Here is a 57,671-nt window from a genome sequence, read left to right as displayed (position 1 = left end):
TCATGGCAATTCTCCTTCTCCTTCTCTCTGGATAGATCGATTAGATGTCCTATTTCCTTGCTTTAAAGCAAAAAAAGTGAACTACAGCGTAAAAGCAACCATAGTTCACTCATTTACCGCAGACACCTGCATGAAAAGCTGCCCTCGCTGTCAAGGAGCATGAGAGCTCCTGCAGAGGGCCATTTCTGGCTTTTCTTATTGCAGCTGGCTGACATTTCTCCGATTGGAGAGTAAGTCCCTATAGCTTTGCGTCACTACCTTTCGATAGCTTTGCCGAAAAAATAAGAATATGAGATTAAGTCCTTTAGATGGAATATACCTAATAATAAGGTCGATATTACTATATAGTTCAAAACTTTTCCATCGAAAATAGCATTTTTTACGTATTTTTTACAAAACTAGTTCTTTAGACCCCTCCCTTTTCTCACAAAAAGTTCATATTTATACCATTCTCTGAAATGCATTCTCCTTTTCAGCTTACTGTCCGAGGCCGTTCTAACCGGCTAATTCCTGGAATATGCAGTGTTGACCACTGCGGGCGTAAATGCTCTATTTGGGCTACAACGACGGTCATATCGTCATGAATGACATTTTTCTGGTAACGAATGACGGACTCGAGCAAATGATCCGCCATTTCCTGCGGGTCCTCCGTCTTCATCTCCAAAATAAGCCGCTTCATCCATAGTTCCTTGTTAACCGCGTAACCCGGCGCGTCATAAATGCCGTCCGTCATCATAATAAGCGTATCTCCGGGATGAAGCTGGACCGTTACTAGGTCAATGTCGATCTCTTGAATAATCCCAATAGGTAAATTGCTTGCCGATACCGGAATTACCTCATTGCCCCGTTTGATAAAGCTAGGCGAAGAGCCAATTTTCATAAATGTCGTCTTGGCCGTATATTCATCGATCAGCGCCATATCCACTGTGGCATATACTTCGTCCGGGGAACGCAGCATAAGTATCGAATTCACGGACTTAATGGCAATGGTCTCATCCATGCCGGATTGCAGAAGCTGTTCCAAAATATTGAGAGCCGTGCTGCTCTCCTGCCTTGCCCTTTCCCCATTGCCCATGCCGTCGCTGATAGCCACCGCAAAGGTGCCATTGCCTAGCTCCATGGCGCTGAAGCTGTCCCCGGACAGCAGGTCACCGCCTTTGGCCGTTCCCGCTACGCCGGTGACGATTTCATATGTTTTCGCCGACCCGAACGTTACCGTCGCCAGTCCCTCCTTGGCCCTGTATTCCGTTTCTCCGGTCACTGCAATATGCTCGCCCAATATATCAGATAACAACGGAGCTATAATCTTGCGGCACTCGTCGAATCCACGGGTATAGGCATGCACAATTTCGATCTCCACATTCCCCTGGTCGAGATTGATGATATCAATGCTATAAATGGACAGCCCGAGCTTCTCCAAAGCCTCACGGATTTGCTCCTCCTGCCGGTACATCGCTTGTCCCTCCCGCTTAATCTCCTTGGCCAAGTCCTCCATCACTTGGGAGACGCCCGATAATTGCTCCGCTACGAGCTGCCGGCTGTCGTATATTTGCCGTTTCCACTGCATATCATGTTGATACAGATCGTATTCCCGCTTCATGAGCTCCAGTACTCGCTCCGTCTTGGAGCATAATTTGCTCCAGTTCGCCGGCAAGTCCCGTTTGCTTAGGTCCGGCTTCTCCTCCACGGCAGTCATCATTTCCGTCATAAACTTGTAAGTTTGATAGAATTTCCCGTCCCAGCAGGCATTTTTGCGAAAACAAGAGGCACAGGCTCCCTCGGTGACGGCGTTCATGAAATGGTCGAGCTCCTCGTTCCGCTTCGCCATGTCGCCCGAACCGGCTGCTTGTCCAAAGCTGCGTGACAGCTGCTTGAACACTTTCGAGAACTGCGTAACCCGTTCCGCTGTTATATCCCGCACCCGTTTGGCGTATTCATGCTGTGTTTTGGTATGATCCTGGGTGCCCGGCACATACCTTGCGATCATCTTGAAGACGCTGCCCGGCGTCAACAGAAATAGCAGCACGGCCGCACAGCTCTCCCAAGTCGAAGCAATAATATCCTTGGAGCCAGTCAAGTATACGGATAGTATGGAGGAGCCAAGCAGCATGCCAAAACCGACTGCCCACTTGCGCCCCTCCCGCAGCATGCCCGCCAGCATGCCGGAAAAAGCCAGCAGACTCATTTGGTACAGCGCTGCCATATTGGCCAGGCTTAGTATGAGCCCCGTGACGACCCCAACGGATGCTCCTAGCGAGGCTCCGCCTACCAATGCGAACAGCAGGATTAAATATCTGGATAGAATATGCTCTGCCGATAATCCGTAAATCTCCCATCCGACGAGTCCGGTCATGACCGAGGCCAGCATAATGACGAGACATAATATTTCTTCGTTGCGCAGCTGATAGCTTTTTTTACGGAAAGTGAACAGGGGAATCGCCTGCATAAATACCAGCGTCAGAACAAAGCTTAATACCGCATCCATAACGGTCATCGTTAAGGCATACCAGGTTAGCGTTGGACCAATTACGGCACCGAACAACCCCACGATAAAGGTTGAAGTGAACACCATCAAAGGCGCATAAGTCAGCTCCGCCCGCTCGAAGGCTTCCATCCCCCGAAAAACCAAGTAAAAAATCAGCAGCTCCGCAGCGATACTTATAACATGATCACCAGACCCGAACAGGGCTCCCGCAAGGATGGAAGAAGCAATGAGAATCGCGGCATCCCGGCGCAGGAATATCATTACAGCGAAAAAAGCGGCCGCAAACGGAGACAATTCGTCCAAAATCGCCGCCCTGCCGAGCAAAAAACCCATCGTCAGCATCAGCAGCAGCCAACGGTTTGCCGCAAAAAATTCGCCTGCTCTGTTCAGTCCGGGAATTTGTCTCCATTCCCTCCACCAAGGCTCCTTCACCTGCTCTTTCATCCTTCTCGTTCCCGGGAAAGCGATGACATTCCATCTTCCTCTCATCCTGGCACCACCCTTTCTAAGTTTTTAGGTATGTCCCATTATAGGGAGCCGTCCTCGGAAAGTTTGTCACATATCGGAGCGGATCAAAAGAAATTTCCGACAAATTGAGAGGGATTTATAAAGCGGCGCGAATGTAGGCCCATCCTAAACTTGCGGCTCTACAGGGGTTCCTATGTTCGCACTTAGGCAGCGAAACGGAGAGCCTATCATCTAGCGATTCCTCATGAGATAGCTGGAAAAGGGTAGTAACCTGTCGGTAAAAAAATGAAGACGACAAAAAAACTGCTCTTGCCCGCGAGGGAAAAGAACAGTTTAAAAATAAAAACCGCAGGCTATCCTTCTGCCTGCGGTATACATCATTCATTTTCAAGAAAACTACATACGCTTGGCTCCGCGGCCTCCGCGTTTGCCCTCGGTGTTCTTCTTTAACGAAGAAATGCGCTCTTCACTATCTTTGAGGAAGCGGGACATTTTATCTTCAAAAGAAGTTTTGCCGGCTGGGGGCTTGAATGAACGCCCTCCCCGTTCACGGTTAAATCCGCCGCCGGGACGATCTCCCTCTCTTCCGCCAGGACGATCCGGACGCGGTGCGCGAGGTGGTCTTTCTGCCTCTACCGGTTTGTCCACGGCCTGTTTAATAGAAAGGCCAATCTTACCGTCCTTGTCGACGTTAATAACCTTGACAGTTACAGCGTCGCCTATCTTCAGGTGATCGTTAACATCCTTGACGTAATTGTCGGCGATTTCTGAGATGTGAACGAGACCCGTGACACCTCCTGACAGATCCACAAATGCTCCGAAATGCGTGATGCCTGTCACTTTTCCTTCTAACTTGGTGCCCACTTCAATTGCCATAAAATAAAATGATCCTCCCTTAAAAATATACAGCCAGGCCTCGAAATCATGACTGTGGTGATTTGATTATACCGAATGACGGAAACAAGGTCAACAGACGTATGTCCTGCAAAAACTAGTCATTTTCCGGTGACGATTCGGAGACCCGAACCGGGATTTCACCGGGTTTATAAAGCCCGTATTTCTTCATAGCGATTTGTCCAATATATTCGGGGTCTTGGAGACGACTGATTTCGTACTTCAATTGCTCCAAGCTCTGCGTGGCGGCGTTCATCGAAGCTTGGCGTTCCTCCAGCTGCTGGGATTTGGCATTGATTTCGCTCGACTGGGAAAAAAATGTATACGCTGCCCAGCCCAGAAAAATAATCATAAACCCCATCCAAATCCGGAGTCGCCGTCGTGCCCCAGCCATTTGATGGGCAGCCTGACCCTTGGTCTGATTCTTGGAATTTGTGGACATAGCTGTTCTGCGCATAGGGCACCTCCCTCTAATCTTCTTTTTTGCCGAACCAGCGCTTCCATATCGATGTTATACGATCGCGAACCGATACCGCCAACTCTATGATTCGGAGCTTCCTGATCAGCGGCCTTAGGGCCCAGACGAGCAGCTTCCAAATCGGCAGCAGTGTGATCCGCCCCATAAACAGCAATATGACCCAAACAAAGCCTAATAACAGCTTGATTCCCTTCAATAACCATATTATCGGTGCAATAATGAAAATACTGAATATCCGTACCGATATGAGGTAAATCTTTTTAACTATCCTCATTAACATTACCACAAAACGCGCCGTTATAACACTTAAGAACAAAAAATAAATCCAAACGCCTATAAACAATCCCAAAAAGACATAGAAACGCAGTTCACCCTGATTACTGTGATACAGCATGCGGAATACGAAAAGCGAGGCTGCGACCCAATACAACAGATCCAGGGCATGTACACTCCACCGGGGAAAGCGGAGTTGCCCCGAAACGACACGGTAGCTGTCAAAGGCGATGCCCAATATCCCCCCGGATACAGCCATCCATAAGAGCGTCGCCCATTGAACCTCCAAATTCATCGGAACAGCTTGCCGAGCAGCCCTTTGCCGCCGGAATGGGAGCCGGGATCAATGTAGGACAGGGAATTGACAAGACCCTCGATGCTGACGAGTCCCTGCTCCAAATTCAAATTTTTGATATGTAAATTCTGGCCGCGAATGGTTAAATGGCCCAGCTCCGTCTGAAGCAAAAACTCCTCGCTATCGAAGCTCTCTACATTTAGCACGCCTGTAATTTCAAGCAGCTTGCGCTGGAATAGTCGAACTTCCTGATGCTTTCCCTTATTGAGATCCACCATGGCATGTACCCCTCCTTCTAAAAATAGCTTATGGAAAGAGGGATCGGTTTAGAACTGCTAAAAAACGAAAACGGCGCCATGACGGCGCCGTTATTTGTTCGTTATCATCCTAATCGTTCATAGAAAGGTGTCCTTTGGAATCGGCTCTTCCTTCACCAGCGTATACAGCGTGGAGGCCTCCTCCTTACGCGTTGTCTCCGCCAGTCGTTCGACTCGTACGGTTACCAGCTTCTGGCCGAACTGAATCGTGATTTCATCCCCGACCTTCACGGCGGTACTCGGCTTGGACTCGCGTCCATTGATGAGAACCCTCCCCTGATCGGAGACGTCCTTAGCCACCGTACGCCGCTTGATCAACCGCGACACTTTCAGGAACTTATCAAGACGCATTATTTTACAGCTTCTTTAAGTTTGTTGCCCGCTTTGAAAGCTGGAACGTTGGATGCGGGAATTTCGATTGTTTTGCCCGTTTGCGGGTTGCGGCCCGTGCGGCCGGAACGTTTACGAGTCTCGAACGTGCCAAAGCCGATCAGTTGAACTTTGTCTCCGCTTGCGAGAGCGTCGGTGATTTCGCCAAGAAAACCATTCAATACAGACTCAACGTCTTTTTTAGTCAAGCCGCTTTTGCTGGAAATGTTGTTGATCAGATCTGTTTTGTTCATCAATAATGCCTCCCAATAATTAAAGAAATGATGAAATACGGCAGCACAATGGAGTGAGATCTCCGATATAAGTCGCCATACCTTTGTAAGAGTATTCTTGCTTAATTCTAAAAATCCTGCCCGATATCGATAATTTTTTTATTTTTTTCCCAAAAAGCACCGCTATTTAGACAAATTGGCCATTTTACAGCTGGCGTTCGAGCTCTTTGGCTTCATCCCAATACCTGTCCATCTCCGCAAGGGAGCTCGTGGCCGGCGTCTTGCCCGCTTCTTTCAGTCTTTGCTCGACATGCCGAAAGCGGCGGACGAATTTACGGATTGTCAAGGACAGTGCCTCTTCCGGATCAACCCCGATGAATCGGGCGGCATTGACGACAGAGAATAGCACGTCGCCCAGTTCAAGCACCTGTGCTTCGGCATCCTCGCCCTGCCCAACCGATGCTTTAAGTTCGGCAAGCTCCTCCTCGATCTTGTCCCAAACTCCGGAGATGTCCTCCCAATCGAATCCGGCTTTTGCAGCCTTCTTCTGAATTTTATAAGCCTTCATCAATGCTGGCAAGTCGCGAGGGACGCCGCTAAGCGCGGATTGCTCCTCCGGCTCGATTCCCTTGCTGCGCTTCTCCTCCGCCTTCATAGCTTCCCAATTGCTGAGCGCTGCCTCCGCATCCTCGGCATTCAGCTCGCCGAAGACGTGCGGGTGACGGTAGATCAGCTTCTCATTCAAAGCCTGAATTACATCATAGGCAGTAAAGAGTCCTGTCTCTTCCTCCATTTGCGAGTGCAGCATCACTTGCAGGAGTAAATCCCCAAGCTCCTCCCGCATATGATCGGGGTCATCGTCATCAATCGTCTCCAGCACCTCGTACGTTTCCTCGATCAGATTCTTGCGGATGGAGCGATGGGTCTGCTCCCTGTCCCACGGACAGCCTTCCGGGCTCCGCAGAATCGCGACGATTTCATGCAGCCGCTCAAAGCTTCTGTTGCGCAGCTGCTCGTCTCTGCTTGCCGGAATGTAGATTAGCGATAAATTGCCGTACCCGGTCACATGATCGAGCTCATGCAGCGGAACACGCAGGATCTGCTCCTGGCCTTCCACACCGAGGACATGACAGGCGACCACTTCATGGTCATCGGGGTACATCTCCATCAGGCCAAGTTTAACATCGGATGCTGTAAAGGTATCATATACCTGGCCAATCAATGTATGCATGCGCGGATCAAGCTTCACTGCACCTACATCCGATGCGTCGAGCAGCGCAAAACCCTCGATCGGGTCAAAGCCTAACCGGACGAAAGCCTGATCCAGAAAGCTCTCTCCGCCCCGTACCTCTAGCTGAATGCCTTCCTCTGGACAGCGTCGCCGCAAAATTTGCACGGTCGCTTCGGCCACCATCGGGTGGCCCGGAACCGCATATAGAATGACCCCGCTGTTATCAGCGCTCTGAGCCCTGGCCACCAGCCTATCCGCGATCTCCTCGTAGACGGACGGAAAATCCTCGTGCTCCTCGTAAACCGAGTCAAAGGATTCGAACCGGATGTCCTCTTCCGATTCAAGCCAGGCTACGACGGGATGATCTGTCGTGCGGACGTAGCGCTCCGTCGCTGACTTCAACTGTTTTATGATTCCTAGCGTCAATTGATCCGGATCCCCCGATCCGAGGCCAACCACTATGATCGCTCTGCTCATATCGCTATCGTCACACTCCTGTTCTAGCATCATGTCCTATACTATAACGCGATTTACGGGGATGGAGCAAGCGGTCCGGCGGCTAGACGCGCAGCGGTACCGTGATCACGGCGGCGCCATGGCAACGCTGAACTCCGTGGCGGTCACCCTAGAAGCTAGGGTGTAGAGCCGAGGAGAAATAGCGGATGCCAAGTAGGCCTGGACGGTGAGCTGGTGCAGGCGCGAATGGCCTATGGCCCGCCTAGCGGCACAGGCGCGGGCTGCCAGCGCGGGCGGTGCTGCGGCGAACTAGTGCTGCGCAGCCGCTAGCGCACAAGCCGCAGGCGGCGCAGCGCCGCCACCAGCCGCGGCGAAACGCGCGGCAACGCCGCGAGCTCGGCGGCGCTCAGCAGCCCGGTGCGCAGCACGGCTGCCGCAAACACGGCGGCGCCCACGGCCACGCCGAGCAGGCTCTCGGCGAGCGCCGCCATGCGCCCGCCGCCAAGCGGCAGCGCGCCCAGGCGCACGAGCAGCACGGCGCCCGCCATGGCGAGCACGGCCGCCGCAGGGCGAAGCAGCTGCGCCAGCGCTGCGCTGGCGCCTCGCCGGGCGCGGCCGGTGCGCCGGGCAAGCAGCGCCAGGTTGAGCGCTGCTGCAGCGCCGTAGGCGGCGATGCCGGCGAGGGCGGCGCCCGTGATGCCGAGCGGCGGCACGAGCAGCGCGTTCAGCGCGGTCTTGAGCGCCGCCGCGGCGAGCAGGTGCAGCGCAGGGGCGCGCACGTGGCCGAGCCCCTGCAGCAGCGCTGCGCTCACAGTGACCAGCGCGCCGGGGGCCGCCGTCCAGGCGATCCACGCCAGCGTCGCGCTGCCGAGGTCGTCCTCATACAGCATCACGTTGATCGGCTGCGCCAGCAGAGCCAGTCCAGTTGATGCGGCGAGGCCGATCAGCCAGAACCAGCGCAGTGCCAGCGTCGTCTGGCGCTGGATTCCTACCGGGTCATTCTTCATTCGCAGCTCCGTCAGCGCAGGAATGAACATCACCGACAGCGAGGAAGCCAGCATCGTTACCAATTGAACGAGCGGGACACCGCGGTTATATATGCCAACCTCCACCATGGCCTGAAGTTCATCAGCTCCCCTGCTTTGCAGCAATCTCGGAAGCGTGAAGGTGTCTACCAGACTAAGGAGCGGAACGGCGAGAGCTGCCAGACAGACGGGAATGGCATAAGCCAGCATGGCCGCGAGAAGCTTCGTTCCCCTCTCTTCTCCAGCGCCTTTCGCCCGGTCAGGGATATCGATTTGTGAAGCGGCACCAAGCTTCCGGCTAGGTGCCGTGCTCTCCCTTTGCCCGGAGCTGCGGCGCCAAAATACAAGCATGACCAGAAGCCCCGCCATCCCGCCGGCGGCTGATCCGGCAAAAGCCCCTCCCGCGATAACATCATCCGCGGCGCCAACCCCCGTCCAGTATAAGAGCAGGACGATCATTACCGTTACGCGGACTGTTTGTTCTGTCACTTGGGAGACTGCCGTCGGCACCATTTCCTGCAGCCCCTGGAAGTAACCCCGCAGAGCGGCCGTCAGCGGGATGAATAGCAGGGCTGGAGCCGCGTTGCGCAGCGCTGGCAGCAGCTGGCTGCTGCCAATGGCACGCGACAGCAGCGGGGCTCCAAAATACAGCATGGCAAAACCAGCTACCCCGAGCAGTCCCATTATCAGGCTGGCCATCCGCAAAACGGACCGCTTGCCGGCCTCTTCGCCCAACACCTGACGCTCCGCAATGAATTTGGAGACCGCTGCCGGAAAACCGGCTGTGGCAAACGTAACGATCATCATATAAAACGGGTAGACGGTATTATAAATGCCGAATACCCCGTCCCCTCCGATGTTTTGCAGCGGAATCTTTTGCAGTGTTCCCAGCAGCTTTGTCACTACAGCAGCCAGCGCGAGGACGGCTGCCCCTTTAAGCAGCTTGGATGGCCGGGGTTCGGTAAACTCGTTTTTCATCATAGGCACCCTACTTTAAAGTTCAAAATATGCATCAGGTACCATTATAAGACGATTTTGCTCCCCGTTAAAGCAACGGCAGATCACACCGCTCAATAGCTCTGCCATTGCCCTAGGACATCACCCGCACTTTTTAAACGGCGCAGTACGCCCTCCCTGCATGTCCCCACAAACAAACTCCCGCCTGCCAAAGCGGTGCTTAACCGTTCAGCGCAGCGGGAGATCATCGGCTTATCAAGACACAATTACTGCTCCATTTGTTTGCCGAGAAAGCCTGCGGCCGTCTCAGCCATCTTCGACTCCAGCTCCGACATTTTTATAGACTCATCCTTATTCAGCAGTACGACTGTCCCGATTGGATCACCGCCCGAAATGATCGGAGCGATAACATAGGAAGAAATAGTCTCGGGATGATCCTTATTAATTTCATAGCTTCCCGTGTTCGTTTCAAGCAGAATTTTGCGCCCGTCCATGCTGCTCTCCAGCAGAAGGCTGATTTGCTTGTCCAGATACTCCTTTTTGGAGGCTCCCGCCACTGCGATCAGCGTATCCCGGTCAGAGATGAGGGTAATATGGCCTGTGCTCTCATACAAGGACTCGGCGTATTCCTTGGCGAAATCGCCCAGTTCACCAATCGGGGAATACTTTTTCAGAATCACTTCACCGTCGCGATCCACGAAAATTTCGAGCGGGTCTCCCTCGCGGATCCGCAGCGTGCGGCGGATTTCCTTTGGGATAACTACCCGTCCAAGATCATCAATACGTCGTACAATTCCAGTAGCTTTCATATCACATGTTGCCCCGCTTTCTTAAGAAGTTTTGACTACTGTCTGATGAATATTCCTTGCCCTTCTATACGTACATTGCAAAAGTCCGCGACGACTGCAGACGATTTGCCTCACCTTGCTTGAAGCAAGATTAGCTGGCGATTTGTGTATATGATAAAGGGATCTCGGCTTCTGTGATTCTGACCATAGTATTCATCCCTTTCCAGCACCTTATTCATTCGTTTTGTCATTGAAATCCGCTTTACACCCCAATTGGGAAAAGAAAGCAGCGCGAAATGATTCGCGCTGCCGCCCAGAATGGTAAATCGGAAAAAAAACTGGTTTTCTCCCTAATTTACAAGAAACCTGAATCCCTTACTTCGTATTGCCTGCGTTTCCGTCGGTTTTCTCGCTGTTGTTCGCTCCAGCATTTCCGCTGTTGCCAGATTCCTTGCTTGTTCCTTGCGAATCTGTCCCTGCGTTGCCTTCGCTCGCCGGTGGCGTTGCAGCGTTGTTGTCAGTTTCTGTGTTGTTCTCCACCTTAGGCAGGTCGATCTTCTTGATGATCTTGTCCAAATCCTTGTCCATGAACTCGTCCAGCTTGTTGGAGCCGACCAGGTTCTTAATCATGTCTTTCTCCTCTGCGGTCAAGTCCTCATACTTCTTCTCGGTACGCGATTCCACCCGCATAATATGGTACCCATAATCCGTCTCTACGGGGTTGCTGATTTCGTTAATCTTCAGCGTTCGCGCTTTCTCCTGGAATTGTGGCACCCATTGCGTTACCAATGCATCCTCATATAAACCGCCGTTATCTTTCGAGCCGGGATCCTCGGAATATTCCTTGGCTAAGGTCGCGAAATCTTCCCCTTTATCCAGCTTGGCCTTGACTTCGTTCGCCAGCTTCAGGGCGTCTTCTTTGCTGCGCTCCTTGCCCTCGGCGTCCGTCAGGCCGATCAGAATATGCCGAACCGATGCCGTCGTGTAATCGTCTTTAGTGGCTTCGAATTCCGTCTTGATGTCTTCCTCTGTAATGCCGGCTGTTTGGCTGGCGACTACCGTGAAAATGCGGACCATGTAGTTCTTCAATTCATCTTCGGTGATCTTTTGAGTATCCAGCATTTGCTTGAATGCCTCATCGCCCATTTGCGTTTTGATCGCTTTGAGCTGATCCTCCGCCGTTTTCTTGCCTTCTTTCTGTGCCTTATCATCGGCTTTCCCGGACAAATATTCATAAGTTATAGCTTGCTTCACCAAAAATTCCCGAAAATCGTCCAACTCCAGCAGTTGTGCCATTTGAGGCTGAAGTGTTTTCATGATGCGCAGCTCAAGATCAAATTCGTTCTCAGTGATTTCCCCGCCTTCATAGGTGGCTACCACTTTGCCCGAGCTGCCGTTATTTGCTGCTTCTTTGCCTTTATTGTCATCTTTCTTGCCGCATGCCGCTAACATGGAAATCGTTAATACCGCAACCAGCGCAATAAAAAGCGTCTTCCAGGAACGTGCTTTACTTCGAGACATCTTGTAGTTCCCCTTTCAATTTGAACGAAACCTTCAGGGCCTCAAGGAATTGCTCCAACAAACCCATCAATGCTTTATCGTCCAATTCCTTGGTTTTGATTCGGATCAGCATCGCCGAACCCTGATTAAATTGTACACGCCTTCCGAACAGATTGCCAACTTCCGCAAGCTTGGCTGGAAGAATATCCTTCTCCCGCCCATCGAGGAACTTTATGACAGTCTCGTCTCCGCGCCGTGTAATGGATTCGATTCCATAGAGCTTGCCGTAGAGCTTCACCCGGGCCACGGACAGCAAGTTTTCCACAGCCTCCGGCAATTCTCCGAACCGGTCGAGAAGCTCGTCCTCCAGCTCGGCAACGTCTTCGAAAGCGGCGGCCGAAGCTGTTTTTTTGTAAATCTCGATCTTTTGAATACTATCATAAATATAGTCAGAAGGTAAATACGCATCAATTCCGAGGTCGATGGTCGTATTCCAGGCCGTATCCTCAGGCGACTTTTCGCCTAACATCTCTATCTTCCGCTTTTGGATTTCTTCAGCCAGCATTTGAGAGTACAGATCAAAACCCACCGACGCGATAAATCCGTGCTGCTCGGCGCCAAGTAAATTTCCCGCCCCGCGTATGGACAAGTCTCTCATCGCAATTTTGAATCCGGAACCAAGCTCCGTAAATTCCTTGATGGATTGAAGACGCTTCTCCGCCACTTCCGTCAGGGACTTGTCTCGCTGATAGGTAAAATAAGCGTAAGCGATCCGGTTTGAACGGCCGACGCGTCCGCGCAATTGGTATAGCTGGGATAGGCCCATTTTATCCGCATCATGTACAATAAGCGTATTTACGTTTGGGATATCTACCCCGGTCTCGATGATGCTCGTACTAACCAGTACGTCATACTCACCGTCTAGAAAATCCAGGATCGTCTTCTCCAGCTCTTGCTCAGACATCTGGCCATGCCCAACGCCCACTCTGGCTTCAGGAACCAGCATCGAGATTTGTGCGGCCATCTCCTGAATGCCTTGGACACGGTTATACAGGTAATAGATCTGCCCGCCCCGCGCCAGTTCCCGTTCAATCGCCTCGCGGACCAGAGCCTGACTATGCTCCACGACGTAGGTCTGTACAGGGAACCGGTTCTCCGGTGGTGATTCGATGACCGACAGATCCCGCACGCCCAGCATAGACATGTGAAGCGTTCTAGGTATCGGCGTAGCGGTCAGCGTTAATACATCGACGTTCGTCTTCAGCTTCTTGAGCTTCTCCTTATGGGTTACACCAAAACGCTGCTCCTCATCGACGATCAGCAGTCCCAAATCCTTGAATACTACGTCCTGGGATAATAGGCGATGCGTCCCGATTACGATGTCGACCGTTCCTTGACGGACACCCTTGATCGTCTCGTTCTGCTCTTTGCGGCTGCGGAAACGGCTTAAGGTCTGTATGTTGATCGGATAACCCGAAAATCTTTCGCGAAATGTCTCGTAGTGCTGCTGTGCCAGGATCGTCGTCGGCACTAGAACAGCGACCTGCTTCCCTTCAATCGCGGCCTTGAAAGCAGCCCGGATTGCGACTTCTGTCTTGCCGTAGCCAACGTCGCCGCATAACAGGCGGTCCATAGGTCGGGACAGCTCCATGTCCTTCTTGATTTCCTCGATCGCCCTGATCTGATCCCTTGTCTCCTCATAGGGGAACATCGCTTCGAATTCCAGCTGCTCGGGCGTGTCTTTCTCAAATCCGTAGCCAGGCGATGCCTGGCGTTCAGCATACAGCTTGATGAGGTCGTCAGCGATATCCTGTACGGAGGAACGAACCTTGTTCTTGACTCTCGTCCATTCGTTTCCACCCAGCTTGTATACTTTGGGTTCCTTATCTTCGGAGCCTACATATTTCTGGATCAAATCGATCTGCTCGATCGGTACGGACAGCTTATCTCCACCCGCATACATAATATGCATGTAGTCTTTGTGAATGCCGCCGACTTCCAAAGTACCGATGCCAAGATATTTCCCGATCCCGTGATTCTGGTGAACTACATAATCGCCAACTTTAAGCTCTGTATAGCTCTTTATGCGCTCGGCATTATCCATGCTCTTCGTAACTTTACGAGCTTTGCGCTGCTTCTTGGAGAACATTTCTCCTTCTGTAATCACGACCAGATGCACCGAAGGCAGCTCGAACCCCGACTGCAGATTCCCTTGCAGCAAGGCGGGCTCTTCAATGCCATAGTCAAGCAGCACCCGCCGCATCCGTTCGATACGCTCCTCGCCGCCAGCAAGCATAATCACGTTGGCCCCGCTTTTCTTCCAGCGGTCCATCTCCGCCTTGAGTACGTTCATTTGGCCATGGAAATCCTGCATCGCCCGGCTGACGAAATTGATAATGTTTTGCGGCTGTACATGAGGCACCTGCCTGAGGAAGAGCGATAGGAACAACGTCTGAAACGGCCGACGGTAAAGAACCTGATCCCCCTCCATCGCAAGCGGCAGATCAGGCAGGCTTTTGCCATTTTGGAACAGATGCAGATGCCATTCCGCTTCATCCCGTTCCAGCTGTTTAGCCGTCTCCAGAAGCCTGGCCGGTTCGTCCAGAATCAGCAAAGCGTCTTCCGCCATAAAATCATACAGCGTTTTATTCTCAGGATAGATCAGCGAAATGTATTTATAGTTTTCCGGAAAATACACCTGCTCACGCAGCAATTCAATTTCCCTGGAAATTTCCTCTTTCAGTTTTTGCTTGGCCTGGCGATCGGTCATTTTCTCCAGCTGTTGCTCCAGCCGCTCCGATACAATTTGTGCGGCCTTGGTCAAACGTTCCTTGGAGGCGATAAGCTCCTTGCAAGGAGGAATCGATACATGCTTCACCTGATCGATAGAACGCTGATCCGCCGGATCAAACGTACGGATCGAGTCGATTTCATCGTCGAACAGCTCTATCCGGTAAGCGAGCTCCGCAGTCAGCGGATAGAAATCGATGATTCCCCCGCGGATGCTCATCTCGCCACGCGATTCTACCCGTTCAACTCTCTCATAGCCAAGCTCGACCATTTTGCTTAAAAAATGATCCAGCTGCAGTGTACCGCCAAGTGTAATGTCCAGATGCGCGGCAGCCATCGTCTCCGGTGACGGAATAAATCTGCGAATGCCGGAATAAGGCACCACGACAACGCCCCGGAATCCTTGGGAGCATTTGAGCAGTACCTCGATGCGCTGCGCCAGCGTCTCGGGACTTGATACCGCCGATTCCGCCGCGACAAGCTCGTTCGCCGGATACAGCAGCACCTCTTCGGCCGATAGCGCTTCCTGCAAATCCTCTGCAATTTTCTGAGCTGCAAACATATTGTGGGTCACGACGAGAAGGGGACGGCCGGTTTCTCTGTACATCGCGGCCAGCATGATTTGTTTAGACGATCCGGATAAACCGGAGATCAATTGTTCCTTCATTCCCGAATTTACGCCTGCTACGGCAGCCGCAAAATCCGGATCTTTCGAAAAAGCTTGTATAAGTGCTTGTAGCAAATGAGGCACCTCTCTTAAAATACTTACTGAAAATCTATATTACCCGGGTTACGGGCCGTAACCCGAAGCAAAAAGGAGCCTCAGCAACCGTGCCAAGGCTCTATTCAATCTCCATCGATGTATACCTGCGCTGTTTGTTCCGCCTGGTTCATTGCAGCGGGCTGTTAAGCAAGGTCAGCTCCGGATGATTCGTTAGCGCCTCGGCGCAATAATCGCACGTTACGCGAACCGTCGTATCGCCGCTTGAATCATACGCTATTATATCTCTCCGCTCATCGGGGGTCAAGAAATGGAAGCCGAGCTGCACTTCGGATACGCCAGCCGATTCAATCCGGCCGATTTGGGCGCGGCAATGTCTGCATACATAGTTTATTGCCATCATATGCCTCCTGAAAGATCATTATACCTTCAGTATGCCCCGAATCGACGTCGTTTAGCCCTTTGTTGCCAGCGTTTAACTACATCGTGATCTGTCGGTTTATCCATCAGCGATTGAATTTAGCCATCGTTTGCTCAAAGGTATGGTCCAGACTGAATTCCAGTGCATCGCAAGCCTCCTGAATCGATTGCTCCAGCATGGGCTTCTCTTTTTTTGCAAAAGAAGACAGGACATAATCGACAATCGCATATCCGGGCTCAGGCCTGGAGATCCCCATGCGGATCCGGTTGAACGTTTGGGTCCCCGTATGCTGGATAATCGACTTGATCCCATTGTGGCCGCCGGCGCTTCCTTGGTAGCGAAGACGGTTTCTGCCTATTTCGGTATCCAGGTCGTCATAAACGACGATCATGTCCTCCAGGCTGACTTTGTAGTAGTCCATGAAGGCCCGAACTGCTTCCCCGGACAAATTCATATAAGTCATCGGTTTGATGAGCGCTACTTTTTTTCCGCCGATGATGCCGTCGCCTACCAGGGCTTTGCATTTACTCTGACGGATATCGATGCTGTGCCTCTTAGCCAGCTCGTCCAGCGCCATGAATCCGATGTTATGTCTTGTTTTCTCATATTGGGCTCCCGGATTACCGAGGCCTACGATCCATTTCATGAGGTATGGTGTACTCCTTTCGTCTGGTCTCAACCCTCCCAAACCCTCCCTTACCGTAAGGGAGGGCCCCCAGGGCTTGCAGCCCTCGGGACTCCCGCAAACTAGAGTAACGTGGGAGGTACACAGGCGTTCCTACTCGCTGTCCCCTTCGGGGATGTGCTCTACTTTAGGTGCGTGAAACGCTTTTCGTCTGGTCTCATCCCACCCAAACCCTCCCTTACCGTAAGGGAGGGCCCCCAGGGCTTGCAGCCCTCGGGACTCCCGCAAACTAGAGTAACGTGGGAGGTACACAGGCGTTCCTACTCGCTATCCCCTTCGGGGATGTGCTCTACTTTAGGTGCGTGAAACGCTTTTCTCCCTTCGGGTACGTCTTACTTTTAGTGCACCCGGGTAACCTGAGAAACAGCTGCGATTACAGCTACTCCCTGCTGGGAGACGCTCTCCCTTCGGGATACGCTTGCTTCGTCGGTATCTCTATATAAACGTAAATACGCCGATAAGGGTTACATCCTCCGTGCAGGAAGATGTAACCCCCGAATAACAAGGAATCCTTATTCGATTTCGAACAGTTTGCTGATAGAGAGCTCTTCATGAACGCGAATAATCGCTTCTCCCATCAGCGGAGCGACCGACAACACTTTAAGCTTGCTTGTTGGATTCGGATGCGTAATTGGAATCGTATCAGTAACCACAACTTCCTTCAGCGGAGAGTTTTCCAGACGTTCCATCGCCGGACCAGACAGCACAGGATGCGTACAGCAAGCGTAGACTTCTTCAACGCCGCCTTCTTTTAAGGCATTAGCGCCAAGAACGATCGTACCGGCCGTATCGATGATGTCATCGACAAGGATGGCCGTCTTGCCCTCAATGTTACCGATGATGTTCATCACTTCACTGACATTCGGTTCCGGACGGCGCTTGTCGATAATCGCAAGCGGCGCATTCAGGAAATCCGCCAATTTCCGGGCGCGTACAACACCGCCATGGTCTGGGGATACAACGACCGGATTCGGAATTTGCTTGGAACGGAAATATTGGGCCAAAATCGGTACTCCGAGCATGTGATCGACCGGAATATCGAAGAAGCCCTGAATCTGCATCGCATGCAGATCCATTGTAATTACACGGTGCGCGCCTGCCTTCTCGATCAAGTTCGCCACCAGCTTCGCCGTGATCGGGTCACGTGAGCGGGCCTTCCGATCCTGACGCGCATAACCGTAATACGGGATAACCACGTTAATGCTCTTGGCTGAAGCCCGCTTCAAAGCATCCACCATAACAAGTAGCTCCATCAGATTATCGTTGACCGGCGCGCAAGTGGATTGCACGATGTATACGTGGCAACCTCGAACGCTTTCGGACAGCTTCACCTGGATTTCTCCATCGCTGAAGCTGGTCGTTTCCGAATCTCCCATAGGGATGCCGATATAATCAGCGATTTGATGCGCCAGTTTTGGATTAGAGTTACAGGTGAATATCTTCAGTTTAGAATCACAATAAGTCATAAAATAAAAACCCTCCGTGCTGTTATCGATAGTTCAAATCGATTCTGGTCATTAAAATGGTTACTGCGTCTAACATCCTTTGCCGTTGTTGTCATGCCTTTACTGCTTTACATCCAGATTCCTCGGCTTTACTTTTGAACGCATACTTCTATATTACACTATCTTGCCATAACATTACTAATAGAGCTTGCTCACTTTCGTGAACAGGAGTTAAGATTGTTTTTCTTTATCGCGTTTTGCCTTGGCTCTGCCACGGAGTTTTTCCGCATATCCCGCCTTATTCTCCTGACGGTTTCTGGCGATGGCCAGGTCATTATCCGGAACGGAATGGGTGATGGTAGAGCCTGCAACGACATATGCGCCTTTGCCGATCTTCACCGGTGCGATCAAATTGACATTGCTGCCTACGAACGCATCATCCTCGATTTCGGTAATAGACTTATTATAACCATCATAGTTAACGGTTATCGCACCGCAGCCAATATTTACATTCTTGCCTACTTTAGCGTCCCCGATGTAGCTCAAATGGGACACCTTGGAGCCTTCGTCGATGGAAGCGTTCTTGATCTCTACAAAATCCCCGACTTTGACATGCGCTCCAAGCTTTGCTCCCGGACGCAAATAAGCGAAAGGTCCAACGGTAGTCTCGCTGCCTACTTCGGCATCCATGAGTACCGACTGCTTCACCTTCGCCCCATTATGGATTTGGCAATTATTTATTTCCGTCCCTGGTCCGATCACGCAGTCCTCGCCAATGACCGTATTGCCCGCGATCGAAGTTCCCGGATAAAGGATCGTATCCGAGCCGATTTGCACGTCCGCTCCGATATACGTTGATTGAGGATCGATAATGGTGACCCCATTTAACATATGCTTCCGGTTAATTCTTTCCCGCATAAACTGCTCTGCTTCGGAAAGGGCCAACCGGTCGTTGACTCCGATCGATTCCGCATAATCCTCGGTCATATAGCCTTCAACAATTTCCCCGGAATTGACAAGAATACCAATGACATCCGTCAGGTAATATTCTTGCTGGGCATTGTTGTTCGTAACTTTGCTAAGAGCAGCAAACAGCTTCGCATTATCAAAACAATAAGTGCCTGTGTTGAATTCCTGCACTGCATCTTCTTCCGGAGAACAATCCTTCTGTTCTACGATTCGCACAACAGAACCATTCTCCCCCCGGATCACTCGGCCATACCCCTGAGGGCGTTCCGTCCAGGCTGACAGCACGGTAGCCGCTGCACCGCTCTTTGTATGCAAAGCGATGAGCGATTCCAGTGTCTCCGGCTTCACAAGCGGGGTATCTCCGCAGATGACAATGGTAACTCCTTCTTCATCCTTGAACAGCGGCTCTGCTTGTCTTACAGCATGGCCCGTGCCGAGCTGCTGTTCCTGCAGCACATATTCTGCCGATGTTCCGAGATAAGATTTCACTGCTTCTGCACCGTGGCCTACCACCACAATACTTCGTTCACAATTGATTTGCTTTACCGTGTCCAGGACATGCCCGACCATCGGTTTGCCGCAAACGGGATGGAGCACTTTATAAAGCTTGGACTTCATGCGCTTCCCTTGTCCTGCAGCAAGAATAATCGCTAATCTTTTCAAGGCCCCGGCCTCCTTCTCTTGAACTCATTACTGAATATATCTTATTTAACACAAAAAGAAAAGAGAGCCATGTATCATGGCTCCCTTTTCTTCGAACCCCAATTGGTTAGACAAAAACCAGTACTTAAGCCCCTTCTTCAATAACTTCTTCCTGGTCAGCAGCGCGCTCGTATTCAGCCAATACTGCGGCTTGAATCTTCTCGCGTGTGCCTGAAGAAATTGGATGAGCGATATCCCGGAACTCCCCGTCCGGTGTTCGCTTGCTTGGCATTGCTACAAACATTCCATTATTTCCGTCGATGACGCGAATGTCATGAACAACAAACTCGTTATCGATGGTAATGGATGCAATTGCCTTCATTCTGCCTTCCGAGCTGACTCGGCGGAGCCTTACATCCGTAATTTGCATATGTGTTCACCACCTTTTTCCATCAGGGACTTGGTGTAATATTCCACATAGCCAACGGAAATCCTCCTTTTTTATGGAACAAAATACCCTAAATTCAGGAATTTTTTTGAAATCATGAGGTTTTCGACATGATTCGTCTATAACATAGCCATTTTTTGATGAATCGACAGAACTTTAAAACGGTTATTTTGAGAAATAGTTGCCTGGCTCTACTTTAATTTCCTTACCCTTGGCATCGACCACTGTCAACGTGGCCAAGGATACGTAATCCTGAAGCAATCTTTGCTCCGATTCGATCTCACCCGACTCGACCAGGACGCCTACGCCGGCAACCTCAGCATTAAATTCCGCCAATAGGTCTACCATCCCCTGGATGGTGCCTCCGGCCTTCATGAAGTCGTCCATAATGAGGACTCTGGATTTCTCTTTCAGCGCGCGCCGGGACAGGGTCATCGTATGCAGGCTTTTGTGCGATCCCGATACATAATTGATGCTAACGGCCGACCCCTCGGTAACCTGATGGTCCCGCCTCACCAGCACGACTGGTAAATTCAGCTCAGCCCCTGTGGCATAAGCGAGCGGGATTCCTTTCGTCTCCACGGTCATAACACAATCGATTTCACGGTCAGCGAAAGCAGTCGCAAATAATTTACCGGCCTCGTTCATAAGCGCAGGCTGACCCAATAAATCAGACATATACAAATAACCGCCCGGCAAGATGCGATCCGGCTGCGATAATTTCTCACACAGCTGATTAATAAATGTAAGAGCATGCTCTTGGCTCACTTTAGGAATATACTTTACCCCGCCTGCAGCCCCGGCCAAAGTATGCAGTTCTCCCATGCCTTCGCTTTCAAATACTTCCTTAATAATCGCCAGATCCTCGCTGATCGAGGATTTGGCCGCCCCGTAACGTTGTGCAAAAGTGGTAAGTGGTATCAAATGATGGGGACGTGACAATAGAAATCGCGTCATTTCCACCAATCGAGCGCTTCTCTTTAATTTTTTCACGAAGTACCCCTCTAAATCCGAATATTTTAATGAAAATATTACACGATTGTACGCCTTTATTCAAGCCTTCCCTTAAGTCAGCAGGCGCACAGCGTAAACTTCTTTGCAAAAGCCGCGCAGCCCGTTATAAATCCGGAACGCCTTGGATTCCTTGGAAACCAGGCCGAATACTGTAGGCCCGCTGCCGGACATGAGTACGCCGTCGGCCCCAAGCTTCAGCATCGTTTCCTTCAGATGCGCTACCTCTGGATATAACCTCAGGGTCACTTCCTCCAATACGTTCCCTAATTCCCCGCATACCTCAGGAAAAGAAGATCGTTCAATCGCCGTTCGCATGCGATCGGCAGAAGGATGCTCCTTCACCTGATCACTGCGGAAGCGCCCGTAAATTTCCGCAGTCGATACATTAATAGGCAGCTTCGCTAGCACAACCCAGCACTGCGGCGGATTGGGAAGAGGGGTTAATTGCTCCCCTCGGCCAGTCGCAAGCGCCGTTCCGCCCGTTATGCAGAAAGGGACGTCGGACCCCAATTCAGCACCAAGCTGCTTCAATTCCTCTACAGGGATGTTCAGATCCCATAACCGGTTTAAGCCGCGAAGCGTAGCTGCCGCATCGCTGCTGCCGCCGGCAAGGCCTGCAGCTACCGGAATATTTTTATCCAAATGAATATACACGCCGCTGCGGACGTTGTACCGCTCTTTAATCAGCTTGGCCGCCTGGAATGCTAGATTCTTCTCATCCAGCGGGATATAGCCAGCCTGGCTTGAAATAATGATGGTATCCCGGGATAGGGCTTCCATTTCTAAACGATCGGCTAAATCCACCATGGTCATGATCATTTCAACCTCATGATAACCGTCCGGCCGCTTATGTAATACATCCAGCATCAAGTTGATTTTCGCTGGAGCTTTCTCGTAAATCTTCAAGGCGTACACCACCCTCAGCATGTCCATGGAATCTTTTCTTGCTCGTTGCAAGCATTAACGTTTACCATATTATAAATTTAACTGCGGCCTGCGTCTATTGCAGACGGTCAAATACCTGCCGTATGTATGCTTAATTCTCAATATGTTAACAAACAAGGGGCCTTCCTGAGTCAGGAAAGCCCCTTGTTGAATTATTGCCGTGCAGCCGCACGTTCTGCCATTTCGATGGCTCTCTTCACCATATTTCCAGCATCCTTGGCCTTAATGCCTCCCCAGCCCTCCTGCTGAACGGTGTCGTAGAACCCCAGTTCCTTCGCAAGCTCCATCTTCAGCTCTTCCGACATTACACTACGCCGTCTCCGCGCCATGGCATGTCCCTCCTTACAGAATGATGGATATAGGAACATTGGATAGTATGCGCCGCTGGCAGCTCATCATACGGCGAAATACATTCCAGGATGCACTTCTCACTAATAAAGAAAAAAACGGCGCCGCTCAACGCGGACAGCCGTTTATTTAACTCATCATGATGCTCACTATTTAATATACGTAATCCGCATCTCGTTATCGCTGCTATCGTCACAAATCATCACTTCAACGGATTCGGTAAGTATATCGGCATAACTGTAAGACACTCGCTTAAAAGTCTGTTGCTCTTCATCCAATTTCACGATAAAGACAGATGGATATGTCTCTTCCAATACACCGGTACGTTCGACGGTCTTACGGCGACCACCGTTCGCACGCAGCATAATTTTCTGTCCTACGTAAGCGTCGAGACTATGCTTAATTTCCGACAGCGTATTTTTAGCCATTGCCTGTGACCACCTTCTTTCTTTGTCCATTATACAAGGAAGGAGGTCATTTGTCAAACTGAAATAAATAATTATATCAGGGAGAAAAAAGTATTGTCAACGATTTTTTTTCGACATCTTTTTATGAGGAGATTTATTTGCCATAAATCCCGGATAAACCGCATAATTCGGCGTTTTTCGGCAGATTTCAGTTCCTTCTCAAAAAACAAAAGAAGCACCTCACGGTGCCACTCACAAACCATAATATATGAAAATAAAACCTTACATGGATGGAACTACCTTCAGAGTAGTTAAATCTTTAAGCTTAGGCAAACCGATCCGGTAGCTTCCTCGTGTCTCAATCCCGCCGACGCCCTGCGTCCCGCTGATCGTATTATTCAAAACATCCATCATACTAATTGTATCGCGGATCGACGTAAAGGATATCTTTGCGGCAATGTAGACCGGGTCGAGCGCGTGAATAAGCACGCGGGAAGGCGAGCTGGCAAAGTTCGCCCCAGCTTGCAGCAACGCTTCGAAATGGGACTGGCACGCCCCAGCGACGACCGTTAACGCATCAAAGTTGCGCTCATACTGTCGAGCGGTCTGTACTGCCTCAACAAAATGGCTGGAGTTCTTGTAACTCGTCAAATTATACAGATCTGCATGCGGCCGGTTCTTAAGTACACCATCATGTCCTGTTATGACCACAATGTCCGGATGGATGCTCGGAAGAAGACGGTACAAGACGCTCGCCATTTGCGACTCCGCCACATAATAGCCATGGACAGGAACGCGAAGCTTCTCATACAGCTCCAGACTCTTCTTCAAGTACCTCTCGTCTCCGTCCAAATGCAGAACCTTGCCTGGGACCTCGAAATAGGACGGCTCGTTCTGCGCGTACCACAATGGATTCCCCAGGCTTGCCTGATTGCGCTCAGTCTGCTCCTGACGATCACGATGCAGCCGTTTTAATGACTCCGTGGCCTTAATGCGCGCTCTTCTAGCCTTCTCGCTTGGAGAGGCTGGATCAACCTTAACGAGATCATGCAAAGGGGCATCGGCCAGCAGCCTAAACTCCGTCCCCTTAATCATCGCTTCATTCCGCTGTATGCTTTCCACCCGGAATGTCACGTCCCCGCCGTACGACTTCCGGACTACCAAGTCTCCCAAGTTCGTCAAATAAATCACCTCTACCCTAAGGTATGGGCGAAAGCGGGGATTGGTTACAGGAGCGGTTATTTAAAAAGCCCTCTTTTGACCACGAAGCAGCAGTTATTAATGCTTCATGCCTGCAGCCAACAATACGTTGCTAAGCACGGCATACTCCTGCAGAGACAGCGTCTCGGCCCGGCGGCTCGGCTCTATGCCCGCCTCGGCAAGGAGCTGCTCCAACCGCTCGCGGCCCTCCTTCGGAAAGAAGCGGCTCTTCAGATTATTGGCAATCGTTTTCCTTCTCTGGGCAAAGGATGCATGCACGACATCGAAGAAGAAGGCCTCATCCTCTACCGAGACAGGCGGCTCCTTTCGAACGCTCAAACGGATGACTGCGGACTCTACATTCGGCTGGGGAATGAACACCGTATGCGGCACGATGCAGACGAGCTCCGGCTCGCTGTAATACTGCACGGCGATGCTGAGGCTGCCGTAAGCCTTGCTCCCAGGAGAAGCCGCCATACGCTCAGCGACCTCCTTCTGAATCATTACGACGATATGCTCAAGCGGCAGCCCTTCCTCCAGCAGCTTCATCAAAATCGGCGTGGTAACGTAATAGGGCAAATTGGCCACGACACTTACGCCCGACACATCTTTGAACTGCTGTTCAAACAGCTCGCGCAAATTTAGCTTCAGCACGTCTCCATGCACGACATCAACATGCGGGTAAGGCTCCAGCACTTCCTCCAGAATGGGGAGCAGCCGCTGGTCGATCTCGACGGCGGTTACCTTGGCGGCCTGCTGAGCCAGCTTCTCCGTGAGGGCCCCGATGCCGGGTCCGATCTCCAAAGCCCCCTTGGTCTTGTCCAGCCCTGCCGCTTCGATGATGTTCGCTAATATATTCTGGTCGATCAGGAAATTCTGACCGAGGCTTTTCTTAAATGAGAATCCATGCCGCTGAATAATTTCCTTTGTGCGGCGCGGCGTTGATATATCTTCTCTACTCATGGCACTTTATACCCCTTTGTCCTCCAATTGAGCCAGCGCAGCCAGAAACTCCTCCCGGCTAATCCGAAATACGTTAAGCCGTTTGTAAAGCTGCTTGCCGTTGCAATAACCGATGCCAAGCAATTCACCGATCACGCGCCTTCTGGCGGCGGCTGAAGGGTGCACGATCAAGCCGGCGTCTATTAAGTCTTCCCAATCGATGAGCGTGTCATCAGCCTCAGCAGCTTCCGTCTCGGTATGCACACGTGCCAGCGCTTCCCGAATGGCTTCGGGAGAGGCATTCTCCACACCGATATCACCACGCCGCGTAGCATCGGCCTCCCGCAGGAAAGCATGTTTGCAGCCCGGTACCCGACCTGCGACAATTTTGCGGATTCGCTCGCCAGCATGGTCAGGATCAGTCAAAATGATGACCCCGCGCCGCTCCTGCGCCAGCTCAATCTTGCGCAGCACGGTCTCGTTGACGGCCGAACCTCCGGTTTCAATCGTATCGGCCTGAACGGCCCTTTTGACGGCAACGGTATCGTCCCGCCCTTCCACGACAATAACCTCTTTAATCATGGGAACAAACGACCCTCTTCCTCATACGCAAAAAGAAGAGGACTTCTCCTCTTCTTTCCATACCTTTTTCATTTATCTATAGTATCTTATTCCTTTTACAAAGTAAAACAGGAATTAGTTCAATTCTGGTTTGTTTGGACCGATAACATACACCGTGCGTCCCTTCTTGCGCCCGAAGTTCTTCGCCGATTGCAGGCTATCGAAGTAAACGTCCATTTTGTTGCCCTTGATGGCGCCACCCGTATCCTCGGCTCTGCGGAACCCAATGCCTTCGATATATACCCACCAGCCCATAGGAACAACGTTCTTGTCTACGGCGATCGTTCTGCCTTCCGTTACACGTGTCCCGGAGGCGGTCTTCGTACCGATTCCATCCTCTTCGGCGGAATAGGCGGTTAGTGTGACGTCTTTAAGCACTTTTTTATATTTAAATGAGACGCCGCCTTTGGTTGTCGTTCCACTGATATCCACTTTATCCGCAGTGCGGGTAATATTAGCGGCGAGCACAGCCTCGGGCTTAGGCTTCGTACCTACAGCGACTACTTTGTCCTGAGCTTTCGTCTTGATCTCTTTGCTCAGCCAACGCTTGGATACGAAATTTCCGTCTTCATACACTTTTTCGATGTGATGTACAACTACTCCTTCGCTACCCTGCTGCAGCACCTTCGTCTGCCCCTTCTCCAGATTAGGATCCGAGGTTTTGACGACGGCAAATGGCACGGTCTCTTTCGTCTGTACTGTATGCTTGGATACGCGCACCACTTTGATCTGGAGATCGGAAGTAACTTTGCTGCTTAAATCCGGAGTGATCTTGTCATCCGGGTTTACGGTAATGCCAAGCTCGTTGATAATGCCCTGTACACTGGATTGAGTCGTTAAATGCGACTTTGTCTTGCCATCCACGTTGACTTGCACCGGAACCGCCCTTACGATAACGATCCGGTCCCCTTTCTTCAGGGAGCTCTCAAGCGGCCGTGATATGCTATCACCCTGGCCCAGCACGATGGAATGTTCATCCAGTACTTGATTCACTACAGATTTACGGGTCTCGATCTCCTGGATCTTCCCGTCTACCACCAAATAAATGTTCTTGCTGTTGCCGTTCAGCCAAATCAGAATAACGATGATCGCTGCAACAGTTAACAACGTGACGACCGATATCTGACGTAGGTTCTCATGCTTCCATCGCAATGCGTAAGACATACTGGATGAGCGTGATTCATGGGTCTCTTCTTTCTTGAAAATGCCCACTTTCCGTCCTCCTTCATAGTCCCGCCCTAGGTCAATGCATGATGAGATGTTGACGTGACTATTTCCGTTTTTTACGGAATGCTAGAACTGCAGCATCCCGCATCCTGCCCCAGTCTGGTCGGCAATTGTCACCTCCTGTTTTACAACAGTATGATGACCCTATTACAATTATTCAAAACAAAAGAAGCCGGAAGAAAGAGTTAGAGCAACTCTTTCGTGGCTCCTGTAGGTCTTGGTGTAATAGGATGCACGAAGTTGCCTCTCTTGACACGCTTACGAGGTTAGCTGTCGGGTTCGGACGAAGAGAGCCGCCCTTTCTCGGTTCATTCGCTCATGGCGCAATGACCTCGAATTCACCCCAAAGATCCTGCAAAGAAATCAAATACGGCAACGTTGAAAATGAAAACAATTCACCAAGCCGTATCCGGTTCCCCCGTTCTCCTCTACGGAGACTCAGCGAGACTGGTTCTGGAACATGATTCGATGGCCATAGGCAATACGCCAAACTCGGCCAAATCGATCACTGAAAAGATTCTATCCTGTTTCAATGCATGTTGTAAAGGACGAATCAAGAACGTTTTCTTAAGAAAAAGGTTAAAAAAATGTAATAGACTCGGTGTTTTAAATTAAAATGCATTAATCTTTCCAGAAATCTCTTCTTTTCACCGCTTTTGCTCCCGATTTCACCGAATGGAAAATCGTTCCAGTGAATTTCGGGTTGTGATTTCTGCAATTTCTTGGAAGGACAACCCTTTTAATTCAGCGGCTGCCTCTGCCACTAAATGGACATAGGCGGACTCATTTCTCTTTCCACGATGTGGATGTGGAGTCAAATAAGGGGAATCCGTTTCAATCAATAACCGGTCGAGCGGTGTTTGTTTCAACACCTCTTTAGGCTGCTTAGCGTTTTTGAAGGTAATCGGGCCCCCGAAGGACAAATGAAATCCCATATTCAGACATAATTTGGCCGTTTCCCAGCTCCCCGAAAACGAATGCATTACTCCTCCGACTTCTTGGGCTTTCTCTTCCCGCAAAATACGCACTGTATCCTCATGAGCATCCCGGTTATGAATGACGATTGGCATTCCAAGCTCCCGGGCCAGCCCGATCTGCTTGCGAAATACAGCATGCTGGACATCCTTGGGTGAAGTATCCCAATAATAATCAAGACCAATCTCTCCAATGGCGACGACTTTCTCATGGCGGCATAATTCAGCAATCCAGTCCAAATCCTCTTCCTTCATCGTGATAGCATCCTGGGGATGCCAGCCGACGGCGGCATATATGAAGTCGTAGCTCTCGGCCAGCTTCATTGTGGTAGGAATCGTTTCCCGATTAAAACCGATGTTGATCATGCGCGTAACTCCCTGTTCCACTGCGCGAGAAATCGTTTCCTCGCGATCCTCGTCAAACTGCTCTGCATCCAAATGCGTATGTGTATCCACTAACATGGCGATAACCCTCCTGTAATTAAGTCTCCTGTCCAAAAATACGAGCCAAATCAGCAGGCAGCTGAGAATAGACCGCCTGTAGTTTATTGTCTGGAAAGTACAAATAAAATTTACCCCGCTGTATACCGCTAATCGACCGGACAATATCGGAAACCTCCGATATTTCCACCAAGCGCTCCTGCTTGTCCAGCAGCAAAATTTGCTTACCGCGAAGTTCTTCGTCAGGACGAGACACATCATAAGGCAAGTCCGTTGGAAAATCAATGATCAGATCATAATCCGGATTTAAGCCTAATTTTCGGAATTCTTCGCGAATTTCCCTTATTTTCTCCAAATCGAGCGAATCCAGTTCAACATATTTGTACAATTTACGATCCATAAAACGGGTGCAAAGATCAGCGAGCAGGGAATCAGCCTCATTTTTCCACTGCATAAAAGCCGTTTGAATTAAAGCTTCATCTAATAGCAAATATTGCTGCACTGTCAGTTCAGAGTTAAACAAGCCCGGTAAAGGATTGGGAAGAAAGGAAAATGAATACCCTTCCGCATATAGCTCCTTGGCCCGTCGAAAAATTTGCCGCAAAATAATTTCCGAGCTCCGCGTCACCGGATGAAAATAAATCTGCCAATACATTTGATAACGGGACATCAAATAATCCTCTACCGCATGCATGCCGGTCTCCTTCACGACAATACGTCCCCGGTATGGCCGCAGCATCCGCAAAATCCGATCCATATCGATCGTACCGTAATTGACGCCGGTGAAATAAGCATCCCTCAGCAAATAGTCCATACGGTCAGCATCTAGCGGACTGGTCACCAGATTTACGACAATTTCATTGGGATAGTCCTTCCGTATGACAGAAGCTACTTTGTCCGGGAAGTCCTCGCCCATTCGCTTTAGAACATGCCCTACTTCCGTATCGCCAAGCAAAATGCGGCAGGTCCAATCCTCATGATTCATGTCAAAGGCTTGTTCGATAGAATGGGAGAAAGGGCCATGCCCCAGATCATGGAGCAGTGCCGCGCAGAGCGCGACAAGCCGTTCCTCCTTTGGCCAGTCCGGATAATTATTTCGCTCGAACTGGGAAATGATTCGCCGTGTGATCTCATATACTCCTAAAGAATGAGAGAATCTGCTGTGCTCAGCACCATGAAAGGTCAAATAAGAAGTGCCAAGCTGCCGAATCCGGCGAAGCCGCTGAAATTCCTTCGTATTAATAAGTAACCAGATCAATTCATCCTGAACATGAATATAATTATGAACAGGATCTTTGAATACCTTTTCTTCGCGAAGGTTATGCATGGCCAATTCTCCTTGTTTTCAATTTATTTTGAAACTACAAGAATTTAACTTCACAGGTCATGTTGATAAATTCGACAAAGTTTGTCGAATTTTGTCTAATATAGTCATGTTAGATGTCGGAAGTATGTCGAATGCTTAAAAAGCCCGGTATAAAAGCAGTTTTTTAAAACAACTCGTACATTTATATCTTTAATTTAGTAATTTAACTGAACTCTACCATAAATAGGTTGACTGTTTTGGGAAACGTTGGTATTATAAATATCATAAAAGATAGAAGTTTGTCGAATAATGACGCTTTTAAAAATTTTCTTAAAATTTCCGCGAGAGGGGTATCATCAGTCATGATGAAATCAACAGGTATTGTTAGAAAAGTAGATGAGCTAGGTCGTGTAGTTATTCCTATCGAACTGCGTCGTACGCTCGGAATCGGAGAGAAAGATGCGCTTGAGATTTATGTGGACGGGGAGCGTATTATGCTGAAGAAATACGAGCCTGCCTGCATCTTCTGCGGCAACGCTGAGAACGTAACATATTTCAAAGGTAAAATTGTTTGCCATGAATGCCTCACAGAAATTCCAACACCTGTGACAAATTAAGAATTATAGTATATAATAGACTTACTGAATCTGTTAATTCTAACCTTTTTCATATCTCCTTGGTGCCTTCTTCGGCTTGAACCCGGCCGAATGAAGGCTCCCTTTTTTTGTGCTCCCCTATTTTATGCCCATCCTTTGGCCATTTTCCCACCCATTGCTATATCAACGACTGATAAATATCCCTCTTGGATACCCCCCGATCCTGCGCGGTCTTCTTCATTGCCTCCTTTCGGGATAACCCTTCCTCTTCGTAGTGTAACACATGGTCGTGGATAGACAGAGACTGCCACCAGGCGTTCCGCTTCTCTTCAAGCTCCCCTGGGTCAACTCCTTCTACTACAATGCAATATTCCCCCATCGGCGGATGCTCCCCCAGCCATTCTAGACATGCCTCGACTGTTCCCCGGGCCATTTCCTCAAAGCGTTTCGTCAGCTCACGAGCCAGAACGATTCTCCGGTTCCCTAGAACAGCGAGCATGGATTCCAGAGTTTTGATCAGTCGGTGCGGGGATTCGTAGAATAACAACGTGCTCTGTTCCTCCTGCTGCATATGAAGTATTTCATCCCGCTCCCTCTGTTCCCTGGGAAGAAAGCCAATAAATTTGAAACTGTCCGTAGGCAGACCGGAAACGATTAAGGCCGATAAAGCCGCATTTGCTCCCGGCACAGGTACAACGGGTATTCCCGCCTCAATCGCCAGCTTCACCAGGTCGCTCCCAGGGTCGGAAATGGCTGGCAGACCGGCATCGCTGACGAGAGCCAAATTTTTTCCTTCTATTATAAAGCGTATCAGTTCCGGTCCACTAGCCACCCGATTATGATCATGATAACTCAGCAGCTTGCCTGGCGTAATTTCGAAATGGGATAGCAGCTTTCTCGTCTGTCTCGTATCCTCCGCCGCGATAATATCTGCTTCCCGCAGTATTCGCACTGCCCGATAAGTCATATCCTCCAGATTACCGATCGGCGTGGCGACTAAATAGAGCGTTCCGCAGCCGGATAGTTGACCCTGCTGCTGCTCGGCGAAGCTTCTCTGCACCTTTACACTCATCATTTTCCCTCTTTTGACCCGTAATATATTTCGTATATTTCTTTGCAGTATTCCCCATTCTCCTCGTATACGATCAGCGGCGGCAGTACCCTTACATCCGGCTTGCCATCACGCAGCGCTTCAATAAGCACCATGTTCGCCTCCATGCCTGCCCGCGGATGAACGAAGCGAATAACCTTAGGCTCAAGCCGATATTGCCGTAGAAGCGTCATAATTTCACCTAGCCGCTGTGGCTTGTGCACCATCGACAATTTGCCCCCGGTTCGCAGCAGTCTCATGGAGGAGCTGATGACCTCCTCCAGCGTGCAGTGAATCTCATGCCTGGCAATGGCTTGATGCCGATTCAGCTTCAAATCCCCGCCGGTCAGCGGCATATAAGGGGGATTCACCGTCAGTGCATCGTACGCTCCGTGCCCTGTCTGCTGTACAAGCTCCCGCAGGTCTCCCTCGCGGATGGTGACCCGATCCTGCAGAGCATTCAGCTGTATGCTGCGGCGCGCCATATCCGCAAGCCGGGGCTGTATTTCAATTCCCTCGATCTGCGCCTCCGTACGCGTGGACAGCAGCAGTGGAATCACGCCATTGCCCGTACATAGATCAATGATTTTGCCCCGCTTCGGCACGGCTGCAAACCGGGCCAGCAGTACGGCATCCATAGAGAAGCTGAACACCTCGTCACTTTGAATAATCCGTAAATGATGCGTCAGCAGATCATCCAATCTTTCTTTTTCGTATAAAGGTACTTCCATCGGTAATTGGCCTTTCATCATTGTAAACTCGCCTTTCTTTTGAACAGGTGATTGAAAAAAAACCGTAGGAAGCTCCTACGGCTTTGCTTATTTATTCAGAAAAGACAAACAGAACAGGCAATCGCCTTCCGTTCGTAAATGTCCATAATACACGTTGCAAATATGGAATCCCTCATGATACAGACGTGCGAGATTGTCATACCCTTCCCCGACAATATCAATCGCTTCCGGCGGCTCCTTGCCTTCTGGCAAGGTGGATTCACCTTGGTCTGGAGATAACGGAAGGCGCCCTTCGGTGGACTCCCGTTTTAAAATCTTGCGTAATTGCTCATTCTCCAGTCGAAGCTGCTGATTCTCTTCCACTAGCTTTTTCACCTCGAGCATCAGCTTGCTCAATTCGCCGTGAACGGTTCCCATTTGTGCGTCCAGCGCCTGCATATGCGTAAAAATATCTTTATTCTCCAAGTTCCCACCCCAGAGTCATCTCTAAAGTTCTATCATGAAAACTCATTACTTAACGACAACATCATCTAAAGGAAGTTCCTTGACCTTACCTATTTCAAATAATTGCACATGAACCGAACGCGAGCCCGCATTCAGCCCCACGACTTTCCCTTCACCGAGCGAAGTAACGACCATCTTGCCTACCGACGGCAGCTCTTCCTTCACACTCTCGTAGTTATCATGCTCAAATTTCAAGCAGCACATCAGTCTTCCGCAAAGCCCGGAAATCTTTGTCGGGTTCAGCGACAAGCTCTGATCCTTAGCCATCTTGATCGATACGGGCTCAAAGTCGCCCAGCCAGGACGAACAGCATAGGATGCGTCCACATGGACCGATCCCGCCGAGCATCTTGGCTTCATCTCGAACTCCGATTTGGCGAAGCTCGATCCGCGTACGAAAGATACTGGCCAAATCCTTAACGAGTTCACGGAAATCGACCCGGCCTTCAGCCGTGAAATAAAAAATGATTTTGTTGCGATCAAATGTAAACTCGACATCGACCAGCTTCATTTTGAGATCATGATCTTTGATTTTATTTAAACAAGTGGCAAAAGCGTTCTTTGCCGCAAGCTTGTTCTCTTCCACAACACGGGCGTCAGCATCGTCTGCAATCCGAATGACCTTCTTCAGCGGAAGAACGACATCCGTTTCTCCAACCTGCTTCTTCCCGACGACAACCTTGCCGTACTCGATCCCGCGCGCCGTCTCAACGATGACGCTCTGTTCCTTCTCAACCGGAAGCTCTAGTGGATCGAAATAATATATTTTGCCCGCTTTCTTGAAACGGACACCTACTACAGTGTACAAAAACTTACCCCCTCGTCTAGCACTGGCACTAATAAATATGTGACCTTTCAAATAAATCCCTGTTATTGCATGGGAGAAAGTTTACTGCAAGTTCCGGCGTCGTCCATCAGGTCTGTATCTCTATAATTATCCTTCAACGCCAATTAAAAACTGCTCTACGCAAAGCTGGCCATTCATATTCTGTCTTAGCTTCTTCCGGCTCTCCGCCGCCAGCGCCATGGCCTGAATCCAATGCTCCTGACTTCGGCTGGAAGCATGCCGATTGATGAAATCCAGCTCATCTATGAAAACAATCCGGTCATGCCGGCGATAGAGCGCATGGAGCATGTCCTTAAACCACAAATGGAAAAGATTAAACAACATGTCCAAATGATCGCTGAGGCCAGCCTTGAAAATAGTTTGCTGCGCTGTTATTAAAGGAGTCCCGCCACGTCCTGAGGCTTCCTTCCCTAATTGTAACACTACGTTTCTAATTTCTGCAAACCAATTCTGCTGTAGAAGCTCGCGGCATGGACCCAGTCCTGCCGCCAAATGAACGGCACACCTCACCAAAGTGGGCGGAAAACCCTCGTTTGATAAAATCTGGAGCATTTGTTCCGGATCCAGCGGCGTAAATGGCACCCACTGTGCCCGGGATTGAATGGTCGGAAGCAGGGCCCGTCCGTTATCCGACAACAAAATGGCCACGGCCGGAGACGGCGGCTCCTCCAGAAACTTCAACAAGCTATTCGAAGCCTGAACGGTCATTTTCTCCGACTCGTCGATAATATAAACCTTCGGATTCCCGCCTTCCGAACGATATGAGAAAATCCGCTGTAAGTCGCGGATTTGGTCAATCTTGATGGTCGAGCCCTCAGGAGCGATATAATGGAGATCGGGATGATTGCCATGCAATACTTTACGGCATTCCAAGCATTCCCCGCAGGCATCCTCGCCGTCCTCCGTGCAGAACAGCGCCTGTACGAACGCCATTGCCATCTCCTTCTGTCCGCTTCCCGGGGGCCCGCTGAATATATAGGCATGCGATATCTGGTTTCGGCGAAGACCACTTTGCAGCAGTGCCTTAGCCGTATCCTGCCCCAAAATTTGCTCAAATGACATTGCGATTTCATTCCTTATTAAGTCGATTCACTTCTTAACTATGCTTCTTGTTAAGAAACTAAAAACAAAGATTGATCAGCATGCCTCTGATCTCGCCCATTTTTTGAAGCAGCTCAATTTTCCCCTGCTCCGTCTCCAGAAGCTCATCAGCCATCTCCAGCAAAGCTGCGTCGATTTCGTCCAGCAGCTTATAGCGCTTGCCTCGACCGCGGCGATCCCAGCCCCTGGAATCCTTCATGCCTACGCCGCGCCGTACCGTGTCTTCCATAAATCTTTTGACGAGAAGACGATATGCCTTCAGCTCGCGAATGGTCATGGACCGGGCCAGGCGGTCGCCCTGAAGCTGGATCTCCTTAAAGCGGCGATTCAATTCCTCCTGGGAGGCTCGCTCGCCCTGGTGCTGCATGACGTCGGAGAATGATTTGGATTGTACCGGTTTTGCAGTATTGTCATTGATTCCAATGCCATTGTTCAGCGGCCTGAATCCCGGACCTATCTTCATTGCATTCACAGCCTATCTTCATTTATTTCAAAATATTATCTCTATATCTTGAGCTGCCCCTAAATGCTCAGGCTCACAAAGTCAACTTTTCAGCACCGAAGCTTAACCTTCCGATGTGCGTTTTTTCAAAACGCTTTAGGTTGCATGAACCCGAAGCCCTTGCTTCCGGAGCGAGTTTTGCTTTGCAAAACTTTCAGGAGAAGCAGAGTGTAGGCAAAACCTACATGAGCATCTGAAATGTTTCCAACGGAAACATACTACGAAAGCATATGCTCTTCAAGGGTGAGTGCAAGATTCGATGTTGAATTACATCTTGAGTTACTTCGTGATCAAAAGGTGACTTTTTGAGCTACCCCTAAAAATGTTCGAAGCGGTCTACCGGCAGAACGAAGACGGTGGCCCCGCCAACCTGCACCTCAACCGGCAGCGGCAAATACGAATCGGTCGTTCCGCTCATCGGCGTCACTGGCGTGACAAGCTGTTCACGGACTTTGCAGCTGCTGCGGATGACATTCAAAACGGATTCAACCTGATTGTCATCTACCCCGATCATAAACGTCGTATTCCCTGCCCGCAAAAATCCGCCGGTACTTGCTAGCTTCGTCGCCCGATAATTTTCCTTCACGAGCGCACTGGATAGACGATTGCTGTCTTTATCTTGGATAATGGCAATGATCAGTTTCATTGCAGCCCCTCCTCGTATTTTAGAATATCGCAAGATTGGTTCGCATCCGGCTTACGAAACCGAATACATTTATATTTGACAATCATACTGCAAATTCCTTTAATGCTGCAAAAAGATAGCTCTTCATTTCCTCGCTGACCTCCTGCAGCGTTCTGGAGGCATCGATCGTGATGATCCGCTGCGGATACATCTGTGCGGCTATGCGGTAGCCCTCCCTCACTTTATGATGGAATTCCAGGCTCTCCAAATCCAACCTGTTAACCTCGCGCCCTTCACCTGCAGCGATTCTTGCCAATCCTTCTTCCGGCTGGATATCCATGTAGAATGTCAGATCGGGAAAACGGCCGCCGGTCGCAAAGCTGTTGATCGCCAACACCTCATCAATGCCAAGGCCTCTGGCATAGCCTTGATAAGCCAGACTGCTGTCGATGAAGCGGTCGCATAGCACGATGGTTCCCTCATCGAGTGCAGGCTCCACCTTCTCCGCCAAATGCTGCCGCCGGGCCGCCGCATAGAGCAGTGCTTCGGTTCGTGCATCCATGGCCGTATGCTCCGGCGCTAAGATAACCTCGCGAATTTTCTCAGCAATCACAATTCCGCCTGGCTCCCTCGTTGTTAGGCATGGAATGCCTTGCTCCTTAAGCAGCGAGCTGAGCAGCTGCAGCATCGTCGTTTTGCCTGAGCCTTCCCCGCCCTCCAGCGTAATAAACAATCCTTTACTTTTCATCGGTATTCCCGCCTTCTGTTTGCTCTTTATGGAGATGTTTATAAACCAAAATCGTATTCAGCTGAGAATCCGCAGCTCCCTGACATTTAGCCCCGGATTGCCGCAGCCCTTGTAAGCGCCGCAGCGCTTTCTCCGAAATGGTCTCTCCCGGATAGAACAGAGGAATGCCCGGCGGATAAGGAATGATCATTTCCGCTGCGATTCGGCCCAGACTATTCTCTACTACTACGGCTTCGATTTCTTCCTGGGATCGCGGCTGTATCGTAAATGGCACTGGATTGGACACTCTGTCTCCCAGGTCGTTCGCAATGTTCCACGTGGAAACAGGGGCCAAGGTAAAAGACTCCTCTCCCGCCATACTCTGCAGCGCATGGTATAAGCGTTCAGTATCCTCTCTTGTTGTCCCCAGACTCAGCGCCAGAACCACATATCGTTCATCACTCATTTCCGGTATGCAGTTCGCCGCCTCTAGCTTCGCCTGCAGTTCGTAACCGCTCCAGAAGCCGGCTGCATCATAAAGTATAAGTTTGAACGGATCTTGTGTAGTATATGCAGCATCTTCTCCGCTGGCGCCCGTCTGTACGATGCCAAAGCGAGGCAGTTCAGATTGGATCGCCTGGCGCAGCCAGTCCGCCGCTGATAGGCCTTCGCTAAATGCGGCATGCCCCTGCTGCTCCAGCAGATGGCGGCTCAGATCAAGTGATGCCATGATCGGATACGAAGGGCTGGAGCTCTGCACCATAGCAAGCCGCTGACGCAGCAGGCCGCGATCAAGCAGGCGGCCCTGCACGTGCAGCATCGCGCCCATCGTGAGGGCGGCGAGCATCTTGTGCGTCGACTGCACGACGCCATCGGCGCCCTGGGCTAACGCGGACACCGGCAAGGCCGGGTGCAGCCCATAGTGGGCGCCGTGTGCCTCGTCGACGAGCAGCGGCACGCCGTGAGCGTGGCAGAGCTCCGCCAGCTCTGCCAGCGATGTGCCCATCCCGTAGTAGTTCGGGTGCGTGACGAGCAGCCCCTTCGCGCCGGGATACCGGCGCAGGGCCTCACGCACCGTCTCTACGGACGGGATGGTGGCGAGCCCGCTTGCGCCGTGCAGCTGCGGCGCTAGGAACACCGCTTGTGCTTGCGCTAGCATCAATCCGTGAATGACGGATTTATGCACATTGCGCTGCACAAGCAGCACATCGCCTGGAGCGGTGCACACGCTCAGGATGAGTGCCAGGTTGCCGGCTGTACTGCCGCCGACAAGGAAGTACGTCTCCTCGGCTCCGAACAAGGAGGCAGCCCTCTGCTGCGCCTCCTTGATTACTCCCTCAGGGTGATGAAGATCGTCCGTTCCGGTAATTTCCGTCACATCAATCTCCATGACCTGAGCCAGCTCCATCGCAGGGTTACCACTGCCGACTCTGTAGGCTTGGCCATCTTTATGGCCTGGGACATGAAAAGAAGCAAGCTTCGCCTCTTTGTACCGAAGCAGGGCCTCGTATAAGGGAGCGCCTTGCTTCAAACTGTCAGACATATATATCTGGTCCTTCCGAATGAATTGACTTTACTTACCCTTTGATAAGGCAGGGTGAAACCCGTACCTATTAACAAATCATCATACCTTCGGATTTCTTATATACAGGGTATCACTTCATTTTAACGCTTCTCTTGTGCTTAGGGCAACATACAAAAGGACCCGCCATACACTTCGGCAGGTCCTTAACTATGAATACTATGCATTCTTCTGCACCCATATCTGCTTCATTCGATGAATGAAAAAGTGATATTTCTCCTCTTGAACATCTGTGTGGACCATTTCCGCCTCACAAGCATCGCATATGAATTCCGACACAATATGAATACCTTCCGATTTATGCTCACCGCATATTATGCATGTATGATGCGCATGTTCATCCATCCGCAATCCCACCTTGATTTATTTTACTATCAGTATGACACATGTTCTATTATTTTAAACCCTTTCATAGTACACTTCTTACTATATATGTATATGCAAAGCCTGATGCAGTGGTGTTTGTACGCCACAAACATAAAATATTCTTTTTTTCTGCCGATATATTAGTAAGAGCATGCCTCTTTGAAGGTTTATCTATTTACTTTTTTCCCAAGGAGGGTTGAATATATCGATGCCCGCTGAATCCGGCACGAATGCAACGTTTTACCACTATAGACTTCTCAAAAAATTGGTCATACCCAAAACCCTGATCTATAGTCTGCTCACGCTTCCATTGATATGGCTTGCGGCAGAAATTGTCCTCTTCACTTGGACAAGCATATTTTTCTTCCTGCTGGCAATCCCAATTGCCCTTTGGATTCAATATGTAATAGCCCGATCCGTACTTGTCCTTCAACATAGCACGTACCGCAAACGCTGGCGTTTTACCCGACGTTTGCCCTGGATCGGTTATATGCCGGATCAATATGTCTCCTACTCGGTATATCGACGGGTACAAATTCATACCTCGTGGATCGGCCTAGTCATAATCGGTATTATGATTCCTTGGTCTCCGATGTCTTTTGTATTTTCTTTGTTTTTCTGGCATGCATGGAGTATAGCACCGCGGCTTTATCCCCTATTTGGCTTCAACAACCAACCTAAAGAAGGCATGATCAAATTTAACGAAGAAGACATTTCCTACTACATGCCTTAGAGCAATTCTCAGTGGTTTTACATATATACCATGCTAACCATGTTAATATCCACTCATCATTATTCTTTTTACCTCGATAAATAAAAAAACCTGTTTCCTGCATCACTGCAGGAAACAGGCCGATACGCCAACTCCTATATTCCATATGCTTCAATCCTGCCGGACTATAAAGCTGCTACTGACTGCTCTCCAGACCTTGTATTACGGTCTTCCTATCCTGCTTCGGCACCAGCACGGTAAACGAATTATCATGAATTGTTAGTTGAACGATAACTTTATCTTTCTTGTATACATGAGTCGTTCCTGAATTCTGATCCTCTTGTTCCGTCCAACCCCATTCACTAATCGCTTGCTGATACTCCGCCGGCACGCTATCGGACTCTTTAATTCCCGATAACGAATAATGGACGTAATCCATTCTGGAATTATTAAGCGCTGTTTCCGTAATACTGGCCTCCCCAGGAACAGGGAAGCTCTTCTCGACAACCGAGCCTTCAAATTTCGTCCAAGAAGGTGTGGAAGATGCACAGCCTGTAATGGTGAGCAGAATCACCCAGACTAACCCCATGAAGCATAAGGAATATCCTCTTCCTCTTAGCCGCATGTTTTTTCCTCCTTACCTGACCTAACATACTATATTACTTGGATAATATTAACATTTGTGGAACATAACAATTGCAAAAGATAGGCTAAATTTCCTAGGCGATAAACTACCATTCTCATTATAACGCCAGTCTGTACCTTGTCGGTAACAAAAAGGTTACATTAAAACGAACAATTAAATATGAAGAAGCCGGGGTTTCTCTTAATTCCTTTATGGGTACCTGCTTTTATTCATTCTTTTGGGTTGCTTTCTGGCTCTATATGGCTTGTCGCCCACCTTTTGCGGACGTGTCAATTCCCCTGTTCAGGCATCTGTCTTTTGTGAGGGAGCGAATTGGAGGCTAAATGCAATTTATACAGTTAGTTAGCCCCTTTTTCCAGAAAAATTCCTACTAATTGCAAATCCTACAGTTAGTTAGCCATAATTCATTTCAATCCTCGTCATAGTCTCCAACTAGATGTATGTTATCCAGTTAATTATCTCTGATTCGCCTAAATTGAGTGAACTAACTGTATGAAATACATGTAGATACGTAGAGGTTAGTATTAGTACCCACCTTCCCCCAAAGGGAGAAACTTTCATGGAGCCGCTGGGGCTACTGTAGCAATCCAGTTCATGCCCAAAAAACTAATGACTCTTCTCATTATCGAACTTGTCATCTAGTCACATTTCAGCCCACAGTTCGACTCTTTTTATACTAAGAGATACGTTGTTTTCGGCGTACTTCTCTAACAAGACAGCCTTAAAACACCTAAAAGAAAAAATAAAAACCACCACCGGATGATCGGCAGTGGTTCTTCGCTTGGCGACGTCCTACTCTCCCAGGACCCTGCGGTCCAAGTACCATCGGCGCTGGAGGGCTTAACGGTCGTGTTCGAGATGGGTACGTGTGGAACCCCTCCGCCATTGCCACCAAACATATTCAGATGAATTGATCACCTGAAAACTGGATACGAAACTTTATTTGCGTGTTAGCCCCAATGTTGGGGTATTTTGGATAAGCCCTCGACCGATTAGTACCTGTCAGCTCCATACATTGCTGCACTTCCACCTCAGGCCTATCAACCTCGTCGTCTTCAAGGGGTCTTACTAATTGGGAAATCTCATCTTGAGGAGGGCTTCACGCTTAGATGCTTTCAGCGTTTATCCCATCCGCACGTAGCTACCCAGCTATGCTCCTGGCGGAACAACTGGTGCACCAGCGGTGCGTCCATCCCGGTCCTCTCGTACTAAGGACAGCTCCTCTCAAATTTCCTACGCCCACGACAGATAGGGACCGAACTGTCTCACGACGTTCTGAACCCAGCTCGCGTACCGCTTTAATGGGCGAACAGCCCAACCCTTGGGACCTACTTCAGCCCCAGGATGCGATGAGCCGACATCGAGGTGCCAAACCTCCCCGTCGATGTGGACTCTTGGGGGAGATAAGCCTGTTATCCCCAGGGTAGCTTTTATCCGTTGAGCGATGGCCCTTCCATGCGGTACCACCGGATCACTAAGCCCGACTTTCGTCCCTGCTCGACTTGTCAGTCTCGCAGTCAAGCTCCCTTTTGCCTTTGCACTCTGCGAATGATTTCCAACCATTCTGAGGGAACCTTGGGGCGCCTCCGTTACTCTTTAGGAGGCGACCGCCCCAGTCAAACTACCCACCTGACACTGTCCCCGAACCGGATCACGGTCCTAGGTTAGAACTTCGATACGATCAGGGTGGTATCCCAACGATGCCTCCACCGAAGCTGGCGCTCCGGATTCCTAGGCTCCCACCTATCCTGTACAAATCGCATCAAAGTTCAATATCAAGCTGTAGTAAAGCTCCATGGGGTCTTTCCGTCTTGTCGCGGGTAACCTGCATCTTCACAGGTATTAAAATTTCACCGGATCTCTCGTTGAGACAGCGCCCAAGTCGTTACGCCATTCGTGCGGGTCAGAATTTACCTGACAAGGAATTTCGCTACCTTAGGACCGTTATAGTTACGGCCGCCGTTTACTGGGGCTTCGGTTCACAGCTTCGGGATTGCTCCCTAACCGCTCCCCTTAACCTTCCAGCACCGGGCAGGCGTCAGCCCGTATACTTCGCCTTACGGCTTCGCACAGACCTGTGTTTTTGCTAAACAGTCGCTTGGGCCTTTTCACTGCGGCCCCCTCGTGCTATTCACACTACCGGGGCACCCCTTCTCCCAAAGTTACGGGGTCATTTTGCCGAGTTCCTTAACGAGAGTTCTTCCGCGCGCCTTAGAATTCTCTTCTCGCCTACCTGTGTCGGTTTGCGGTACGGGCACCTTCTCCTGGCTAGAGGCTTTTCTTGGCAGTGTGAGATCATGACCTTCGGTACTGTAAATTTTCCCTCCCCATCACAGCCCAGCCTTACGATGTGCGGATTTGCCTACACATCAGCCTCACTGCTTGGACGAGCATCCATCAGCTCGCGTCACTACCCTACTGCGTCACCCCATCGCTCATAGCGGATTACGGTGGTACAGGAATTTCAACCTGTTGTCCTTCGACTACGCCTTTCGGCCTCGCCTTAGGTCCCGACTTACCCTGAGCGGACGAACCTTCCTCAGGAAACCTTGGGCTTTCGGCGGATCAGATTCTCACTGATCTTTTCGTTACTCATACCGGCATTCTCACTTGTATGCAGTCCACCAGTCCTTCCGGTCCAACTTCAATCCGCATACAACGCTCCCCTACCCCTGATGCAATGCATCAAGCCATAGCTTCGGTGGTGTGTTTAGCCCCGTTACATTTTCGGCGCAGAGTCACTCGACCAGTGAGCTATTACGCACTCTTTAAATGGTGGCTGCTTCTAAGCCAACATCCTGGTTGTCTGTGCAACTCCACATCCTTTCCCACTTAACACACACTTGGGGACCTTAGCTGATGGTCTGGGCTGTTTCCCTCTTGACAATGGATCTTAGCACTCACTGTCTGACTCCCGGTTATAAGTCCATGGCATTCGGAGTTTGACTGAGCTTGGTAACCCTTGGCGGGCCCCGCACCCAATCAGTGCTCTACCTCCACGACTCTATTCACCGAGGCTAGCCCTAAAGCTATTTCGGGGAGAACCAGCTATCTCCGAGTTCGATTGGAATTTCTCCGCTACCCCCACCTCATCCCCGCATTTTTCAACATACGTGGGTTCGGGCCTCCAGTGCGTGTTACCGCACCTTCACCCTGGACAGGGGTAGATCACCCGGTTTCGGGTCTACGTCCACGTACTAAGTCGCCCTATTCAGACTCGCTTTCGCTGCGGCTTCGGCTCTTCACCTTAACCTTGCACGGGAACGTAACTCGCCGGTTCATTCTACAAAAGGCACGCCATCACCCATCAATAGGGCTCTGACTTCTTGTAAGCACACGGTTTCAGGTTCTTTTTCACTCCCCTTCCGGGGTGCTTTTCACCTTTCCCTCACGGTACTGCTTCACTATCGGTCGCTAGGGAGTATTTAGCCTTACCAGATGGTCCTGGCAGATTCATACGGGGTTTCACGTGCCCCGCACTACTCGGGATCCGTCTCGGAGGGAACAGACTTTCGATTACAGGGCTTTTACCTTCTATGGCCGGCCTTTCCAGACCTGTTCGTCTAACCTCTTCCTTTGTAACTCCATGTGAGACGTCCCACAACCCCAGAGAGCAAGCTCTCTGGTTTAGGCTAATCCGCGTTCGCTCGCCGCTACTGACGGAATCACTTTTGTTTTCTCTTCCTCAGGGTACTTAGATGTTTCAGTTCCCCTGGTATGCCTCTTCACACCCTATGTATTCAGATGTGAGTGACTGCGTATTACCACAGCCGGGTTTCCCCATTCGGACACCCCCGGATCAAAGCTTGCTTACAGCTCCCCGAGGCAGTTTCGTTGTTCGCCACGTCCTTCTTCGGCTCCTAGCGCCTAGGCATCCTCCGTGTGCTCTTAGTAGCTTAACCATATCGCTCTCATTTCGGGCTATTAGCTCTGTTGTCCGTCACTTTCCTGATCGAATAAATTCAACCAAGGTGGAAAGTAACTCCCAAAGGATCGCCTATCCCAAAACGTTCGCTAGCTACTTTTAATTAAACTTGTTTTGACACAAGTTCAGCTAAAAGGAATTTTCTAAAACGCAAATTTCGTTTCGTATATCCAGTTTTCAAGGATCAAGTTTCTTTCGCCATTGAGTGGCAGAAGAATATCTTATCATCTTTCAGCTTACCGTTTCAACGGTAAGTGTTGGAAGATAAGTTTGAGAGTTGAACTCTCAAAACTGACCAACGAGTGAGCGATGTGTTCACTTTGCATTCGCAAAGTGTATCCGGCAGCTTGCGCTGACCGTGATTTGTACCGCTTCGCTACGGAAGCGAGGTACTCCATAGAAAGGAGGTGATCCAGCCGCACCTTCCGATACGGCTACCTTGTTACGACTTCACCCCAATCATCTACCCCACCTTCGGCGGCTGGCCCCTTGCGGTTACCTCACCGACTTCGGGTGTTGTAAACTCTCGTGGTGTGACGGGCGGTGTGTACAAGACCCGGGAACGTATTCACCGCGGCATGCTGATCCGCGATTACTAGCAATTCCGACTTCATGCAGGCGAGTTGCAGCCTGCAATCCGAACTGAGACCAGCTTTGATAGGATTCGCTCCACCTCGCGGCTTCGCTTCCCGTTGTACTGGCCATTGTAGTACGTGTGTAGCCCAGGTCATAAGGGGCATGATGATTTGACGTCATCCCCACCTTCCTCCGGTTTGTCACCGGCAGTCGATCTAGAGTGCCCACCTTCATGTGCTGGCAACTAAACCTAAGGGTTGCGCTCGTTGCGGGACTTAACCCAACATCTCACGACACGAGCTGACGACAACCATGCACCACCTGTCTCCTCTGTCCCGAAGGAAAGGCCTATCTCTAGACCGGTCAGAGGGATGTCAAGACCTGGTAAGGTTCTTCGCGTTGCTTCGAATTAAACCACATACTCCACTGCTTGTGCGGGTCCCCGTCAATTCCTTTGAGTTTCAGTCTTGCGACCGTACTCCCCAGGCGGAATGCTTAATGTGTTAACTTCGGCACCAAGGGTATCGAAACCCCTAACACCTAGCATTCATCGTTTACGGCGTGGACTACCAGGGTATCTAATCCTGTTTGCTACCCACGCTTTCGCGCCTCAGCGTCAGTTACAGCCCAGAGAGTCGCCTTCGCCACTGGTGTTCCTCCACATCTCTACGCATTTCACCGCTACACGTGGAATTCCACTCTCCTCTTCTGCACTCAAGTCACCCAGTTTCCAGTGCGACTCGGAGTTGAGCCCCGAGTTTATACACCAGACTTAAATGACCGCCTGCGCGCGCTTTACGCCCAATAATTCCGGACAACGCTTGCCCCCTACGTATTACCGCGGCTGCTGGCACGTAGTTAGCCGGGGCTTTCTTCTCAGGTACCGTCACTCTCAGAGCAGTTACTCTCCAAGACGTTCTTCCCTGGCAACAGAGCTTTACGATCCGAAAACCTTCATCACTCACGCGGCGTTGCTCCGTCAGACTTTCGTCCATTGCGGAAGATTCCCTACTGCTGCCTCCCGTAGGAGTCTGGGCCGTGTCTCAGTCCCAGTGTGGCCGTTCACCCTCTCAGGCCGGCTACGCATCGTCGCCTTGGTAGGCCTTTACCCCACCAACTAGCTAATGCGCCGTAGGCCCATCTGTAAGTGACAGATTGCTCCGTCTTTCAGCATCCCGCCATGCGGCGAAATGATTTATCCGGTATTAGCTACCGTTTCCGGCAGTTATCCCAGTCTTACAGGCAGGTTGCCTACGTATTACTCACCCGTCCGCCGCTAAGTTATTTCGGAAGCAAGCTTCCAAAATAACTCCGCTCGACTTGCATGTATTAGGCACGCCGCCAGCGTTCGTCCTGAGCCAGGATCAAACTCTCCAATAAAGGTGAAAGAAAGTTTTACCGAAGGTAAAATCTCTTTCAGCTAAGGTGTTTGACTTGCTCATTTTGAATCTGACGAGATCAGATTTGCATCTGACTCTATTATTTAGATTTCACTTCCGTGAAACCCGCTCACTCGTTGTTCAGTTTTCAAAGATCAACTTTGTTCTCACTCGCTACCGTTGTTTCAGCGGCAACTCTTATAATATAACACTTGCTGCGGATAATTGCAAGAGTTTTTTTAAAACTTTTTTAAAATTCTGAAATCTCAACTCTCTCTACCATCGCTGCAGCAAGTATTACTATATCCTATTTTCTATCCTAAAAGCAAGCCTAGGAAAGAACTTCCTCAATATGCAAACTGGTGTCCTGCATCAAATTATAAATTTCACCGTTAACCGATACCATCGGCCGGGTAGGATGATTGCGGTCGGAGAATACAATCTCACCCGTTTTACCGTTGCTAAGGAGCACTTTCATGCCATTATGGAACTGCGTAACCTTTTCGACGAAGGTCTGTACGATACTCGGATCCAGCTTGCCAAATGCTTCGGACTTTAGCTGCTCCAGAACCAAGTATGGGGATTGCGCTTTACGGTACCTCCGGTTAAGGGTCATTGCATGGAATATATCAGCTACCGCTACAATCCTTGCATAAATATGTATTTTGTCTCCCATCAAATGAAACGGATATCCGGAACCGTCCATTTTCTCATGATGCTGCAGCGCCGTGAGACGAACCCCTTCATTGATGGCTGACGTTTTTCGAAGTTGTTGATATCCGTACGTCGTATGCATGCGCATTTCTTCGGCTTCGCTCTCCGTAAGGGAATTCGGGTTATACAGAATGAGTGGATCAATCTTCGTGTTCCCGATGTCATGCAACAGACCGGCAAAGGCGACCTGCATCCAATCCTTTTGCGGCAAGCCGTGCCACTGGGCAAGTAAATAAGACGTCATTGCGGAAAGAATGGCATTATGGTACAGGTAATCATATTCATTCATATTACGCGGCGTAAACGTCAATACTTTATAATACTTCAATTGACTGAGCAAAGCCTCCAACTGACGTCGCAGCTCATAGATGGGAAGCTCGGCAGCCAATACGGACTGGAAAGCACTTTTCGTTAAGTGCAGCATCCGGTCATACTCTTGATGAAGCATGCTGATTGTATGTTCATTTTCTGACTCTGCAAGAGCCGAGGGGGCCTTTTCGGCCTTTGCTCTCTCCTGAGTGGGTTTAGCCGTATTAGCCTCACTCGAGTTCGAGGATTTAAAAGGCTCCTCGATTTCTACCGCCGAAATCAGGAATGCGCGTAAAATATCCAAATCCCTCGGCAACAGCACCTTCCCCTTTTGCAGTAATAATCCGCCTAAGGGACTGTATACGTTGTTTACGATTTTTAACCCGGGCTTCAGTTCTGTCACAGGGATCTTATTCATTCCACACTCTCTCCTCAACTCTCTATTTAGGATATACTCCCTATATATTTAGTAGTAATTACCAGCAAAATAGTACTATTGTCATTATTATAGTATGGCTGGATTGCCCCAACAATCTCCTTTTCATAAAAGATATCTTAATAGGTTATTTATTTAAATTTTATGCGTAACAAAACATGGTTTTCCGCGTCTATTTACCAAAAGGAGGGGATTGTGTTGGTTAAAAGATGGGGCATATCGGTATTTTTGATTTTGATCGTTGTTACCATGACGGGCTGTATGAAAAGTGCGGACAGCCTGAATAGCGAATCGCAACCCTGGGAGGAGAGCCCGCTCTTTCAATCGAATGGCTACTCTATGATTGGAGAAGAAGGCCGAATTGGATTTCTATTTGACGATTCAGATGTTATGAGATTCAAACCTAATAAGGTCCAAAAATATATGTGGCATTTATGGGGCGATGAACAGGAACTGAACGGAAAATTCAAGGTGGTTGCAAGCCCTGAAAACGGCGGTGAACCCGTAACGGTGTTAGAGGATCTTTCTCTGGGCTCTGCTAACAATGGAGCAGATCGTCATATTCCATCGCAAATGTCATTGCCTGCGAAGGGGATGTGGAAGATGGACGCTTATGTTGGAGATTCTCTATTTGGAACGATATTTGTGCAAGTACATGAGAGTTAAATTGTTTTATTGTTTTAAATACAAATAAGCGGCCCCCCGTCGGGGTACCGCTTATTATAATTATGCTGCGAGAAGCAGCCTGTTTATTCTTCGGATGAATCCATGTCACCATTTGGATCTGCCTCGTCTACTTCATCTACCCCGCCATGATCTTCGGCGTTTGCCGTTTCTGGGCTTAATACACTTTCGAGGCTATCCTCATCATTCTCATGACTGTCCTGCTCTTCGCTCTTGTCTGAGCGGCAGACGGTAGCAACAGCATCGTCCTCGCGAATATTGATCAGCTTCACGCCCTGCGTATTACGTCCCATGGTCGAAATGCCTTCCATGCTCGTACGAATGAGCGTACCGCTGCTGGTAATAATCATTAAGTCTTCATCATTCTTAACAACCTTCAGGCCGACGACTGGACCGTTCTTCTCCGTAACGTTAATCGTCTTGATTCCCTTACCGCCACGGCTCTGAACCCGATATTCGGAGACAGGGGTGCGCTTACCGTAACCTTTGGTCGTTACGATCAGGATATCCTGATCAGGGACGATAACATCCATACCGATTAGTGTATCCCCCTCATCAAGCGTGATGCCTTTCACCCCGGTAGCTGCTCTGCCCATAGAGCGGACATCGCTTTCCGGGAAACGAATGGACATCCCTTGGGCCGTCCCCATAATCATTTCTTGCTCGCCATCGGTAAGTCTTACGTCGATCAGCGTATCGTCTTCCCGCAGGTTCACGGCGATCAGTCCGCCTCTGCGGATGTTGACATAGTCCTCCAGCGGCGTCTTCTTGACGATCCCTTGGCGTGTCGCGAAGAATAGGTACTTCTCCTCGTCGAACTTCTCTACCGGAATAACTGCGTTAACCGTCTCCCCTTGTTCAATCTGGATTAGGTTAATGATCGGCGTCCCGCGCGCTGTCCGGCCGAGCTCTGGAATTTCGTAGGCCTTCAGGCGATACGCTTTGCCTCGATCCGTAAAGAACATCAAGTAATGATGCGTATTCGTTACGAACAGATGCTCCACGAAGTCATTATCCTTCGTATCCATGCCCACGACACCCCGTCCGCCGCGCTTCTGACTGCGATAAGTGGTCAATGGCAGACGTTTGATATAGCCGGTGTGTGTAATCGTAATGACGACATCTTCCTGCGGAATCAAGTCCTCATCTAGAATGCTCTCTGCACCGACCGTGATTTCCGTACGGCGCGGATCGGCAAAGCGTTCGCGAATCTCTTGAAGCTCATCGCTGATAATTTGCAGAACGAGGGATTCGTTCGCAAGAATCTCGCGATACTCGGCGATTTTCTGCAGAAGCTCATTATATTCTTCCTCGATCTTCTCGCGCTCCAAGCCAGTCAGGCGTTGCAGACGCATATCGAGAATCGCTTGGGCTTGCTCCTGGCTGAGCCCGAACCGCTCCATTAACCCTGTACGGGCAATTTCCGTCGTACGCGATCCGCGAATCAGGGCAATGACCTCATCCAGGTTATCAAGTGCAACTCGCAATCCTTCCAGAATATGAGCACGCGCTTCCGCTTTCTTCAGCTCGAATTCCGTCCGGCGGCGAATAACATCTACTTGATGCTGCAAATAATGATGAAGAACTTCCTTAAGGGTCAGAATCTTCGGCTCATTGTTTACAATCGCAAGCATATTAATGCCAAAAGTACTCTGCAAGGACGTATGCTTATATAAATTGTTCAGCACGACATTCGGATTGACGTCACGGCGCAGCTCAATGACTACGCGCATCCCGTTACGGTCGGATTCGTCCCGCAAATCGGTAATTCCGTCGATCTTCTTCTCGCGAACGAGTTCAGCGATCTTCTCAACGAGTCTGGCCTTATTCACTTGGTAAGGAAGCTCGTCCACAATAATGCGTGCTTTATTGTTATTCTCTTCGATCGTCGTTCTGGCTCGCATGGTCACGGAACCGCGACCAGTGGTGTATGCCTGGCGAATGCCTGAACGCCCCATAATATAACCGGCAGTTGGGAAATCTGGGCCTTGGATGTAATCCATCAGCTCTAGCGAGTCGATATCCGGATTCTTGATCATCGCCTGAACTCCGTCGATGACCTCGCCTAGATTGTGCGGCGGAATATTCGTCGCCATACCAACCGCAATACCGGATACCCCGTTAACGAGCAGGTTCGGATACCGTGCCGGAAGCACGACCGGTTCATGCTCTTCACCATCATAGTTTGGCATGAAATCGATCGTTTCTTTATTGATATCGCGCAGCATCTCCATCGCAATCTTGGATAAGCGCGCTTCGGTATATCGCATTGCCGCAGCAAAGTCACCGTCTATAGAACCGAAGTTGCCGTGACCTTCTACAAGCATGTAACGCATAGAGAAATCCTGGGCCATCCGGACCATCGTTTCATATACTGCCGAATCCCCGTGCGGATGATATTTACCAATAACTTCGCCGACGATTCTCGCCGACTTCTTATACGGCTTATCGGGATACATCCCAAGCTCGGACATCGCATATAGAATACGACGATGCACCGGCTTTAAGCCATCCCTAACATCTGGCAGAGCACGGCTGACAATAATGCTCATCGCATAATCCATAAAGGATTCGCGCATTTCCACATTAATGTCCCGATCTATGATTTGCGAAAATTTTTCTTCCGCCATGCTGGACCTCCTTCAAATTCTATCCAAATGCCTATGTTCGGGAAAACCTTGAAAAAACCGGTAAGCCACTAGTACCTATTATATTACTTTCACATTTTAAGCACAATTAAACGTATTTGTTTTCCCGGTAATCTACCCGTTATGACTGAAAAATAGTGATGTGTCCACTCCCATTGCTGCTTTCGTTCATATACTACGGATATAGGCATTTTCTTTACACGCCAATGAACTAACAAGATTCCTACATCACATAATTATATCATTTTTTATCTCTTCTGTCCTATGTTTTCATCCATGAAGAAAATGTACAACAAACCTTTCAAGAAAGGAAGGAAGATGAATTGGCGATTCAGCGAGTTGCAAGCAAATGGGAAAAGACCAAAGCATTGAACAAAAAAGATCATATTCTGCCCTATATTCCGGAGACACGTAAATACTCCCTTGCCCACCTGCAAGACATGCTAGGCGCCTATAATATGGTGTACATCAAACCGGATTGCGGAACTTACGGCATTGGCGTTATGTGTGTAGAAAAATGGAAAGATGATGCTGACGAGAACGCTGCCCTGTCGTACAAACTGAAGTTTGAGACCCAAACCGAAACTTATCCAAGTATAGAAGCCCTTCATCAAGCCATCAAAAAGAAAATCGGTCAAAAAACATATTTGCTCCAAAAAGGAATTTCGCTATTAACCCATAGGCGCCGAAAATTTGATATCCGCGCCCTTGTGCAAAAAACGCCCCAGAAGACATGGGAGACTACAGCATTCATTGGTCGCATCGCCGCCCCCAATAAAATTGTTACCAATCATCATAGCGGAGGAACGGTTCTGCCGATCGAGGATTTGCTGGGTCCTTATTTGACGCCTGCACAGTTCAACAACCTATACAAGGAAATGAAAGCTCTCGGAGTTAGCGCAGCATCGCAGCTATCGCGCAAATATCCCCGCATTAAGGAGATTGGCCTTGACCTTGCCATCGATGAGAATTTCCGGGTGTGGATACTGGAGGTCAATACGAAGCCTGCACTATTTCCCTTCAAATGGCTGCAGGATAAAGGGATTTACAAAAAGGTTCGGCGATATGCAGTAGCCTACGGAAGGCTTAAATCCGCAAAGTAAGGCATGGCAGAGCGGCTAATAATCACGACCACCTATCCACCTAAAAAAGGTGCTGTCCATGACAAGACAGCACCTTGTATTCTGCTTATATATCCAGATTCGTCACGTACTTAGCGTGCTCATTAATGAAATCACGGCGAGGTTCAACGTTATCGCCCATCAGCGTATCGAAGATCGCATCGGCCTGAATCGCGTCGGAAATGGATACCTGCTGCATCGTACGGCTCTCGGGATCCATCGTTGTCTCCCAGAGCTGCTCAGCATTCATCTCGCCTAGTCCCTTATAGCGCTGCACGTTGACTTTGGCATTCTCACCGAACTCAGCAATGATTTCATCGCGCTCCTGTTCCGAGCCGGCATAGCGTATTGTTTTGTTCCGCTCAATCTTGAAGAGCGGTGGCTGTGCGATATAAATATAGCCAGCCTCAATCAGCTTTCGCATGTAACGGAAGAAGAAGGTTAAGAGCAAGGTACGGATATGCGCACCGTCAACATCCGCATCCGTCATGATGATCACCTTGTGATAACGAGCCTTGGCAAGATCGAACTCTTCGCCGATCCCCGTCCCTAGCGCCGTAACAATCGCCCGAATTTCCGCATTACCGAGAATACGGTCCAAACGGGCCTTCTCTACGTTAAGAATTTTACCTCTCAGCGGCAGAATCGCTTGGAAATGCCGATCCCGTCCCTGCTTGGCTGATCCGCCGGCGGAGTCCCCTTCGACGATGTACAGTTCGCTGATCGAAGCATCCTTAGAGGAGCAGTCTGCTAGTTTGCCTGGAAGTGCGCTTACTTCCAGCGCGCTCTTCCGGCGCGTCAGCTCACGGGCCTTCCGTGCCGCCTCGCGAGCTCTTGAAGCCTGCAGCGCTTTCTCTAGAACCCGGCGTGAGACGGCTGGATTCTCTTCCATGAACTCCTGCAGCTTTTCAGCAAATAACGATTCAACGATTCCCCGGACTTCGCTGTTCCCAAGCTTCGTCTTCGTTTGGCCTTCGAACTGAGGCTCAGGGATTTTGACAGAAATAATCGCCGTCAGACCCTCGCGCACATCGTCGCCGGTCAGGTTGGAGTCGTTATCCTTGATCATATTGTTCTTACGGGCATAATCATTAATGATCCGGGTCAATGCGCTCTTAAAACCGGATTCATGCGTCCCGCCTTCATGCGTATTGATGTTGTTCGCGAAGGAGTGAATATTCTCCGTATAGCTGTCATTGTATTGCAGCGCTACCTCCACCACGATCATATCGCGCTGCCCTTCGACATAAATCGGCTCTTCGTGAAGAACTTCCCTGTTCTGGTTCAAATATTTCACGTATTCGATAATTCCGCCCTCATAGTGGAACCGTTCGGATTGTCCCGTTCGCTCGTCCGTCAAAGACAAATTGATGCCTTTGTTCAAGAAGGCCAGCTCGCGAATACGGGTCAGCAAAATATTATAGTCATATACCGTCGTCTCCGTGAAAACCTCCGGATCAGGATAAAATGTCGTCTTCGTTCCGGTATGCTCGCCTGCTTCACCGATGATGCGAAGATCAAACTGCGGCACGCCGCGATGATATTCCTGCATGTATACATGGCCGTCCCGCCGTACCTGGACGATTAGCTTCGAAGAAAGGGCGTTAACAACGGATACGCCGACGCCGTGCAGACCGCCGGACACTTTATAGCCGCCGCCGCCGAACTTTCCGCCGGCATGCAGGACAGTCATGACAACCTCAAGCGTAGAGCGCTTCATTTTCGGATGCTCCCCGACAGGGATGCCGCGTCCATTGTCCGATACGGTAATGCTGTTATCGGGATGAATCGTTACGTCGATCGTATCTGCATAACCGGCAAGCGCTTCGTCAATACTATTGTCCACGACTTCCCACACCAAATGGTGCAGTCCACGGGAGCTGGTTGAACCAATGTACATACCGGGCCGCTTACGAACGGCCTCCAGGCCTTCGAGCACCTGTATCTGACTCTCGTCATACGATTGTTCGTTCATCGACATGCCTTCATTCACCTACTTCTATAGATTCAAATCCCCGCAAAGCGGGGCAGTTAAATAGCAAAAGATATATTGGCCTTCTTCTTCAGCGTCGCGGAAGAAATTGGCGAATAATAGACCGTAGATTTCGTCACTACGATCGACTTGGCTTCTTCCTCTCCGATGCGCTGCACATTCTTCTCCTTGATCGCGTGGCTAACGAACTGCTTGGAAATCTTCGAGGATTTCTCAATGGAAATATCGAAGATGGCCACCAGCTCTGAAGAGAGAATTACTTTCTCACCACCTAAGTGAATGTACATCTCTTTCCCCCGCCCATTATGAATTGACTTGTCCTTCCTGCACATGAAAAATGCTGGCGTCCTGCAGCCGGCCCGCATTGATGCTCTCAATGCCCGTTGCCGTGATGAACGTCTGCACTTTACTCTGAAAAGTCTCGATCAATTGAGTTTGCCTATATGGATCAAGTTCAGACAACACATCATCGAGCAGAAGGATCGGATACTCCCCAATCTCTTCATGGATCAACTCGATTTCTGCTAACTTTAGCGACAATGCCGTCGTTCTTTGCTGTCCCTGGGAGCCGTATACCTGGGCTTCATTCCCGTTGATATGAAATGCCAAATCATCGCGGTGCGGCCCGGAAAGCGTCATGCCACGGCGTATTTCCTGATCTTTCATTTGTGATAACTTTATCATAAATTGCTCCATTAGGACAGCTTCATCTTCTTCCTCGGCCTCTCCGAAGGAAGGCAAATAGGATAATTCCAGCTTTTCGAGGCCTCCTGTGATGCCTTCATGAATCTGCTCCGCCCATTTTTGCAGCTTTCTTATAAATTGTTTCCTTCTTTTGATAATTTTAACACCATGCTCCGCAAGCTGTTCATTCCAAATCTCCAGCATCGTCAGCATTTCGGGCCCGGCTCCATAAGCCTGTTTAAGCAAATTGTTTCTCTGCATCAGCACCTTCTGGTATTGCTGAAGATGGAACAGATAGCTTGGCTGAACCTGGCCGATTTCCATATCAAGGAACCGTCGGCGAATTCCTGGCGTTCCCTTGACGATCTCCAAGTCCTCCGGAGCGAACATGACGACGTTCAAGGCGCCGATGAAATCGCTGAGCTTGCGCTGCTCCAGACTGTTTAGCCTGGCCCTTTTTCCCTGCTGGGATAAGCGGAGCTCCAGGTTCAGCGTGCCGTATTTCTTCTCCACCTCTGCGGCGATGACCGCATGGTCGCTGCCGAAGGCGATCAGCTCTTTATCCTTCGAGGTACGGTGCGATTTGGTCAACGCCAGCACGAAAAGAGATTCCAGCAGATTGGTCTTCCCCTGCGCATTTCGGCCGATTAGCAAATTGACATTACCAAAGCCGTTCAGTTCAAGCGCTGTATAGTTCCGGTAATTCTCCAACCGTAGATGATTCACGTACATGCGGTCTTAAGCCCCCTTCCTTCCCGCTGCACCATATGAACGAATATGGCATGCAGTCAAGGGACTTTATTGCTTGGCCACCTGAAACACGCCGCATCCTTCCACATCCACCGTATCCCCGGGATACAGCTTGCGGCCCCGCCGATCCTCCGGTTCGCCGTTCACCTTGACAGCTGCCTCCTGCAGCAGTGCTTTGGCCATGCCTCCCGTAGGTACGCAATCCGCCAGTTTCAGAAACTGATCGAGCTTAATGTATTCGGTCGATATTCCGACTGTCTTCATGTCTAGGTTCTTCCTTTCTCTTAATCGTGCTTGGCGTCAAGACCTTGAAGCCCGCCCTGATCAGCCATTAATTCGTCGTGCGGTAAGGAAGGATCAGGTACAAGCTTTGGCTGTCGTCCAAAGGCTTGATAATTATTGGGCTCATGGCGCCCGTAAAGCCGATATGCAGCTGCTGGCTCTCTACCACTTTCAGCACGTCGAGCATATATTTTGAGTTAAAAGAAATCCGCAGCGGGTCCCCTTCAAATTTAGCGACATCCAGCTGTTCCGTAACCTTCCCGAGCTCGGAGGAGCTGGAGGAGATTTCGATCGTTCCGTCATCCATCGTTTGCAGGCGAACAATATTCGTCTTCTCCTCACGGGATAGCAAATAGGCGCGGTCGATAGAATCGCTCAATTTCTTCGTATCGAGAACGAGTTCTGTTTTATAAGTTGTCGGAATAATCTTGGAAGTATCCGGATATGTCCCATCCAAAATACGGGTATAAAACAATATACGGTCGATTTTAAACAGCACTTGATTATCTGCGACGACAATTTCGATTATCGTGTTCTGATCGGGGATAATTTTGCTCAGCTCATTCAGCGTTTTACCCGAGATGACGATGTTGCTGAACCGGATATTATCAGCATCAGCTAACACTGCTGTACGGCTGGCGAGCCGATGACGGTCGGTAGCGACGAATTTAAAATGGCTGTCACTTAAGTTCCAGAGTATACCGGTCAAGATCGGCGATGTTTCGTTCGTTGAAATTGAAAAAGCCGTTTGCTTGATCATGTTCTTGAGCAGGTCGCCCGGAATCATGATGACTTGATCCTCTTCGATGCTTGGCAGCACAGGGAATTCCTCAGGATCTAATCCGACCATTTGGATATCTGTGGAGCCTGAACGGATAAGGGTCTGAAAGCCCTCTTTGACCTCCATTTCAATTTCTTGGGAAGGAAGCTTCTTAATGATCTCTACGAAAAACTTAGCCGGCAAAACGACACTGCCCGGACGTTCGATCTGAACGATTTGCTTATCGTGATCTTCGGCTGGAATGAAGGCTTGAATCGAAATATCAGTATCGCTCGCAGTTAGCGTCATGCCTTGAAAATTTACCTCTAACTTGATGCCTGTCAATATGGGAATCGTTGTCCGGCTGGAAATCGCCTTGGAAACGTGTTGAATGGATTCGTTTAATTCATGTTTAAGAATACGGATTTTCATAATTTCAACTCCTAACAAAATTTTATGTAGCCATTCATGTCATAAAAGTTGTCCCCAATGCATACATTTCAATATCGGCAAAAAGGGTGAGATTTTGCGGTGCCTTGGTTGACGATGAAGTTTTGGCTCTGTTTCGCTTGCGGCTTTAAGCCGCTTATTTATGATGATATATCTTTATAAAATAATAGAAGAAGTAGTAGGGGCACTGAATATGTGGATAACACCCTTACTTATATGAAATGAAGCCTATCCACATGTGCATAGAATGTGCATAGGCTTAAAGCTTATTCAGGATAAATTTTTAATTTTTTCGATCAGGTTGTTCACGATTTTGTATAATTCCTGGTCGGTCTTCAGGGCTTGGGAGATTTTGTCATGCGCATGGATGACGGTTGTATGGTCTCGGCCGCCAAAGGCGTCGCCGATTTTCGGCAATGAGAAGTCGGTAAGCTCCCGCGATAGATACATGGCGATTTGCCTCGGAAAGGCGATCGCTTTGGTTCGTTTACGCGCTTTGAAATCTTCGATTTTCAAATTATAGTATTCGCCGACTTTTTGCTGAATGTCTTGAATGGTGATCATTTTGGGACGACTGGATGGGATGATGTCTTTCAATGCTTCAGCGGCCAGATGGGTGGTCACGTCCTGGTTAATCAGGGAAGAGTAGGCAACAACCCGTATTAAAGCTCCTTCAAGCTCCCTAATGTTCGTGTCGATTTGATTGGCGATGTACATCATCGCTTCATTCGGAATGTCTAAATTCTCCGCTTTCGCCTTCTTGCGCAAAATCGCAATCCGCGTCTCCAGATCCGGCGGTTGAATATCGGTGATCAATCCCCATTCGAACCGTGATCTTAACCGTTCCTCCAACGTAGGAATTTCCTTTGGCGGCCGGTCACTGGAAATGATAATCTGCTTGCGTTCTTCATGCAGGGCGTTGAAGGTATGGAAAAATTCCTCCTGTGTAGACTCCTTGCCCGCCAAAAATTGAATATCGTCAATGAGCAGAATGTCGATATTCCGGTATTTATTGCGGAAACTCTCGGCTCTGTTGTCCCGAATCGAGTTGATGAATTCATTCGTAAATTTCTCCGAGGAGATATAAACCACTTTGCTGCTGGGACTATGCTCCAAAATATAGTGGCCGATGGCATGCATCAAATGGGTCTTGCCGAGACCAACGCCGCCGTATAGGAAAAGCGGGTTATAAGCACGCGCAGGCGCTTCCGCAACGGCAAGGGAGGCGGCATGAGCGAAACGGTTGCCCGATCCAATTACGAAGGTGTCAAACGTGTATTTCGGATTAAGCATATGGGAAATGGGCTCTTCCATTGCGATCGGCGCCGGCGTCTCCTTCTGCTTCTGGGTCTGCTCTGCAGGGGCCGATTCCTCAATCACAAAGGAGACATCGACCTGCCTGTCGAGATATTCATATACAGTTGTCGCAACCAGCTTGGTATACCGGCTTTCCAGCCACTCTACGGCAAATGTCGTCGGGGCGGATATAACGATCGAGTCGTCGGTGAGAGACACCACCTTCGTTGCTTTGAACCAGGTGTCGAAGCTGGGTTTGCTTAGCTTGGAATTAATAATAGATAAGATATGCTGCCATATTTCGGAGGTATGGCTGTCCAC

Annotated in this window: 52 protein-coding genes, 3 rRNA genes and 2 riboswitches (1 of these 57 running past the window's edge); of the genes, 5 read left to right on the top strand and 50 right to left on the bottom strand. The window is 49.8% G+C overall.

Features of this window, described 5'->3' with window-relative positions:
- From MKX50_RS00275 to mazG, 9 genes are all read right to left on the bottom strand, one after another.
- Nucleotides 1–4: the beginning of a methyl-accepting chemotaxis protein gene (locus MKX50_RS00275; RefSeq protein WP_213595369.1), read on the bottom strand. It extends 1,757 nt beyond the left edge of the window; only the first 4 of its 1,761 coding nucleotides appear in the window; the start codon lies at nucleotides 2–4; its stop codon lies beyond the left edge, outside the window.
- 192 nt (nucleotides 5–196) lie between these two features.
- Nucleotides 197–285: riboswitch (cyclic di-GMP riboswitch) on the bottom strand.
- Nucleotides 286–472: 187 nt separating this feature from the next.
- Entirely contained in the window at nucleotides 473–2,974 is a 2,502-nt protein-coding gene (spoIIE, locus tag MKX50_RS00270) for a stage II sporulation protein E (protein ID WP_339158101.1), read from the bottom strand.
- A gap of 375 nt (nucleotides 2,975–3,349) precedes the next feature.
- A complete protein-coding gene (locus MKX50_RS00265) occupies nucleotides 3,350–3,829 on the bottom strand; it encodes a S1 domain-containing RNA-binding protein (RefSeq protein ID WP_155613550.1) in 480 nt (159 codons plus the stop codon).
- Nucleotides 3,830–3,944: 115 nt separating this feature from the next.
- Nucleotides 3,945–4,304 (bottom strand): septum formation initiator family protein, encoded by a 360-nt coding sequence (locus MKX50_RS00260; protein ID WP_339158100.1) that lies wholly within the window; start codon nucleotides 4,302–4,304, stop codon nucleotides 3,945–3,947.
- 13 nt (nucleotides 4,305–4,317) lie between these two features.
- Nucleotides 4,318–4,893 (bottom strand): spore cortex biosynthesis protein YabQ, encoded by a 576-nt coding sequence (yabQ, locus tag MKX50_RS00255; RefSeq protein WP_339158099.1) that lies wholly within the window; start codon nucleotides 4,891–4,893, stop codon nucleotides 4,318–4,320.
- On the bottom strand, nucleotides 4,890–5,171 hold the full coding sequence (gene yabP / locus MKX50_RS00250) for a sporulation protein YabP (RefSeq protein WP_155613553.1): 282 nt from the start codon (nucleotides 5,169–5,171) through the stop codon (nucleotides 4,890–4,892). Before yabP ends, yabQ begins: the two co-directional genes overlap by 4 nt.
- 117 nt (nucleotides 5,172–5,288) lie before the next feature.
- Entirely contained in the window at nucleotides 5,289–5,561 is a 273-nt protein-coding gene (locus MKX50_RS00245; RefSeq protein WP_213595361.1) for an RNA-binding S4 domain-containing protein, read from the bottom strand.
- Complete coding sequence (locus MKX50_RS00240; protein ID WP_155613555.1) at nucleotides 5,561–5,833, bottom strand: HU family DNA-binding protein; 273 nt, start codon at nucleotides 5,831–5,833, stop codon at nucleotides 5,561–5,563. Before MKX50_RS00240 ends, MKX50_RS00245 begins: the two co-directional genes overlap by 1 nt.
- A gap of 184 nt (nucleotides 5,834–6,017) precedes the next feature.
- Nucleotides 6,018–7,520, bottom strand: a complete 1,503-nt coding sequence (mazG, locus tag MKX50_RS00235) for a nucleoside triphosphate pyrophosphohydrolase (protein ID WP_339158098.1) — start codon at nucleotides 7,518–7,520, stop codon at nucleotides 6,018–6,020.
- Between the two features lie 31 nt (nucleotides 7,521–7,551).
- Between mazG and MKX50_RS00230 the strand changes: the two genes are divergently transcribed.
- Nucleotides 7,552–7,686: a hypothetical protein gene (locus MKX50_RS00230; RefSeq protein ID WP_339158097.1), complete on the top strand. Its 135-nt coding sequence runs from the start codon at nucleotides 7,552–7,554 to the stop codon at nucleotides 7,684–7,686.
- A gap of 139 nt (nucleotides 7,687–7,825) precedes the next feature.
- On the opposite strand, the gene MKX50_RS00225 is transcribed toward MKX50_RS00230, so the two are convergent.
- From MKX50_RS00225 to MKX50_RS00135, 19 genes are all read right to left on the bottom strand, one after another.
- A complete protein-coding gene (locus tag MKX50_RS00225; protein ID WP_339159945.1) occupies nucleotides 7,826–9,502 on the bottom strand; it encodes a polysaccharide biosynthesis protein in 1,677 nt (558 codons plus the stop codon).
- Between the two features lie 245 nt (nucleotides 9,503–9,747).
- Nucleotides 9,748–10,290, bottom strand: a complete 543-nt coding sequence (gene spoVT, locus MKX50_RS00220) for a stage V sporulation protein T (RefSeq protein ID WP_213595357.1) — start codon at nucleotides 10,288–10,290, stop codon at nucleotides 9,748–9,750.
- A gap of 354 nt (nucleotides 10,291–10,644) precedes the next feature.
- The gene (locus MKX50_RS00215) at nucleotides 10,645–11,790 is read right to left on the bottom strand and encodes a peptidylprolyl isomerase (RefSeq protein WP_213595355.1); all 1,146 of its coding nucleotides are present in this window, start codon (nucleotides 11,788–11,790) and stop codon (nucleotides 10,645–10,647) included.
- Nucleotides 11,777–15,301, bottom strand: coding sequence for a transcription-repair coupling factor (gene mfd / locus MKX50_RS00210; protein ID WP_339158096.1), 3,525 nt, complete (start codon nucleotides 15,299–15,301; stop codon nucleotides 11,777–11,779). The genes MKX50_RS00215 and mfd overlap by 14 nt, the downstream gene beginning before the upstream one ends.
- Before the next feature lie 148 nt (nucleotides 15,302–15,449).
- Entirely contained in the window at nucleotides 15,450–15,680 is a 231-nt protein-coding gene (locus MKX50_RS00205) for an anti-sigma-F factor Fin family protein (protein ID WP_213595351.1), read from the bottom strand.
- 106 nt (nucleotides 15,681–15,786) lie between these two features.
- Nucleotides 15,787–16,347, bottom strand: coding sequence for an aminoacyl-tRNA hydrolase (pth, locus tag MKX50_RS00200; RefSeq protein ID WP_213595349.1), 561 nt, complete (start codon nucleotides 16,345–16,347; stop codon nucleotides 15,787–15,789).
- Between the two features lie 551 nt (nucleotides 16,348–16,898).
- A complete protein-coding gene (locus MKX50_RS00195; protein WP_055105514.1) occupies nucleotides 16,899–17,852 on the bottom strand; it encodes a ribose-phosphate diphosphokinase in 954 nt (317 codons plus the stop codon).
- A gap of 210 nt (nucleotides 17,853–18,062) precedes the next feature.
- Nucleotides 18,063–19,463 (bottom strand): bifunctional UDP-N-acetylglucosamine diphosphorylase/glucosamine-1-phosphate N-acetyltransferase GlmU, encoded by a 1,401-nt coding sequence (gene glmU, locus MKX50_RS00190; RefSeq protein ID WP_213595347.1) that lies wholly within the window; start codon nucleotides 19,461–19,463, stop codon nucleotides 18,063–18,065.
- Between the two features lie 124 nt (nucleotides 19,464–19,587).
- On the bottom strand, nucleotides 19,588–19,872 hold the full coding sequence (spoVG, locus tag MKX50_RS00185) for a septation regulator SpoVG (protein ID WP_110930526.1): 285 nt from the start codon (nucleotides 19,870–19,872) through the stop codon (nucleotides 19,588–19,590).
- A 183-nt stretch (nucleotides 19,873–20,055) separates the two neighbouring features.
- Complete coding sequence (purR, locus tag MKX50_RS00180; RefSeq protein WP_213595345.1) at nucleotides 20,056–20,883, bottom strand: pur operon repressor; 828 nt, start codon at nucleotides 20,881–20,883, stop codon at nucleotides 20,056–20,058.
- A 72-nt stretch (nucleotides 20,884–20,955) separates the two neighbouring features.
- On the bottom strand, nucleotides 20,956–21,810 hold the full coding sequence (gene ispE, locus MKX50_RS00175; RefSeq protein WP_213595413.1) for a 4-(cytidine 5'-diphospho)-2-C-methyl-D-erythritol kinase: 855 nt from the start codon (nucleotides 21,808–21,810) through the stop codon (nucleotides 20,956–20,958).
- A gap of 191 nt (nucleotides 21,811–22,001) precedes the next feature.
- Nucleotides 22,002–22,178 (bottom strand): small, acid-soluble spore protein, alpha/beta type, encoded by a 177-nt coding sequence (locus MKX50_RS00170; RefSeq protein WP_155613567.1) that lies wholly within the window; start codon nucleotides 22,176–22,178, stop codon nucleotides 22,002–22,004.
- A 168-nt stretch (nucleotides 22,179–22,346) separates the two neighbouring features.
- On the bottom strand, nucleotides 22,347–22,625 hold the full coding sequence (locus MKX50_RS00165; protein ID WP_155613568.1) for a Veg family protein: 279 nt from the start codon (nucleotides 22,623–22,625) through the stop codon (nucleotides 22,347–22,349).
- 261 nt (nucleotides 22,626–22,886) lie between these two features.
- Nucleotides 22,887–23,786 carry a sporulation peptidase YabG gene (yabG, locus tag MKX50_RS00160; protein WP_213595343.1) on the bottom strand — a complete coding sequence of 300 codons (900 nt, stop codon included), beginning with the start codon at nucleotides 23,784–23,786 and terminating at the stop codon, nucleotides 22,887–22,889.
- A gap of 96 nt (nucleotides 23,787–23,882) precedes the next feature.
- Nucleotides 23,883–24,767 (bottom strand): 16S rRNA (adenine(1518)-N(6)/adenine(1519)-N(6))-dimethyltransferase RsmA, encoded by an 885-nt coding sequence (gene rsmA, locus MKX50_RS00155; RefSeq protein ID WP_213595341.1) that lies wholly within the window; start codon nucleotides 24,765–24,767, stop codon nucleotides 23,883–23,885.
- 6 nt (nucleotides 24,768–24,773) lie between these two features.
- Nucleotides 24,774–25,328 (bottom strand): ribonuclease M5, encoded by a 555-nt coding sequence (rnmV, locus tag MKX50_RS00150; RefSeq protein ID WP_213595339.1) that lies wholly within the window; start codon nucleotides 25,326–25,328, stop codon nucleotides 24,774–24,776.
- A 114-nt stretch (nucleotides 25,329–25,442) separates the two neighbouring features.
- On the bottom strand, nucleotides 25,443–26,579 hold the full coding sequence (locus tag MKX50_RS00145; protein ID WP_213595337.1) for a 3D domain-containing protein: 1,137 nt from the start codon (nucleotides 26,577–26,579) through the stop codon (nucleotides 25,443–25,445).
- Between the two features lie 254 nt (nucleotides 26,580–26,833).
- Nucleotides 26,834–27,048: riboswitch (cyclic di-AMP (ydaO/yuaA leader) on the bottom strand.
- 214 nt (nucleotides 27,049–27,262) lie between these two features.
- Nucleotides 27,263–28,030 carry a TatD family hydrolase gene (locus tag MKX50_RS00140; RefSeq protein WP_213595335.1) on the bottom strand — a complete coding sequence of 256 codons (768 nt, stop codon included), beginning with the start codon at nucleotides 28,028–28,030 and terminating at the stop codon, nucleotides 27,263–27,265.
- Nucleotides 28,031–28,049: 19 nt separating this feature from the next.
- Nucleotides 28,050–29,336 carry an HD domain-containing protein gene (locus MKX50_RS00135; protein ID WP_213595333.1) on the bottom strand — a complete coding sequence of 429 codons (1,287 nt, stop codon included), beginning with the start codon at nucleotides 29,334–29,336 and terminating at the stop codon, nucleotides 28,050–28,052.
- A 341-nt stretch (nucleotides 29,337–29,677) separates the two neighbouring features.
- Between MKX50_RS00135 and MKX50_RS00130 the strand changes: the two genes are divergently transcribed.
- A complete protein-coding gene (locus MKX50_RS00130; protein ID WP_019640040.1) occupies nucleotides 29,678–29,932 on the top strand; it encodes an AbrB/MazE/SpoVT family DNA-binding domain-containing protein in 255 nt (84 codons plus the stop codon).
- 157 nt (nucleotides 29,933–30,089) lie between these two features.
- Here the strand turns inward: MKX50_RS00130 and rsmI are convergent, their stop codons facing one another.
- The 10 genes from rsmI to MKX50_RS00080 all read right to left on the bottom strand — a co-directional run bounded on the left by rsmI (nucleotide 30,090) and on the right by MKX50_RS00080 (nucleotide 37,964).
- Complete coding sequence (gene rsmI / locus MKX50_RS00125; RefSeq protein ID WP_339159942.1) at nucleotides 30,090–30,983, bottom strand: 16S rRNA (cytidine(1402)-2'-O)-methyltransferase; 894 nt, start codon at nucleotides 30,981–30,983, stop codon at nucleotides 30,090–30,092.
- Nucleotides 30,983–31,732, bottom strand: coding sequence for a tRNA1(Val) (adenine(37)-N6)-methyltransferase (locus tag MKX50_RS00120; protein ID WP_213595409.1), 750 nt, complete (start codon nucleotides 31,730–31,732; stop codon nucleotides 30,983–30,985). The genes rsmI and MKX50_RS00120 overlap by 1 nt, the downstream gene beginning before the upstream one ends.
- Before the next feature lie 87 nt (nucleotides 31,733–31,819).
- A complete protein-coding gene (locus tag MKX50_RS00115) occupies nucleotides 31,820–32,197 on the bottom strand; it encodes a DNA replication initiation control protein YabA (RefSeq protein WP_155613575.1) in 378 nt (125 codons plus the stop codon).
- 45 nt (nucleotides 32,198–32,242) lie between these two features.
- Nucleotides 32,243–33,043 carry a stage 0 sporulation family protein gene (locus MKX50_RS00110; RefSeq protein WP_155613576.1) on the bottom strand — a complete coding sequence of 267 codons (801 nt, stop codon included), beginning with the start codon at nucleotides 33,041–33,043 and terminating at the stop codon, nucleotides 32,243–32,245.
- A gap of 126 nt (nucleotides 33,044–33,169) precedes the next feature.
- A complete protein-coding gene (gene holB / locus MKX50_RS00105) occupies nucleotides 33,170–34,144 on the bottom strand; it encodes a DNA polymerase III subunit delta' (protein WP_283926425.1) in 975 nt (324 codons plus the stop codon).
- Between the two features lie 58 nt (nucleotides 34,145–34,202).
- Entirely contained in the window at nucleotides 34,203–34,646 is a 444-nt protein-coding gene (locus MKX50_RS00100) for a YaaR family protein (RefSeq protein WP_213595329.1), read from the bottom strand.
- Nucleotides 34,647–35,001: 355 nt separating this feature from the next.
- Entirely contained in the window at nucleotides 35,002–35,331 is a 330-nt protein-coding gene (locus MKX50_RS00095; RefSeq protein WP_019640047.1) for a cyclic-di-AMP receptor, read from the bottom strand.
- Between the two features lie 82 nt (nucleotides 35,332–35,413).
- Nucleotides 35,414–36,058, bottom strand: a complete 645-nt coding sequence (gene tmk / locus MKX50_RS00090) for a dTMP kinase (protein ID WP_339158094.1) — start codon at nucleotides 36,056–36,058, stop codon at nucleotides 35,414–35,416.
- Nucleotides 36,048–37,580 carry an aminotransferase class I/II-fold pyridoxal phosphate-dependent enzyme gene (locus MKX50_RS00085; protein ID WP_213595326.1) on the bottom strand — a complete coding sequence of 511 codons (1,533 nt, stop codon included), beginning with the start codon at nucleotides 37,578–37,580 and terminating at the stop codon, nucleotides 36,048–36,050. Before MKX50_RS00085 ends, tmk begins: the two co-directional genes overlap by 11 nt.
- Nucleotides 37,581–37,778: 198 nt before the next feature.
- Nucleotides 37,779–37,964: a sigma factor G inhibitor Gin gene (locus MKX50_RS00080; RefSeq protein ID WP_155613580.1), complete on the bottom strand. Its 186-nt coding sequence runs from the start codon at nucleotides 37,962–37,964 to the stop codon at nucleotides 37,779–37,781.
- Nucleotides 37,965–38,193: 229 nt separating this feature from the next.
- Between MKX50_RS00080 and MKX50_RS00075 the strand changes: the two genes are divergently transcribed.
- Nucleotides 38,194–38,718 (top strand): hypothetical protein, encoded by a 525-nt coding sequence (locus MKX50_RS00075; protein ID WP_213595324.1) that lies wholly within the window; start codon nucleotides 38,194–38,196, stop codon nucleotides 38,716–38,718.
- Between the two features lie 175 nt (nucleotides 38,719–38,893).
- On the opposite strand, the gene MKX50_RS00070 is transcribed toward MKX50_RS00075, so the two are convergent.
- From MKX50_RS00070 to MKX50_RS00050, 5 genes are all read right to left on the bottom strand, one after another.
- Complete coding sequence (locus MKX50_RS00070; protein ID WP_213595407.1) at nucleotides 38,894–39,286, bottom strand: hypothetical protein; 393 nt, start codon at nucleotides 39,284–39,286, stop codon at nucleotides 38,894–38,896.
- Nucleotides 39,287–40,122: 836 nt separating this feature from the next.
- A 5S ribosomal RNA gene (gene rrf, locus MKX50_RS00065) occupies nucleotides 40,123–40,239 on the bottom strand.
- Nucleotides 40,240–40,315: 76 nt separating this feature from the next.
- Nucleotides 40,316–43,245, bottom strand: a 23S ribosomal RNA gene (locus MKX50_RS00060).
- Between the two features lie 423 nt (nucleotides 43,246–43,668).
- Nucleotides 43,669–45,224, bottom strand: a 16S ribosomal RNA gene (locus MKX50_RS00055).
- The 16S, 23S and 5S rRNA genes sit together here, the layout of an rRNA operon.
- A gap of 330 nt (nucleotides 45,225–45,554) precedes the next feature.
- A complete protein-coding gene (locus MKX50_RS00050) occupies nucleotides 45,555–46,664 on the bottom strand; it encodes an HD-GYP domain-containing protein (RefSeq protein WP_339158093.1) in 1,110 nt (369 codons plus the stop codon).
- Between the two features lie 213 nt (nucleotides 46,665–46,877).
- Between MKX50_RS00050 and MKX50_RS00045 the strand changes: the two genes are divergently transcribed.
- Entirely contained in the window at nucleotides 46,878–47,348 is a 471-nt protein-coding gene (locus MKX50_RS00045) for a DUF4871 domain-containing protein (protein WP_244996473.1), read from the top strand.
- An 83-nt stretch (nucleotides 47,349–47,431) separates the two neighbouring features.
- On the opposite strand, the gene gyrA is transcribed toward MKX50_RS00045, so the two are convergent.
- Nucleotides 47,432–49,996, bottom strand: coding sequence for a DNA gyrase subunit A (gene gyrA, locus MKX50_RS00040; RefSeq protein ID WP_213591813.1), 2,565 nt, complete (start codon nucleotides 49,994–49,996; stop codon nucleotides 47,432–47,434).
- A gap of 341 nt (nucleotides 49,997–50,337) precedes the next feature.
- Between gyrA and MKX50_RS00035 the strand changes: the two genes are divergently transcribed.
- Nucleotides 50,338–51,117 carry a YheC/YheD family protein gene (locus MKX50_RS00035; protein WP_339158091.1) on the top strand — a complete coding sequence of 260 codons (780 nt, stop codon included), beginning with the start codon at nucleotides 50,338–50,340 and terminating at the stop codon, nucleotides 51,115–51,117.
- A gap of 85 nt (nucleotides 51,118–51,202) precedes the next feature.
- On the opposite strand, the gene gyrB is transcribed toward MKX50_RS00035, so the two are convergent.
- From gyrB to dnaA, 6 genes are all read right to left on the bottom strand, one after another.
- Nucleotides 51,203–53,116 (bottom strand): DNA topoisomerase (ATP-hydrolyzing) subunit B, encoded by a 1,914-nt coding sequence (gene gyrB / locus MKX50_RS00030; RefSeq protein ID WP_213591809.1) that lies wholly within the window; start codon nucleotides 53,114–53,116, stop codon nucleotides 51,203–51,205.
- Between the two features lie 50 nt (nucleotides 53,117–53,166).
- Complete coding sequence (locus tag MKX50_RS00025; protein ID WP_155613242.1) at nucleotides 53,167–53,415, bottom strand: extracellular matrix/biofilm biosynthesis regulator RemA family protein; 249 nt, start codon at nucleotides 53,413–53,415, stop codon at nucleotides 53,167–53,169.
- A gap of 16 nt (nucleotides 53,416–53,431) precedes the next feature.
- Nucleotides 53,432–54,544, bottom strand: coding sequence for a DNA replication/repair protein RecF (recF, locus tag MKX50_RS00020; protein WP_213591807.1), 1,113 nt, complete (start codon nucleotides 54,542–54,544; stop codon nucleotides 53,432–53,434).
- Between the two features lie 66 nt (nucleotides 54,545–54,610).
- Complete coding sequence (yaaA, locus tag MKX50_RS00015) at nucleotides 54,611–54,826, bottom strand: S4 domain-containing protein YaaA (protein WP_155613244.1); 216 nt, start codon at nucleotides 54,824–54,826, stop codon at nucleotides 54,611–54,613.
- Between the two features lie 67 nt (nucleotides 54,827–54,893).
- Nucleotides 54,894–56,036: a DNA polymerase III subunit beta gene (gene dnaN, locus MKX50_RS00010; protein ID WP_213591805.1), complete on the bottom strand. Its 1,143-nt coding sequence runs from the start codon at nucleotides 56,034–56,036 to the stop codon at nucleotides 54,894–54,896.
- 288 nt (nucleotides 56,037–56,324) lie between these two features.
- Complete coding sequence (dnaA, locus tag MKX50_RS00005; RefSeq protein ID WP_213591803.1) at nucleotides 56,325–57,671, bottom strand: chromosomal replication initiator protein DnaA; 1,347 nt, start codon at nucleotides 57,669–57,671, stop codon at nucleotides 56,325–56,327.

It is taken from the genome of Paenibacillus sp. FSL W8-0186, assembly GCF_037969765.1.
GTDB classification, from domain to species: domain Bacteria; phylum Bacillota; class Bacilli; order Paenibacillales; family Paenibacillaceae; genus Fontibacillus; species Fontibacillus woosongensis.
This window is presented reverse-complemented; position numbering and strand designations above follow the sequence as displayed.

Coding starts and splice junctions, on each gene's coding strand:
- spoIIE (WP_339158101.1), bottom strand. CDS start 2,974: ATGAGAGGAAGATGGAATGTCATCGCTTTCCCGGGAACGAGAAGGATG.
- MKX50_RS00265 (WP_155613550.1), bottom strand. CDS start 3,829: ATGGCAATTGAAGTGGGCACCAAGTTAGAAGGAAAAGTGACAGGCATC.
- MKX50_RS00260 (WP_339158100.1), bottom strand. CDS start 4,304: ATGCGCAGAACAGCTATGTCCACAAATTCCAAGAATCAGACCAAGGGT.
- yabQ (WP_339158099.1), bottom strand. CDS start 4,893: ATGAATTTGGAGGTTCAATGGGCGACGCTCTTATGGATGGCTGTATCC.
- yabP (WP_155613553.1), bottom strand. CDS start 5,171: ATGGTGGATCTCAATAAGGGAAAGCATCAGGAAGTTCGACTATTCCAG.
- MKX50_RS00245 (WP_213595361.1), bottom strand. CDS start 5,561: ATGCGTCTTGATAAGTTCCTGAAAGTGTCGCGGTTGATCAAGCGGCGT.
- MKX50_RS00240 (WP_155613555.1), bottom strand. CDS start 5,833: ATGAACAAAACAGATCTGATCAACAACATTTCCAGCAAAAGCGGCTTG.
- mazG (WP_339158098.1), bottom strand. CDS start 7,520: ATGAGCAGAGCGATCATAGTGGTTGGCCTCGGATCGGGGGATCCGGAT.
- MKX50_RS00230 (WP_339158097.1), top strand. CDS start 7,552: ATGTCCTATACTATAACGCGATTTACGGGGATGGAGCAAGCGGTCCGG.
- MKX50_RS00225 (WP_339159945.1), bottom strand. CDS start 9,502: ATGAAAAACGAGTTTACCGAACCCCGGCCATCCAAGCTGCTTAAAGGG.
- spoVT (WP_213595357.1), bottom strand. CDS start 10,290: ATGAAAGCTACTGGAATTGTACGACGTATTGATGATCTTGGACGGGTA.
- MKX50_RS00215 (WP_213595355.1), bottom strand. CDS start 11,790: ATGTCTCGAAGTAAAGCACGTTCCTGGAAGACGCTTTTTATTGCGCTG.
- MKX50_RS00205 (WP_213595351.1), bottom strand. CDS start 15,680: ATGGCAATAAACTATGTATGCAGACATTGCCGCGCCCAAATCGGCCGG.
- pth (WP_213595349.1), bottom strand. CDS start 16,347: ATGAAATGGATCGTAGGCCTCGGTAATCCGGGAGCCCAATATGAGAAA.
- MKX50_RS00195 (WP_055105514.1), bottom strand. CDS start 17,852: ATGACTTATTGTGATTCTAAACTGAAGATATTCACCTGTAACTCTAAT.
- spoVG (WP_110930526.1), bottom strand. CDS start 19,872: ATGCAAATTACGGATGTAAGGCTCCGCCGAGTCAGCTCGGAAGGCAGA.
- MKX50_RS00170 (WP_155613567.1), bottom strand. CDS start 22,178: ATGGCGCGGAGACGGCGTAGTGTAATGTCGGAAGAGCTGAAGATGGAG.
- MKX50_RS00165 (WP_155613568.1), bottom strand. CDS start 22,625: ATGGCTAAAAATACGCTGTCGGAAATTAAGCATAGTCTCGACGCTTAC.
- rsmA (WP_213595341.1), bottom strand. CDS start 24,767: ATGAGTAGAGAAGATATATCAACGCCGCGCCGCACAAAGGAAATTATT.
- rnmV (WP_213595339.1), bottom strand. CDS start 25,328: ATGATTAAAGAGGTTATTGTCGTGGAAGGGCGGGACGATACCGTTGCC.
- MKX50_RS00140 (WP_213595335.1), bottom strand. CDS start 28,030: ATGTTAGTGGATACACATACGCATTTGGATGCAGAGCAGTTTGACGAG.
- MKX50_RS00135 (WP_213595333.1), bottom strand. CDS start 29,336: ATGCATAACCTTCGCGAAGAAAAGGTATTCAAAGATCCTGTTCATAAT.
- MKX50_RS00130 (WP_019640040.1), top strand. CDS start 29,678: ATGATGAAATCAACAGGTATTGTTAGAAAAGTAGATGAGCTAGGTCGT.
- rsmI (WP_339159942.1), bottom strand. CDS start 30,983: ATGAGTGTAAAGGTGCAGAGAAGCTTCGCCGAGCAGCAGCAGGGTCAA.
- MKX50_RS00120 (WP_213595409.1), bottom strand. CDS start 31,732: ATGGAAGTACCTTTATACGAAAAAGAAAGATTGGATGATCTGCTGACG.
- holB (WP_283926425.1), bottom strand. CDS start 34,144: ATGTCATTTGAGCAAATTTTGGGGCAGGATACGGCTAAGGCACTGCTG.
- MKX50_RS00100 (WP_213595329.1), bottom strand. CDS start 34,646: ATGAAGATAGGTCCGGGATTCAGGCCGCTGAACAATGGCATTGGAATC.
- MKX50_RS00095 (WP_019640047.1), bottom strand. CDS start 35,331: ATGAAACTGATCATTGCCATTATCCAAGATAAAGACAGCAATCGTCTA.
- tmk (WP_339158094.1), bottom strand. CDS start 36,058: ATGAAAAGTAAAGGATTGTTTATTACGCTGGAGGGCGGGGAAGGCTCA.
- MKX50_RS00085 (WP_213595326.1), bottom strand. CDS start 37,580: ATGTCTGACAGTTTGAAGCAAGGCGCTCCCTTATACGAGGCCCTGCTT.
- MKX50_RS00080 (WP_155613580.1), bottom strand. CDS start 37,964: ATGGATGAACATGCGCATCATACATGCATAATATGCGGTGAGCATAAA.
- MKX50_RS00075 (WP_213595324.1), top strand. CDS start 38,194: ATGCCCGCTGAATCCGGCACGAATGCAACGTTTTACCACTATAGACTT.
- MKX50_RS00070 (WP_213595407.1), bottom strand. CDS start 39,286: ATGGGGTTAGTCTGGGTGATTCTGCTCACCATTACAGGCTGTGCATCT.
- MKX50_RS00050 (WP_339158093.1), bottom strand. CDS start 46,664: ATGAATAAGATCCCTGTGACAGAACTGAAGCCCGGGTTAAAAATCGTA.
- gyrA (WP_213591813.1), bottom strand. CDS start 49,996: ATGGCGGAAGAAAAATTTTCGCAAATCATAGATCGGGACATTAATGTG.
- gyrB (WP_213591809.1), bottom strand. CDS start 53,116: ATGTCGATGAACGAACAATCGTATGACGAGAGTCAGATACAGGTGCTC.
- MKX50_RS00025 (WP_155613242.1), bottom strand. CDS start 53,415: ATGTACATTCACTTAGGTGGTGAGAAAGTAATTCTCTCTTCAGAGCTG.
- recF (WP_213591807.1), bottom strand. CDS start 54,544: ATGTACGTGAATCATCTACGGTTGGAGAATTACCGGAACTATACAGCG.
- yaaA (WP_155613244.1), bottom strand. CDS start 54,826: ATGAAGACAGTCGGAATATCGACCGAATACATTAAGCTCGATCAGTTT.
- dnaN (WP_213591805.1), bottom strand. CDS start 56,036: ATGAAAATCCGTATTCTTAAACATGAATTAAACGAATCCATTCAACAC.